Origin of the sequence: Isachenkonia alkalipeptolytica (assembly GCF_009910325.1) — a bacterium.
Lineage (GTDB): Bacteria > Bacillota > Clostridia > Peptostreptococcales > T1SED10-28 > Isachenkonia > Isachenkonia alkalipeptolytica.
In genome coordinates, this window is record NZ_SUMG01000001.1 from 1 (window position 1) to 57,671 (window position 57,671).

Sequence of the window (57,671 nt, forward strand, 5' to 3'; positions counted from 1 at the left end):
GTTAATATTACCTTTCTGATTATGTCCACCTCATTTCTTAGTCCTGAGGTTCTATTATAATAGATTTAATAGTATTTGGGACATAGTCACTTGTGATATATTAAGACATTATCATATATGGATCATAGGAAAAAAGAATGAAATTAATTATAGTTGTGATCCTTTTTAATCATATGGAATGAAGAACCAGGTGGTACCGAAGTGTAGAGGTGTTGAAAAGGATGCGAATTCGGAATATGGGTTTAGTTACCGAAGTAATCGTTTTATATGGAAATGTGTAACGGTAAAAAGAAATGGAAATACTAGATGAGTTGGCAAAATAGCCTATTGGTGTTTCGATAATATGATTGTACATACATAAGTATTGGGGCACAGGGGAAAATTTATAAGAAATGAAAGTATAGTCATCGAGGTGGTTGCGAAAAAAGAAATAAAAGAAAATAGAGATAAAAAGCTTAAAGACAGAAAGTACGATTGGTGGTATTACAGATGTTTTGTCTTTCTAACCGGAGCGAGTGAGCATTATAAGGTTTATAAATATATGGATATTCAAAGACAGATTCATGAAAGTTGTTCTTTGCCGCAGCTGCTTCTAACACAGCGTTAGCAACATATGGTTGAGGAATGAAAATCGGGTTAAGGTGTCGCTAACCCTAGAAACGTTCTCGGAAATCATACACAAAGAAAAGTAGTGCGCATTACAATCTAGCGAAAAAGGTAATGCAAGCACTGGTAGATTATATTGTTATAAAAATGAATGTAGATGATTAAAATATTTTAAAAAGGGTGGTTCAATTTGAGTGAAATTAACGAAAATGGAGTAAACAAAAATGACAGAAAAGAAGTAGTGGAATATGATGAAAAAAGTGTCCCCTTGAACGTTGTATCGTTCTTATTTCCGCCGATCGGTCTTGTTTTGTATACTTACTTTGGTTGGAATAACAGGTATCCTATAAAATCATCTTCCATAGGAAAGTGGGCTTTTGCAGGTCTTTGTGTAGGTCTTCTGATGTTTTTACTTGAGTTGTATGTATTCCAACTTCGTATCAGTTAAGGCTCTAGAAAAAAGAAAGATAATAAGATCAAAAAAAATAATAGTGAAATGTGATTTGTCTCAGTTCATTTCTAGATCATATTAAGACTAGAAAAATGGAAAGGATTATATCCAGAGAATACTAATATAAACGTGAGTAGGCACGATAGAAAGGTCCCCGGGATAGATAGCCTGGAGAAATATAAATGTATGACTTCCGAGAACAGCGTATTTCCAACGCTGCGAGAAAAGGTAGAATTGATCAGTCGTAAACACGCAGAACGTTAGTTGACACCCCAATGTCGGGGCAGGACTTTGGGGTCAGTTGTTTTGTTTAATGCTACTGAAAATCAGATGAAAAAAGCGACTTAAAAACATTTATGCATTATCAAGGAGGAACTATGAATATGAAAAGGTTAATATATTTAAGTATTATTGCTACAGTTATATTAATGCTCACTGGATGCACAACCCAATCATTGCCAACAAATGTTGAAGGACAATGGGATTTGGAGACAATTTTTAATGAGAGTGGTGAAATTTTGAGTGTTGGGAAAGCCTATAATAATTATGATGATTGGGGCGGACAAAAAGAAGATATCGGGATTATCTTTAATAAAGATAACACTTTTGAAACAAAGGGTTTTGAAAAAAACCTGTTAGGTAAATATAATAAGAACCAGGAGCTTAGTACTAAAGATGCAATTGCAATTAACATGGATATTGATAATGGAACTGAAATAATAGCTACCTATGGGATAAGACAATATCAAGATGGAGAGGAAGTAGATTCTTTAATATTTACAGTAGATAAGAAGATATATTCTTTTATTAAACCAATAACCAATTAAGACACATTATCTATTTAATATGGTATAAGAAAGTGAAATGGGTTGTGGCATCAACTAACAATGCATTGCCAGCTCCGCTACGCTTCGCCCCAAACCTTTTCGCTGGGAGACAAGCTCCACCAAGAAGTATTCTTTTAGGGTCCAGCTCAAAGGCTTCGGCAATGCGAAACGTTATATGCAAGCCCTGCAAATAATAATTAAAGGAAATAACAAAAAATAAATAGATTCTCATCAGAAAAATTTAGCTAAACGAATTTAGAGGAAGACTGTTCATTAAAGTTTTCTGGAAGGAGTATGTAATGAAAAAAGGTTTAAAGAAAAAACATTATATTATTTTACTGAGTACACTTCTTATTATTGGCGTTGTCGGTTATGTTGGAATATTATCTTTTCAGACCGATTTAAGTTTTGAAGAGATTGGAGAGGTGCAACCAGGCATCAAGGTGTTCCCGGATCATGTGCGTATTTATGGCGCTGTTCCGATTAATCAACTATACGTTACTGGAGTTGATTATTCTGTTCAAAATCAAACATTATACATAAACCTTAAAGGTTTTAAAATACCATTAATAAGCACAAGGGACGGGGAATATTATTATGAGATAGAGGTTGACTCAAGTGATTACGATAAAGTGGTTTATAATGGATTTGATAAAGAAGATGATTTGGTGCTTTACAGAGCAAGATAAAATATTTATGATTATTCAGCTGAAATACAAAAGTTTGAATCATCGGGCCTGCATATAACACAGCGTTAGCAACATATGGTTGAGGAATGAAAATCGGGTTAAGGAGTCGCTAACCCTAGAAACGTTATATGCAAGCCCTGTAGATAGAAAAATGAAAAATAGATAGAGTACATTACATTTAGTTAAACAGTTATTTAAAGGTCAGATACAATGAAAAGATTATATCCTATAGGAGATGTTTGTTATGAGTGTTATTTGGGGAGAGGAAAGCCCAAAGGTACGGGGAAAGTGGCTGCTGATTGCTGTGGTTGTTCTGATTGCTTTGAATTTCTTTTTGAATTTGGTAATATATCGTCAAGATGCCTCCTTTGAAGTTGAAGGAACTCGTTTTCAGTTTACAGGACACGAAGGAGATCAAATCTATTTTAAAGACCAAGATCAGGAAGAATTAACGGTTACCATCGAAGATCCGGAAGAAAACTTAGTGTCCTTCGCAACAAACTACCGAGTTGACTATCAGGATTACGAACTACATGTTGCATCAGATAATTATTACGAAAAAGGGTTTCGAGTGCAGCGAAATGAGGGAACGGAGTACATTGAAACCATTACTGAAAGTAGTGCATTTGTGGAAGGAAGAGGAAATATTCCTTCAAGAAATCGCGGGGACATCCGGGAACTTCCCTTCGATGTACAAGTAGTCTATGAATTAGAAGGCACCGTACCCTATGTAGAGGTAGGTTTTATCAGCAATAAGGGCATGAGCTTTTTATCTTTAAGCTTTATGTCCATTGTAGGCGTATTCTTGATTCTTCTTCCTGACATCACTTGGAAAGTGGAACATTTTTTATGGGTAGCTAAAGGAGAACCTTCGGAACTTTATTTAGGGCTACATATCACCGGAGGCATATTAGCCTTGATCATAGTATTTGTGACTTACTATGGGATGATGTTTTAACTCTAGCTATTAGAAAAAAATAGTCGTCCTACCTAAAAGTAGAGGCAGTAGGTTATTGGAGAACAATTGATAATGGAATAATTCATGAGAAGAGGTGATTTAAATAATGAGTGGAAGCTTATTTATTATATTTGTCAGCGGTATGATTCTTTTGACAATCATTAGTGTCCTCAAAATTAATGTTGACAGAAAACAGAGAGAAGATCAGGAGTTAATTAGATTGAATAGAAACACAACTGACTTAATTATGGGATTTATCTGGACGGCATTATTCATTGTATGGTCCGCAGTATTTAGTTACATTGCGCTAAACGTGTACCAGGGGTTAAGTGAAGAATATATGGATAGCTTTTCCCAATTATTTGATATCGAATATTTGAGTAGTTTGAGGCTATACTTTTCTGAGAACCTTATGCTGTCGGAACTCAGTACCATAGCATACTTAGAAAACAATTTTTTCATGATGTTATCTTGGATGATCGGTACGCTTTGTTTATCCATCATATTTATTCATAGAGGATTGCAGAAAAATAAAATTTACAAAAACGGAATACTAGTGAACAACAAATTTGTAAATTGGGAGAAAGTTAACAATTATGAGTGGAGTAAAATTTATGAGAAGAGCTTATTTAAAAAGAATAAATACTACGAATTAATTGTCAGTCTCCCTGAGGCAAAACTATGGAATTCAAAAAATAAAGTTAATCTTGAAGTTGATTATAATAATAAAGAAAGAGTAGAAAACATGTTAAAAAAATATAATTAACGGACTGTAACTATTGATTAACCTTCGGGCAAGGGCAGTCCACACTCGCTCTTAGGGTAGAATTTTGGGGTAACGCGAGTGTCGGTAAGGGCAAGAACGAACGTTGTATGCAATCGCTTTAGAAGATTAAAGTTTTCTTTAGGGGATATCCGCACCCCGTACTTTCAGCGGAAACAAAGTTCCTTCAAAGGGGGAGCTTTAAATATATTATGCTAGGAGGAATAAAAGTGAATTGGAACACAATACCAAAAATAGATGCCCATGTACATATTTTGCCAGAAGAGAATAGAAGAAGCTTTATTAAATATCAAGGGCAAGATTGTGTATGGGCTAAAGCTGAACTATCTCAATATATAAAACATATGGATGAATATAATATTGAAAAGGCTATATTACAACCAACTAATGATGCTTATATGTATTTTTCTGCTAGGAAAACCAATGAATATCTAGCTGAAATAGTTAAAAAATATCCGAATCGATTCCTAGCTTTTGCAGATATTAGTTTTAATGGTTCCTATATTTTAGATGAAGCACCTAAGGAATTAGAATACGCTATAAAGCAATTAGGCCTAAGTGGATTGAAAATTCATCCAAGCAATCTAAATATCGATGCAGATGACCTTCGCTTAATTCCGGTATTAAGAAAGGCTGCGGAGTTAAAAGTTCCGGTGATGTATCATGCCAATCCATGCTTAACAGGGTTTCACGATAATTGCGCACCTGATAAGATTAACAAAATGATAAAAATCTTTCCGGATATACAATTTATTACAGCTCATATGGGAGGGATGAAGTATTTGGATGCTTTGTCCGGCTGTAAGTGGGTAGATATCTCTTTTATATTGCCTGAGTTCATTGGATTGTATGGCTTAGAACAAACAAATAGAATTCTTCGAATGTTTGGCGCAGATCGATTAATATTTGGGACAGATTATCCGGAAAGAGAATACAAAGTATATTGCTCTATACTGGATAAAATGGACTTCACAGAGGAAGAAAAAAGAAAAATAGCATATGGAAATATTAAATTAGTTTTGCAAATAGCAAAGTGACTTGTCCGGAAAAAAAGAAACCTCTGTCGGCGACCGACAGAGGTTTCTTTTTTTTCCCTTTTTCAATTGGTGGAACTGAGGGGATTCGAACCCCTGACCCCTTGACTGCCAGTCAAGTATTCTCCCACTGAACTACAGTCCCGAATTTCTTACAACAAGATATATTATAAAGCAAAGTTGAGAAAAAGTAAAGGGGATCTACAAAAAAGAATTTCCGGGGGAAATATGGTATAATAAGCACATCAATTTAGGATGGTAAGGAGGATGGGTATGAAAAAGCATCAGCAACAAAAAATGATCGGCATCGATTTAGGGGGGACGAGCATTAAGTTCGGCCTGGTTTCTTCCGGGGGGGAGATCCTTAGAAAAACCAAAAGGAAAACTCCGGCTTCCAAAAATTTCGAAGGGGTACTGGCAGTGATCCAAGGGGAAGTGGAAGGGATATTACAGGAAGAGGGACTGGAAAAAAAGGATATTTACGGCGTGGGCATAGGAATTCCCGGCGTTGCCAATGGAAAGGGGGAGGTGGTGTTTGCCAACAATCTCTTTTGGAAAAACAAGCCCCTGCAGCGGGAGTTGGAAATACGACTGGGTATTCGGGTGAAAGTGGGAAATGATGCCTCCTTGGCGGGATTTGGAGAATTCCATTTCGGAGCCATGGAAAACACAAGGAACGCCTTATTGTTGACCCTGGGTACGGGACTGGGTGCCGGGGTGATCATTCACGGGAAGGTTTTTCACGGCAGTCATTATCTGGGCACGGAAATCGGGCATATGATCGTGGGAGAAAATTTCTATGATTGCAATTGCGGCAATAACGGTTGTTTGGAAACCTTTGCCTCCGCCACGGCATTGGTGAAGTACGTGAATCATCTGCTGGATGCCCAGGAACCCTCAAGCCTGAAGGACCTTCGGGAAGGGCAACAAAAACCCCTAACCCCCCAGCAGATTTTTGAAGCCGCAAGAAAACAGGATGAAGTAGCGCTGAAGGCCCTGAACCGCTTTACCCGCTACCTTGCCGTGGGAATGGCCAATCTGATTAATATTTTTGATCCCGAGGTCATTGCCCTGGGAGGAGGTCTTAGTGAAAGCGGCGAGTTGTTCTTACCGGAACTTCGAAGAAGGACCAAGACCATGACCTATGTAAAGGAGAATAATCCTACGGAAATCGTGATCGCAGACCTTAAAAATGATGCAGGGATTTTGGGCAGTGCCATGTTCGTATTGAAGGAGTAATTTTGCAAAGAGTTTTACAATAGTATGAAAAGTGTGATATTATATTAAAAAAAAGAAGGCAATCGTTTGCATAAATTTGAAAAAGCGGCGATAATTAACAAAGATGATCGGGAGTAAAGCCCGGAAAGGAGGCAAAATCGTGAAGTCTTTAAGGCATAAGAACGGGGTGGAAGAATTTGTATTCGGAACCCCGGTGAGTACCGGAGCGGTTGTGGAAAAGGGACGGGCGGAGAACATCGAATTCCGGGAAAACATCACTCTGGGAGAGCCCACCCTGTTGACATTCGACTTAGAACCGGAGGACCGAATTTACGGCCTGGGAGAGCACTTGGGAAGCATCAACCGGCGGGGAAGAAGGTTCCGGTCCTATTGCCGGGATGAGGCCAATCATACCGAGGACAAAAATGAACTATACGGAGCCCACAACTTTTTTATTCATGTAAAGGATCATCAACAGATCGGCTACTTCATTGATTTTCCCGGGGAGGTAGTGTATGATACCGGTTTTCAGGAGGAGGAGGTCTTTTCCATTGAAATTTACGGAAAAAACTTTCGGATCTTAAAAATTTTCGGAGACACCCCGGAGAAAATTGTCACAGGATTTCTTCAAGCAATAGGAAAAGCCTATATTCCTCCGAAGTGGGCCTTCGGTTATTTTCAAAGCCGCTGGGGATATAAGGATCAAAAAGAGATCGAAGAAGTTTATCACCGGTTTAAAAAGGAAGACCTGCCCCTCGAGGGGATTTACCTGGACTTGGACTACATGGAGGATTTTAAAAACTTCACGGTGTCCAAGGAGCGGTTTCCCGATTTTAAAGAATTCGTGGGGAAATTGAAAAAAGAGGGCGTTTATCTAATACCGATCATTGACGCCGGGGTAAAGATCGAAGCGGGCTATGATACTTATGAGGAAGGAATCAAAGGAAAGCACTTTTGTCTCGACGGTGAAGAAAACCCTTACGTTGCCGCGGTTTGGCCGGGAAAGGTGCATTTCCCCGATTTTCTGCAAAGCAAAACCAGATCCTGGTTCGGAGACCAGTATCGTTTTCTAACGGACCTGGGCATCGAAGGGGTCTGGAATGATATGAATGAACCGGCAATCTTCTATGACGAAAAAAACCTGGAGGAAGCCGTGGACTTAGCCTCGGAGTGCCGGGGAAAAAATTTGAATGTTCATCAGTTTTTCCAGTTGAAGGATACCTTTGCCAACCTGTTAAATAATGAGGACTACCATCAGCGGTTTTATCATCGGATGGAAGCGAAAAAACATCTTCATCGGGATGTACATAATCTGTATGGGGATTATATGACCCGGGCGGCCAACGAGGGTTTGGGGAAACATTTAAAGCGACGCTTTCTATTGATTTCCAGGGCCTCCAGCATCGGCATGCATCGATACGGCGGGATCTGGACCGGAGATAATGCCTCCTGGTGGACCCATTTGGAGGAAAATATTCGGATGATGCCCTCGATTAACATGTGCGGTTTTTATTATATCGGTGCGGATACCGGCGGTTTTGGAGGCCAGTGCTCCGGGGAGCTTTTGACCCGATGGTTCCAGTTCAGTGCTTTTGCCCCCCTGTTTAGAAATCACTCGGCCCTGGATACCCGGCCCCAGGAACCCTACGCCTTTTCAAAGGAAGTACTGGAGCATTCCAGAAGTTTACTGAAATGCCGCTATCGATTAATTCCCTACCTCTACTCCACTTATATGAAGGCGGTGGAAAATTATCAGCTGTTTTTCAAACCCATGGCCTTCCAGTACCCCAAGGAGTATGAAGCCGTGGAGGATCAGCTGTTAATCGGAGAGGAGCTGATGCTTGCTCCAATCCATAAAAAGAATCAATCCCACAGACTGGTGGACCTTCCGGAAAAAATGGCCCTGGTTACCCTTAGGGAAGAGGAGGCGGATCTAACCCTGGCCCCGGCAGGCCCCCAAAGGCTGTCTTACGACCTGGATCATTTGCGCTTCTTTCTCAGACCGAACCAAATGATTCCCTTGGGAGAAGGAAAAAACAATGTGTCGAAATTATCCCTGGAGAAACTGGAGGTACTGGCCTACATCCGGGAGGGGGGAGCCCATGTTTTCTATGATGATGACGGCATCAGCATGGGAGAGAAGAATCAAGAGCGAATGCATATTACCATAACCCCCCGGGAAAACTCCTATGATATAGCGGTGAAAAAACCCCACGGGGCTTTAAAAAGTATTGATTTTAAAATCATCAACCACCGGGGAGAGATTCAGAGGATCCATTATAAAATCAAAGAATGATGGATGTTTTCGGGGAATTACTGGAGAATAAGGAGGTTCTTATGTTTAAACGTTCAAACGGAATTTTACTGCACATCTCTTCCTTACCGGGGGAGTACGGCATTGGAGATTTTGGCAAGGAAGCCTACAATTTTGTGGATTTTTTAGAACGATCCGGGGTGAACTATTGGCAGATTCTGCCCCTAGGGATTACCGGATATGGTGATTCCCCCTACCAAAGCTTTTCCGCCTTTGCGGGCAATCCCTATTTCATCGATCTGGATGAATTGCTGCAGGAAGGTTTTTTAACCGAGGAGGAGGTAGGAGGGGAAAATCTTAATAAAAACCCTGAAAAAGTAGACTATCTGCATTTATATGAAGGGAAATTGGCCCTTCTCAGAAAAGCCTATGAAAGAGGGAAAGAGCCTCTGAAAAGCGCCCTGGAAGAGTATTATCAGGAAAACTTCAGCTGGTTGCAGGAGTTTGCCCTTTATATGGCAATTAAAAAAGCCCACGGAGAAAAATCCTGGCTGGAATGGGATAAGGAGTACCGCAATTGGCGATCCCGGGAGGTAAGAACCTTTGTGGCAAGCCATCAGGAGGAAATCTTCTTTTGGATTTTCACCCAGTACTATTTTGACCGCCATTGGCATCGGTTAAAAACCTACGCCAATGACAAAGGGATAGAAATTATCGGGGACCTTCCCATCTATGTCTCCGAGGACAGTGCCGACGTATGGAAAAATCCGGAGCTCTTCCGATTGGATGAAAACTTAAAACCCATCACCGTGGCCGGCTGCCCTCCCGATGCTTTTTCCAGCACCGGACAGCTTTGGGGAAATCCGATCTATGACTGGGAGCGTATGAAAGACATCGGCTATCAGTGGTGGATCAAACGAATCGCCCACAGTTTTAAGTTGTACGATGTGTTAAGAATTGATCATTTTCGAGGCTTTGAAGCCTACTGGGAGGTGCCCTACGGCGAGGATACGGCAACCTTCGGAGAATGGACCAAGGGACCGGGGATTGAGCTCTTTGAAGCCATCAAAGAAGAACTGGGGGACCTAAGAATTATCGCCGAGGACTTAGGGTACCTTACCCCCGAGGTGGAGGAGCTGATCCGTGATTCCGGATATCCAGGCATGAAGGTGCTGCAATTTGCCTTTGATCCCCGGGAGGAAAGCGATTACCTGCCTCATAATTACAATAAGAACTCCGTGGTCTACACGGGAACCCATGACAACCATACCGTACGGGGATGGACGGAGAATATCCCCGGGGAAGAGCTGGATTTTGCGAAAAAATATTTAAAGCTTGATGAGGTGGAGGGCTGCCCTTGGGGCATGATCCGAGGAGCTTGGAGCTCCGTATCGAATATTGCCGTGGCCCCCATGCAGGACTTTTTAGAACTGGGGGACGAAGCCCGGATGAATATCCCTTCCACTTTGGGAGACAACTGGGACTGGCGGATGGAAAAACACCAACTGATAGAAGACCTGGCAAGAAGAATCGATGATTTGAACAAGACCTATGGGAGGTAATAAGATGGACAGAGAAACACTATTAGAAAAAATGGAGGCCCGTTTATTAACAGAGGCGAAAAAAACCATGGAAAAAGCTTCGGAAAAGGAGAAATATCATGCCCTGTCGAAGGTGGTAATGGAGGAAATTGCGCCAAATTGGATTCAGAGTGAGGAGCGCTTTACAAATTCGAAAAAAGCCTATTACCTTTCCTCCGAATATCTGATGGGAAGAGCCCTCACCAATAATCTGATCAATATGCAAATCAAGGAACAGGTAGAAGAGATCCTGGAAGCGGAGGGCATGGAGTTCGATGCCTTAGAAGAACAGGAAGAGGATGCGGCCCTGGGAAACGGAGGCCTTGGAAGACTGGCCGCCTGTTTTTTGGATTCCGCCGCAACGAAGGATTATCCCCTAATGGGTTATGGAATACGGTATCAATACGGAATCTTTAAGCAGGAATTTAATAACGGCTTTCAAGTGGAAAAGGGAGATGACTGGACCCGGGACGGGGACCCTTGGTCGGTGAAACGACGGGACCGGGCGGTTACCGTGCAGTTTCATGATGAAGAGGTGGTGGCCCTGCCCTATGACATGCCCATTGTGGGCTACGGAAAAAACACCATCAACACCCTGAGGCTGTGGGAGGCCCACGGAAAGAAAGCCTTCGACTTGGAAACCTTTAATCGCCAGGATTACCAAGGAGCCTTGGAAGAGGAAATTAAAGCCAGCGCAATTTCCAAGGTCCTCTATCCCGACGACTCCACAGAGGAAGGGAAAATCCTGCGGCTAAAACAGCAATACTTCTTTGTTTCCGCATCCCTGCAGGATTTGATTCATAAATATAAGGAAACCCATGAGGACTTTCGGGAGTTCCATCGTTTCCATGCCATTCAATTAAATGATACCCACCCTGCGGTGGCAGTGCCGGAGTTGATGCGACTCTTAACCACGGAAGAGGAACTGAGCTGGGAGGATGCCTGGGAGGTAACCACCAAGACCCTGGCCTATACCAATCACACCTTGATGGCGGAGGCCCTGGAGCAATGGCCCGTGGACTTTTACAAAAAGTTGCTACCGGAGATTTATGAAATCATTCATCGAATCCACAATCAATTATTGGTGGAGCTTCGGGATCGGGGAATAAGCAGTCCGGAAGAATTCCAGATTATCCATCATGACAGTATTAAAATGGCCTGGTTGTCCATCTATGGCACTCATTCCACCAACGGGGTGGCGGAGCTGCATACCAACCTGCTCAAAAATATTGAACTGAAGCACTGGTATGATCTATACCCCGATCGTTTTAATAACAAGACCAACGGCATTACCCAACGAAGATGGCTGTTAAAGAGCAACCCGGAACTGTCGGAGCTGATTACGGAACTCCTGGGAGGGGACGACTGGGTGGTGAACCTGGAAAAACTGCAGGGACTGAGGAAGTACGGCGAGGATGAAAAGGTTTTGGAACGCTTTGACGACATCAAAAGAGAGAAAAAGCGGGAGTTGGCGGACTTCATTCAAATCCATGAGGACATTACCATCGATCCGGAATCCATTTACGATATTCAAATTAAACGACTTCATGAATATAAGCGACAACTCTTAATGGCCTTTTATATCCTGGATCGTTATTATCGTATAAAAGATAACCCGAAAGAGGAAATGTATCCAAGAACCTTTATTTTCGGAGCAAAAGCGGCACCGGGGTACTTCCGGGCCAAGGGAATCATTAAGTTTATCAATGAAGTGAAAAAACTGGTAAATGAAGACCCGGACATGCGAGGGAAAATGAAGGTGGTCTTTGTGGAAAACTACCGGGTTTCCTATGCGGAGAAGCTGTTTCCCGCTGCGGATTTATCGGAGCAAATCTCCACCGCCGGTAAGGAAGCTTCCGGAACAGGGAATATGAAATTCATGTTAAACGGAGCCCCCACCATCGGTACCTATGACGGGGCCAACATTGAAATCGTCGAGGAAGCGGGAGAAGAGAACAACTTCATCTTTGGCCTCCGGGTTGAGGATATCGAAAGCATAAGGGAAAGCTATGACCCGAAGGTGCCCTACGAAAAGGTAGCGGGACTGAAAAGGGTAGTGGATACCCTGGTGGACGGAACCTTTGATGATGAAAATACCGGGATGTTCCAGGATCTTTATGACGCCCTGTTAAAAGGCGCCCACTGGCATAAACCGGATCATTATTTCATTTTACAGGACTTTGAGGACTACCGGAGAACCCAGCGACAGGTAGAAGAAGCTTACAGGGACCGGAAAAACTGGATGAAAAAAGCCTGGGCCAACGTCGCCGGCGCCGGGAAATTCAGCTCCGACCGTACCATTGAACAGTATGCCAAGGAAATTTGGGAACTTCAAAAAGGGTAAGAGCACAGGCAGGAAGATAAAAACTGTAATTTATCTAAAAAAAGACAGCTCATAAAAAAAAAGACAGCTCATAAAAAAAGACAGCCCATGAAAAGCTTGGGCCGGGTGGATTTTACCCGGCCCTTTTTTTATCAATCTTGGAAAAGTAATGAAAACTAATAGAAATTTTCAAATTATTGTTGTAACTTTTTCGGGGAGAAGGTATAATAGTTCCATAGACATATTTTTTTACCCGTTTATGCAATCGATTGCATCCGTGGAATAGGGAAGCAGTCTTGAAAAAAAATTAAGGGAGGATGTACAATGAAAAAAGTTATGAGCTTATTGTTAGTCTTAGTGTTGGGTTTTGCTTTAATGGCCTGCGGTGGAGACGACGACAATGGAGAAAACGGCGGGACGGATCTTGATGAAGCAGAAGGTTTAACCGGTTCCATTTCCGTACAAGTGGAAGAAGATTGGTTACCGATTTATGAAGCGGCCAGAGACCGTGTGTTGGAAGACAACCCCGACGCAACCATCGAGTTTATTCAAACCCCTTCGTTTGATCACTTAGATGTACTGGATTCCACGGATCCCACCAATGAAGACGTGGCGGATCTTTATGCGATTCCTGCGGACCGAATTTTCGGCCTGTATCAAAACGATGCTTTAGCAGCGCTGGATGCTTTAGAATTAGCGGACAGTGTCGGAGGCTTTGCTGACTATGAAGCAGGACTCGGCGGAAACTTTGTAATTAATGACGAGTATATGGCTTTTCCGATGAATATTGAAACCCTGATTAACTTTGCAAACACAGCCAATGCAGAAGACTTAGGAATAGACCTGGGTTCTGAAATCGAATTTACGGATTTAGAACCGGAGGAAATGCTGATTCCCGTATTTGATGCCTGGTTCGGAGTAGCCTTTACCAACAGTGCCGATGTAGAATTTTTGGGCCATGATGAGAACGATGAATTATACTCTGACTTAACCCAAGATTTTGCAGATTTAGATCCTGAAAAACAAGCGGTATTTGAAGCCTTATTTGACTACTGGCAAGCCCACCATGAAGCGGGAACCGACCTTTGGGACGAAGAAGCGGCATGGGGTTATATGGATTCTGAGTTTACCACCGGCGGAAACACGGCCCTTCGAATTGAAGGACCCTGGTCCACAGGAAACCTCTCAAGCCAAGCGGGAGACGGCGAGGACCTGGATATTTTACCCCTAAGCCAGGTAACCATTAACGGAAATCCCATGGCTCACTGGCAAGGCGGTTGGGGACTGGTTCTAAACTCCAGAATCGAAATGGATGAAGACCAAATGCTTCTCGGCCATCGAATGATTGAAGAGATCATGAATACGGATTACGCGGTGGAGTTCTTTGAAGCCAGCGGAAAGATCATGGAGAATGTGGACGCATCGGTGTACACGGAGTCCGACGAACTATCCGATACGGATAAAGAAGTTATCGCAGCGGTAATTGAGTCCTATAATGAAGCGCCGGCCAGACCATTATTTACTGAATGGGGCCAAGTGTGGGATACCTGGAAAAACGGAATGCTTTCCTGGTCCGCAGTAGAACCGGCCAACGTAGAAGAAGCCTATCAGGAAATTCAAGCTTCTTTTGAAGCCATGATGCTGAACTACTAGAAACGACCATCCTTAGAAAAAATAAATAGCAGAACCAAACTAAGTAAGGTGCAGGGAAAAGGGCTCAGCCTTTCTCCCTGCACCTTTTGAAAAGGTGAAATCATGCCCAGAAACTATGTGTTGACTTCAAAAAAACTCTATATTCTTTTAATCACCATCAGTTTTTTAATCATGGCTCTTTCCTTGGAGGTTTTGATGGAAGTAAAGGACGGCAGCCGGTTTTATCAATGGTTTGAAGAAATTCAACAGTCCGAGGGGCAGGTAGTTTCAAAGGAAGAGGCCTTCGATACCTATGTGTCGGGACAAATTTTACTTTATATGCTAAACCTGGTGATCCCCCTGGGGTTTGCCCTGCACTCCTTCTTTGCTTTTAAAAAGGAGCGCATCAACAGTCTTTTTATCTATCTTTGGATGATCATGCTGATGGGAGGCATGGCTTTTACTCTGATCAGCTGGAACGTTCATTCCTTGTTTTATTATATAAGAATCATGGCATACCTGGTATTAATCGGAACCACCCTGTCTTTGATCAGGGATGTGGGAATCAGTAAAAAATGGTAAAGGTGGGAGTCCCTTGAGAAAGTACAATCGATACTTAGTAGATGAGATAGGAAACACCTATGGGCGGAAAAATCAATATTTATTGGAAATTGCCTCACTCCAGGAAGAAATGGAAGGGGTTTCTAAGGAAGAGAAAAAAGCCTTAAAAAGCAAAGTTCAGGAATTGATCAAAAACAAAAAAGAGCACTCCTATCATAAAGCCTATGAAGCCTATGAGCAGGAGAAAAAATTGTTTTGGAAAAAGTTGAAGGAACAGTCGAAAGTCTATGAAAAAACCTTGGGGAAAGAGACATCCTGGAATTTAAGAAGGTTTAAGGTGAAAGAATTTAAAGCGAAGAAGAAGGAAGAATTTTTCAAGAAGTATGTGGAACTAGCCTATGAAGCCGACTATTATTATGAAGAGGCAAAACTTGAACAGAAATATTATCCTGAAATTATCGCCACTTATACTGAAAAACTAAAGGATTTACAACAAGCGAAAGAACAACGCTTAGAACTTAGCAACGAAGAGGAAGCTGAGGCAAAGAAGCGTTTTAGTGAATATAAACAGGAAAAGAAAGAAGAGCTGCAAAGAAACATTGAATCCTTAAAGCAAAAACGAAAAGAAAAGCTGATTTCCGACAAGGCTTTGAAAAACGGGAAAAAAGAGTTAAAACATCGATATAAAAAGGCCCTGACCCTAAAGGCTTTGGAGTCTCCGAAAAAAGAAAATCAGGAATTGATCCGAACCCTGAGGCATGAACTGAAGGAACGGCCGAAGCAAATGGTAAAAACCCTCAACGCCGATATTGCCGACAAAAGAAGAAAGATCCCCATCGAAGTGGAAAAAACCCGGCCGATCATCGCCTACAGTACCTTCTTTCTTCCGGGGCTGGGACAGCTTTTGAATAAACAGTTTGTTAAAGCCGGACTTTTTTTGTTGGCCTCCTTTTTCATTTACTTTGCGGCTATACCCTATGCCTTGGGTTATGGAAATTATCAGGGGGACGGTATTTCCGGGCTGATCACCCTGGCGGAGGGCGCCCCCCGGGTGTATACCTCCATGATGTTCTTGATCGAAGGGATTCTAGCGATTTTTCTATTGCTGATCGCCTTTGCTTTTTACGGCATTTCCGTGAAGGATATTAAATCCGTGGAGGAAAAATCCATCCGGGGCATACGACCGAAGAACTGGTTTGAGACTCTGGAAAATATCAAGCAAGACGGATTTCCCTATATGGTCTCCTTCCCCGCGCTGTTCGTAATTTTATTCATCGTGGTGGTCCCGGTTATTACCACCTTGATGCTGTCCTTTACCAATATGGATCCTCAAAATCAGTCGAAGTTCTCCTGGATCGGCCTGGATAACTACCGCTTACTGATAACCGGTGAGGGTCTGGCGGGGTCCGTATTTTGGCAGATTTTGGGATGGACCCTGGTTTGGACCTTTGTGGCCACCACCTTTGCCATAGTCATAGGTTTTGTCCTGGCCCTGATTACTAATCATGACCGCATTGTAGGGAAGAAATTTTTCCGAACCATATATCTCCTTCCCTGGGCGGTGCCCGCTTTTATTACGATTTTGTTTTTTAGTATTATGTTCTCCCCCAACGGGGCCCTGACGGATATTATCAGTAACGTTTTCGGGGAGCGGATTGTGGTCAAGCACAGCACCAATCTTACCAGGCTCACCTTGATCGGGCTCCAGGGTTGGCTGGGAAGCGCCTATATCTTCCTGCTGACCACAGGGGTACTCCAGGCAATTCCTGCGGATTTATACGAAGCGGCGGAAATCGACGGGGCAACGATTTGGCAAAAGACCCGGAGAATTACCATGCCCATTGTCCTGTTCCAGACGGCGCCGCTGCTGATTACCCAGTACACTTTTAATTTTAACAACTTCTCCATTATTTACCTGTTCCATGGAGGGGGTCCCTTTAATCCCAGCCGGTACGGGAATCTTGCCGGGGGGACCGACATTTTGGTTTCTTATATCTATAAGCTTACCATGGTCAATCAATACCAGGCCATCAGTGCGGCGATCATTTTGTTTGTATCCCTGGGAGTGATGTTCTTTGCTTACCTGGGCTTTAGAAACTCCAAGGCATTTAAGGAGGAGAGATTATAATGGATCATACGAAAAACGATCATAAAAAAACCTTTTTGGAACGGATGGGGGAGCGATTTCCCTTCTTCCAAAGAAAAAATAAAAGCAAGCTCTATCTTTCCGATCGACAGCCCCTAACCCTGCAAGGAAAAATCGGTCTGGTGATTGCACATTTGGTACTGATCCTTTGGGCCATTATTATTATCTGGCCCCTATATCAAATGGTGGTCTCCGCCTTCAACGGACTCCAGGACGGCTATCTGGTCCTGAACCGGAACTTTGCCTTCTCTCTGGAGCATTTTGAATACCTCTTTACGGAGACCTTGTATCTTGCCTGGGTGAGAAACACCCTGTTTATTTCCATTTCCACCGCTTTGTTGACGTTGTTGTTCGTCTCCTTCACCGGCTATGCCTATTCCCGGTACCGGTTTAAGGGACGGAAATCTTCGTTGATGGCGATTTTGTTAATTCAAACCATTCCCGTATTTGCCGGGATTACCGCATTTTTTACGATGCATTCCATCCTTTCCTCGGTACTGCCCTACTTTACCCGGCAGATGATGCTGATTTTGATTTACTCCGGAGGGGCTATTGCGGCGAACACCTTTATTTTAAAGGGGTATATCGACTCCATTTCCACGGAGCTGGATGATGCGGCGAAAATTGACGGTTGCAGCAATATGCAGATTTATCGACTGATTATTATGCCCGTGGCAAAGCCCATGCTGATGATCATAGGGTTATGGTCCTTTATCGGACCCTTTATGGACTTTTTAATGCCCCGGGTGCTGCTCACAAGTCCAAGCTCTTATACCTTAGCAGCGGGACTGTTTACCTTGGTGAACGATTTTCGAACTATGAATCAACCGGCTTTTGCTGCGGGAGGACTGTTAACGGCAATTCCCATTGTATTGTTGTTTATCAGTCTGCAGGGCCAGCTGGTATCCGGTCTTGCCAAAGGCTCGGTAAAGGGATAAAAGCAGTATGTAAAGCAGCTAATTAAGCGAGGAGGAAATGCAATGAATGTGGTACTGAAAAATATCGGAAAAAAATATGAGGGTCGAGAAGAGTTTACCCTGAAAGATATTAATTTAGAAGTAGAGGAGCAGGAGTTCTGTGTAATTTTAGGACCCTCGGGCTGCGGCAAAACCACCATGCTTCGAATGATTGCGGGACTGAACTCCATTACCGAGGGGGACCTCCTCTTCGGGGATAAGCGAATGAATAAAGTGGCGCCGAAGGACCGGGATATTGCCATGGTTTTTCAGTCCTATGCTCTGTATCCCCATATGACGGTGTACGAGAATATGGCTTTTTCTCTTACCATGAGAAAAGAACGGAAAAGCCTGATTGATGAACGGGTGCAGGAAGCAGCGAAGGTGCTGCAGATGGAAGAGAATTTATACGTAAAGCCCTCGGATATTTCCGGCGGTCAACGACAGCGGGTAGCTCTTGGAAGAGCTATGGTACGAAATCCCAAAGTCTTTTTAATGGATGAACCCCTGTCGAACTTGGATGCAAAACTTCGAGAGCATATGCGGGTGGAACTGATCCGCCTTCATAAACAGTTAGGCACCACCACCATATACGTAACCCATGACCAAACCGAGGCCATGACCATGGCCAGTAAGATTGTCCTGATGGATGACGGAATTATTCAGCAGGTGGGAAAACCGGATGATCTGTATATGCGGCCGAAAAACTTGTTTGTAGCCGCCTTTATCGGATCTCCCTCCATGAATATTATCCAAGGGAAAATTGAACAGGGGCGCTTCATCTCCGACAACGGATTGATGAGGATCACCCCCACAAAGACCCACCGGGAAGGCTTAAAGGCCTTTGAAGGAAAAGCGGTTTCCGCGGGGATCCGTCCCGAGCGCTTTGAGTCCGGAGGGGAGTACGGCGATACCTTTAATGTAAACGTGGATGTGGTGGAAATGCTGGGCAAGGAAAAAATTCTTTACGGAAAACTGGACGACGGCCACGAACTGATCATCTCCACCCCGGGCCATTATCAGTACGAGGGGGGCAACCGTTATTCCTTTGGTTATGACCTGGAAGCCATTCATTACTTTGATCAGGAAACCGGGGAGCGAATTAATTAATTATATTAGGACGAATGAAGACGAAGATCAGGTATTTTATAGTACAAGTTGATTTACGATGAACGGCAGTGTATGCATGATTTTGGGACGTAAAATAAGGAATAATTAGGGGGGAAAGTATTGGATAAGAAAAAAGCCATAACCATTAAAGATGTGGCGAAAAAAGCGGGGGTTTCCTCCTCCACGGTTTCCCGGGTGATTTCAAAAAGTCCGAAAATCAGCCCGGAAACCACGAATACAGTGTTGGAATGTATGGAGGAGTTAGGCTACCATCCCAATGCCATTGCCCGGTCCTTAGTCAGCCGGAAAGCGGGAACCATCGGGGTGATCATGCCCTCCACCTCCAAGGATGCTTTGCTAAACCCCTTCTTCCCCGAGGCCCTTCGAGGGATAACCTACCGGGCGTCAAATGCGGGCTACGATATTTTACTGTCCACCAATGACAGTAAAGAGGAGGAGTTAGCGGTAATAAAGAAGTATATCAACAGCTCGAAGGTCGATGGGATTGTACTGATGTCCAGTGAAGTCGGGGATATTTGCGTCGAGTATTTATCTTCCGTGGATTTCCCCTTTACCATTATCGGCTCCCCCAGTGAACATGGGGACAGAATCAATCATGTGGATAACGACAATTATATGGCCACTTACGAGCTTACCCGATATTTAACCATGAAAGGAAGAAAAAACATTGCCATGATTGCCGGGGACCTGTCTTTGATGGTAACGAAAAAGCGGATTGAAGGCTATCAAAAGGCCCTGGAAGAGAGCAATGTCCCCTTCGATGAAAAGAAAGTATATACTGGAAGTTTCGATGAAAAAACCGGGTATGAATACGCCTCCATTATTGCGGATTTAAACCCCACTCCCGACGGGGTGATTGTCACCGATGATCTGGTGGCCTTTGCGGCAGTGAGGCTCTTTAAGCAATTAAAACTGGAAATTCCAAAGGATATTGCCGTGGCAAGCTTTAATAACAGCGTGCTGTCCCGGTATTCCAATCCGCCCCTAACCTCGGTGGATGTAAATGCTTTGGCCTTAGGAGAGGAATCCATCAAATTATTGATCCGGGCCATTGAAAAAGGAGATCGGGGTAATAAAATTATTATTCCCCATATCATTTATAAAAGAAAATCCACGGAAGAGGATTAAGAGAAAAAACCTGCTTAGGCAGGTTTTTTTATTGGAGAAGTAAAGTGCTCTGGGTAATCTCTGCATCCCTGGGTATAATTAAAACAGTATTTATGTTAAAAAGGAGGGGATTGTTTGAAAAACAACCAGACAGCAGTGGATACGAAAGAGGTTTTTTATTTTCACGAAGGAACCCATCAACGGGCTTATCAGTTTATGGGCGCCCACCTTCAAGAGGAAGAGGGAAGGTTGGGCGTGCGTTTTACTCTGTGGGCACCCCACCCGAAGGAAGTTCGGGTGATTGGAAACTTTAATCATTGGAATGGACAGCATCACAAAATGGAACCGGTGAAAGACTCCAACCTGTGGACCTTGTTTATTGAGGGTGTACAGGAAGGGGATTTGTACAAATACGAACTGATCACAACCGAGGATAAGGTTCTTCGAAAGGCGGATCCCTTCGGTTTTTATACAGAGCATCGTCCCGGTACCGCGTCCATTGTTCAGCGGCTGGATCATCACCAATGGCAGGACGGAAAATGGGAAAGGGAGAAATCCCGAAAAACTTTGTATGATCAGCCCCTGTCCATTTATGAGGTGCATTTAGGATCCTGGAAAAAAAGCCGGGAAGGAAAATTCCTTACCTACCGGGAACTGGCCAAAGAGCTGGTGGACTACGTAGATACCATGGGTTACACCCATATTGAGCTCTTACCCGTCATGGAACATCCCCTGGATGAATCCTGGGGCTATCAAACCACAGGCTTTTATTCCGTTACCAGCCGGTACGGAACCCCGACGGATCTGATGTATTTTATTGACGCCTGTCACCAAAGAAATATCGGTGTGATCCTGGACTGGGTGCCGGGACATTTTTGTAAGGATGAGCAGGGGCTGGCTTATTTTGACGGAAAAGCCCTCTTCGAGTACGATGATTTTTCTCGGGCCAATAATAAGGGCTGGGGCACCTTAAACTTTAATTTAGGAAGACTGGAAGTACAAAGCTATTTAATCTCCAATGCCATGTTCTGGTTCGATGTATTCCATGTGGACGGGATCCGGGTGGATGCGGTGTCCAACATGATCTACCGGGACTTTGGAAAGGATCCCGGAGAATGGACGCTGAATGCTCTGGGAGGCCGGGAAAACCTGGAGGGGATTAAATTTTTACAAAAGCTCAACGAAACCATATTTCAAAACTTCCCCGGAGCCTTGATGATGGCCGAGGAGTCCACAGCCTTTCCTAAGGTGACCCATCCCACGGATAAAGGGGGACTGGGTTTTAACTATAAATGGAATATGGGCTGGATGAATGATACCTTAAAGTATATGAAAAAGGATCCGGTTTACCGAAGGGCCCATCATCATAAGATGACCTTTACCATGACCTACAGCTATACGGAAAATTTTATTTTGCCTCTATCCCATGACGAAGTGGTGCATCTGAAAAAACCCCTCCTTCAAAAAATGCCCGGGGATCCATGGCAAAAATTCGCAAACCTCAGGGCTTACTTCGGATTCATGTTTGCTCATCCGGGGAAGAAGCTGAATTTCATGGGCTCCGATATCGCAGAGCTTCAGGAATGGGACCCGAAACGATCTTTGGATTGGGGACTGCTGAATAGAAAAGAGCATCAGGAGTATCATCGATACAAGAAAAATCTGCTGCATTTTTATCATAGGGAGAGGGCCCTGTGGGAGCAGGATCATCATCCTCTGGGATTCCAGTGGATCGATGCGGATGATGTGGATCACAGTATTTACAGCTTCATTCGAAGAAGTAAAGAAGAAGAACTCATTGTTGTGTGCAATTTCACCCCCGTGGTACGAAGGGGCTACACCTTAAAGCTCCCCAAAGAAGGGGTTTATCAAGAGGTGTTCAACAGTGATTTGGAACAGTATGGGGGCTCCGGCGTAAAGAATGAAGGGACTTACCGTACCAGGAAAGTAACCGGGGAGGCCTTCTGGGAAGGGGCGATTCAAATCACCCTGCCCCCCTTAAGCACCCTATTTATTAAAAGGATTAAGCAATCCCGTCAACGGGAGGCATAAAGCAAAAAAAAGAGGACGTTAACAAAAAAAATTATGGAGGTGTTGGTATGGAAGAAAGAGAAGTAGTCGCCATGCTACTAGCTGGCGGAAGGGGAACCCGTCTGGGTCTGTTAACTGATGATATAGCGAAACCGGCCCTACCCTTCGGCGGAAAGTATCGAATTATTGATTTTACCTTGAGCAACTGTTCAAATTCAGGAATTCATACCGTTGGTGTGTTAACTCAGTATCGGCCCATGACCTTAACCAGCTACATCGGAATCGGCAGCGCCTGGGACTTGGATAAGGCCATGGATCGAGCGGGAGGCGGCGTGACCATTCTGCCCCCTTATATCAACAAAGATGGAGGACAGTGGTATTCCGGAACCGCCAACTCGATTTATCAAAACATAGAATATATTGACCAGCATGACCCGGAACATGTATTAATTCTTTCGGGAGATCATATTTACCGGATGAATTATCAGGGGCTGATTGATCATCATAAAAAAATGCAGGCGGATGTCACCATATCTGTCCTTCGGGTGCCCTGGGAGGAGGCAAACCGCTTTGGAATTATGAACACCGATGAGGAAGGAAGGATTGTGGAGTTTCAGGAGAAACCGGAAAAACCGAAAAGCAATCAGGCCTCCATGGGAATCTATGTGTTTGACTGGCAGGTGCTTCGTCAGCAGTTAATTGAAGATGAAGCAAAAGAGGATTCCTCCCATGACTTCGGCAAAGACATTATCCCTCAGCTCCTTGAGAAAAACAAGAAGCTCTACGCCTATAACTTCAGCGGATACTGGAAGGATGTGGGGACCGTAAAGAGTTACTGGGAAGCGAATATGGATCTCTTGGTCAAAGATTTTATTTTTGACCTCTTTGACCGAAAATGGATTTTTCGATCGGAGAACTATAAAGTTGCCCCGAAGTATGTGGGTGAGAGTGCGGAAATCAGTAGCGGATTAATCAGTGATGGGTGTAAAATCCTAGGGAAAGTGGAAAAAACCGTGGTTTTCCCGGAGGTATTTATTGGAAAGGAAGCCAGAATTATAGATTCGGTGATTATGCCGAGGGTTCAGATCGGAGAAGACGTAGTGATCGAAAAAACCATAGTGGGTGAAGGTTGTATTGTGGAGGATGGCGTGGAAATTTTAAAATGCCCGGAAGGGGAAATCAATGTAATCACCCATCAATCGAGAATCATTAAAAGTCAGAACGACCCTAAGGGATATGAAATTCGAAGGAGGGATGAGGCATGAAAAACATTATGGGAATTATCGACGATCGGAAAAGACCCGAGGGCCTGGAGGGGCTGATCAATAAAAGATCCCCGGGAGCCATTCCCTTCGGCAGTAAATACCGGATGGTCGACTTACTTCTATCCAGCATGAGTGAATCGGGCATTAAAAATGTAGGGATTTTCACGGGAAAATACAGCGGATCTTTGATGAATCATGTGAAGTCCGGAAAGGAATGGGGACTGCTTAGACTGAAAGACGGGCTTTTCATGCTTCCTTCAGAATACCGGGATCATATCGATTATTTAGACCGGAGCAAAGAGGAATATGTGCTTTATAGCAGTAACAACATAGTCTATTTCAGTAGTTATGAACCCATGGAACAGTTTTTAAAAGAAAAAAATGCGGACATTGTGATTGCCTATGCCATGGATAAAAAACCGCCGATGACCAAGGGGCTCTACCTCGAGATACAAGGAGACTTGGTAAGCGGTTTATCGAAGGAGCAGACCACACCGGATTCCAGAAGAACCATGGAAGTGCTATTGATGAAAAAAGAGATTTTCAAAGAGCTTCTAGAAGGGGTTGGACAAATCGGAAGCAATCCCATCGATGTGTTAATCAAAGAGCATGAGAAATACAAAATCCATGGGTACTCCTACAAAGGCTACGTGGCATATGTGGATGATTTGCTTTCTTTCTATAAAGAAAACTTGGCCTTGGTGGAAGAAAAACGCTGGATGGATTTATTCCAGGGGAGCGGTTCCATCAGCACCATACCCAATGATGAAGCCCCAACAAAGTACTTGGAAGCCTCCAATGTAAAAAAGACCTTGGTAACGGAAGGTTGTATTATTAAAGGAGATATTGAGAACAGCATGATTTTTCGAGGGGTTAAGGTAAAAGCCGGAGCAAAAATAAAAAACAGCATCATCATGCAAAAAGCGCTTATTGGAAGGAATGCGGTAATTGAAAACGCTATTTTGGACAAGGATGTGGAGATTCGGGCGGGGGTAAAAATCATTGGAACCCCGGAAAAGCCCTTGTTTATATCGAAAAAATCCATAGTAGAAAAGGGGAATTAATATGAAGGTCGCTTTTATTGCATCTGAAGCCGCTCCCTTTGCAAAAACCGGAGGGCTGGGGGACGTGATCGGCGCTTTGCCCAGAGCCCTTGCAAAAGAAGGGGTCGAAGTATCGGTGTTTCTTCCGAAGTACGGGGATGTGCCGAAACATTTTCAGGAGCAAATGAAAAAAATCAAGGAGACGGAAACCGAGATTACCTGGCGAAGGCAGTATGTGGGGATTGAGGGGCTGTACCATGAAGGAATTCAGTTCTACTTTATCGACAATGAATACTATTTTAAACGCTGGGGACTGTACGGCTACGGGGATGACGGAGAACGCTTCGTGTATTTCTCCAAGGCGGTACTAGAGGCCATCAAAGTCCTGGGAGAAACCTACGACATCCTCCATGCCCATGACTGGCAGTCCGCGGCAATCCCCCTGTTTTTAAAAACCCATTATCAACAAGAACCCTGTTTTGAAAAAACCCGGAGCGTATTTACCATCCATAACCTGAAATACCAAGGGGTATTCCCTTATGAGGTGTTAGGGGAGCTGTTGGGCCTTGGTCCCGAGCACTTTAATACTTTGGAGTTTCATGGGAAGGTGAATCTGATGAAGGGAGCGCTTCAACTATCCGACGCCCTGACCACGGTAAGTCCTAATTACAGTGAAGAAATCAAAACCGGCTTTTTCGGCGAGGGCCTGGATGGGGTGTTAGCGGAGCAAAGCCATAAGCTTCACGGGATTGTCAACGGCATCGACGTAGAGCAGTATAATCCGAAAACCGACGGGAAAATTTTCAAGAATTACGACGCAAATCACCTGGAAGACAAAGAAAAAAACAAAGAAGCTTTACAAAAGAAGTTACAGCTACCTCAAAAGGAAGCCACCCCGGTAATCGGGCTGATCAGCCGCTTTGTGGAGCAAAAAGGCTTTGATTTGATTCAGCGGATTATTTATGAAGTCCTGGAAGAGGATCTACAGTTCATTGTGCTCGGCTCCGGGGAAAAGAAATACGAAGACTTTTTTAATCACTTAGCCTCTGATTTTCCCGAAAAAGTAAAGGTATATATCGGCTTTGAAGAGACCCTGGCCCGGGAGATTTACGCCGGTTCCGATTTCTTTTTAATGCCCTCCCTATTCGAGCCCTGCGGCCTGGGACAACTGATTGCCATGCACTACGGGACGATCCCCATTGTCCGGGAAACCGGGGGGCTTCGGGATACGGTAACTCCCTTTAATGAATACACCGGGGAAGGGAACGGGTTCAGCTTTGCCCATTATAATGCCCATGATTTACTGTATACCCTACGAAGGGCCACGGCATTTTATCATAAGCCTGAAGTGATCGAAACCCTTCGGGAAAATGCCATGAAGGTGGATGTTAGTTGGCGAAAGTCAGCCAGGGAGTACCACTCCCTGTACCGAGACTTAATCCAAAGGCGGTGAGAAAATGGCAATGGTGGAGATATCCGTAGAAGAAATCAAAGCTTCCATTGAACTGAAACTACAGACCCTATTCGGCAGGACCTTTCAGAACGCTTCAAAATCCCAGATTTACAAGGCCCTTGCCACAACCGTAAGCGAGTATATTACCAAAGACTGGGCCTATTCCAAGGAACGGGTCCGAAAACAGAATGCAAAACAGGTGTATTACCTTTCCATGGAATTTTTGATGGGACGGTTTTTAGAGAATAATTTAATGAACCTGGAAATCCGGGAAAAGGTGAAAAAAGCCTTCGAGGAACTGGATGCGGATTTCGATGATATTCAAAGCGTGGAACCGGATGCGGGACTGGGCAACGGCGGGCTTGGACGACTGGCTGCCTGTTTTCTCGACTCCATGGCCACCATGGGCCTGCCCGGTCACGGAAACGGGATTCGTTATGAGTACGGTCTGTTTCAACAAAAGATCAAAGACGGTCAGCAGGTGGAAATGGCGGACCCCTGGCTGGAATACGGAAATGTCTGGGAGGTGTCCAAATCCGACGAACCGCAACTGGTGCACTTTGGCGGCGAACTGGAATATTATCATGAAGGGGAGCAGTTAAAGGTTCGCTACCTCAATTGTCAATGCGTTAAGGCGATTCCCTATGATGTGCCCATCCTGGGATACCAATCCAATTTGATCAACACCCTGCGGCTGTGGGGGGCAAGATCCTTAAAACCCCTGGACATGGGGCTTTTTAGAAAGGGGCAGTACGTGGACGCCCTGGCGGAAAAGGAATTGGCGGAGGTTATCTCCAAAATGCTTTACCCCGAGGATATCCATGAAGAGGGAAAACATCTGAGACTAAAACAGCAATACTTTTTTGTATCCGCCAGTATTCAAAGCATTATTAAAAAGTACAAGAATACGGGACATCATCTGATGGATTTTCATAAGAACGTCGCCATTCACATTAATGATACCCATCCGGCCCTGGCCATCCCTGAACTGATGCGAATTTTAATGGACGAAGAGGGACTGAACTGGAAGCAGGCCTGGCTGATCAGCCGGAAAACCTTTGCCTACACCAATCATACGATTTTACCGGAAGCCATGGAAACCTGGTCCGTGGAGTTGATTCAGTCACTGCTGCCGAGGATTTACGATATCATCCATGAGATCAATGAACGGTTCTCCAGGGAGCTGTGGGAACTCTATCCCGGAGACTGGGACCGAATTGAGCGAATGGCGGTGATTAGCCATCAGCGGGTGCATATGGCGAAGCTTGCCATACTGGGTTCCGGTTCGGTGAACGGCGTGGCGGAGCTTCACGGCGAGATCCTCAAAAAAGAGACCTTTAAGGATTTCTATGAAGTGTATCCGGAGATTTTCAAGAGCATTACCAACGGCATCAGTCACCGGAGGTTTTTACTGCTGGCCAACGAAGACCTGGCCCGGGAGATCACCGAAAGGATCGGAAAAAGCTGGGTGACCCAGGCGGAGGATCTGGAAAAATTAGAGGCCTATGCAAAGGACGAGAAATTCCAAAAAGTGTTAAAAGAAATTCGCCGGGAGAAGAAAAAAGAGCTGGCGGACTATATTCTTTTGCACAATGAGATCGAAGTGGACATCGACTCGATTTTCGACACCCAGGTCAAGCGCTTCCATGAATACAAACGACAACTGATGAACGTCCTACACATTATGCATCTCTACAATCAAATATTGGAAAATCCCGAAAACGGGATCCATCCCCGCACCTTTATTTTTTCCGGGAAAGCGGCTCCGGGATATCACCGGGCGAAGCTGATCATTAAACTGATCCATTCCGTGGCGGAGCGGGTCAACAATGATAAAACCATCAAGGGAAAAATAAAAGTGGTGTTTATAGAAAACTATAACGTTACTCTGGCCCAAAAGATTATTCCCGCCTCCGACGTCAGCAAACAGATTTCCACTGCCGGGAAGGAAGCCTCGGGGACGGGAAATATGAAATTTATGCTCAACGGCGCCTTCACCCTGGGAACTTTTGACGGGGCCAATATAGAAATGCAACAGGCGGTGGGAAAGGAAAATATGGAAATTTTCGGTCTGAGGGAAGAGGAAATCTCAAAAATCCGCCAGGAAGGCAGTTACCGACCGGATCAGATCTACGAAGAAAACCCGGCGCTACGAAAAGTCATGGATCAACTGATCGACGGGACCTTAGAACCGGAGGATCCGGATATTTTCCGGGAAATATATCATGATTTATTAGAGCGAGACCCCTATTTTATCCTAAAGGATTTTGAAGCCTATTGCCGGGCAAACGAAAAAATCGATGAACTGTATCAAAAGCCCGAGATCTGGTGGGAAAAAGGGATTCAAAATATTGCCAAGGCCGGTTATTTCTCCAGTGACCGAACCATTAAGGAATACAGCGAAGGGGTGTGGGATTTAAAACCGGTGGACCCCACCTAAAAAGTAAGGAGACAGTAAAGACCGGTCTCTAAAGCAGCTTTGGTAAAGGGAATTTTAAAGAAGAGGATTTTAAAGAAGAGGATTTAAGTAGAGGATTTAATCGATGATTGAAGTTGACCTTAAGGGATGTCTGCAAAGAATTTTTGCAGGCATCCTTTATAAAGGGAGGCTCTTCCGGCAGCCTGTATGATATAATGACCTGTATGATATAATGATAAGAAAATAACAGAATTGGCGGAAACATAAAAGGGGTTCTCTTTATGAAAAAGACTGTACTGAAGAAACTGAAAAAAGCCTTAGGTATCTTAAGCAACCAGCGGATCGTGGAAAATGGTCCATTGTTGAACGGGAAGGATGCCTATGAAATCATCAATAAAATTTTACTGTACCGAATATTAGAAGACAAGGGCTTTATTGCAAGCGGAAGGGAAGGGCTGCTTCAGTCGGAGTACCTATTTCTGCCCCTGCATCAGATACTGTATGGGCTGCAACAAGGGAAATATCCCGATGGAAAAATCCCCTGGACCCCGGAGGGCAAACAGGGGATAGAGGATGTATACCATGAGCTGAAAAAAGAAGGCCTTTCTTTTCAAGAAGCGGAGGACCATCTTTTGGGGGATCTCTACGAAGAGTTCCTGGATCCGAAACAACGAAAAAGCTTAGGACAGTTTTATACCCCGCCGGAGGTGGTGGCCTATATTGTGGAAAAAGCTTTACAGGATGCGGACCTCGTGAAAAACCCCTATATCAAAGTGGGGGACATCGCCTGCGGCTCCGGGCACTTTTTGGTTAAAGCTTATGATGTTTTATATGATAAGTTTCTGCAGGCACTGCCGGATTTACAGAAAAAATACGGTGGGGAGTATTGGCAAAAAGCAAATCTACATACACATTTACTGGAACACTGCATATTTGGGATGGACTGTGACGGCTTCGGGGTAAATCTTACGTCGATCAATTTACTGTTGAAGGATCTCAGTCATCTACCCAAAACCTTGAATATACTGCAGGGGGACAGTCTCCGACGCTGGGAGGAAGAAGAGCTGAACTCTAAGGAAAAAGGGTTCTTTTCGGAAAAATTCGATGTGATTGTGGGAAATCCCCCCTATGTGGGCCATAAAGTCCTGGAAATTCCCTATAAAAAGTGGCTCCTAAAGAATTATCCCCGGGTGTTTCAGGACAAATCCGATCTGTCCTACTGTTTTTTTCAACGGATCCTGGAGAACCTGCACCGGGAGGGAAAGGGGATGATCATCACCTCCAGGTATTTCATGGAAAGCCCCACGGGAAAAACCCTGCGAAAATATCTTAGGGAGCAGGGGGATCTGCTGGAGATTGTAGATTTTTACGGCGGCGAAATTTTCAAAGGCCTGGGAGTTGCGACGGCAATATATTTAATGGCACCGAAATCAGAGAATAATCGGGACGAAGGGGTACTGCAGGTTCGAAAACTGCGTGATCCGAAGAATAAAATAGAAGCGGGAATTCCCTTAGAAGAAATGTTTCAGGGAAGGGCCTTTGCAAATTTTGCATTGACCCAAAGGGATTTAAAGGAAAAGCGCTGGACCCTGATCGCACGGGAGGATAAAGCCCGGTTTGAAAGAATCGAAGCAGCTTCCGAAAAAACCCTGGGGGACGTGGCGAAAAGTTTTCAGGGAATCATTACCGGTTGTGATAAGGCCTTTGTCCTCAACGGGGAAGAGGCCCGGGAAAAAGGCATCGAGGGGGAGTTGTTAAAGGGGTGGATCAAAAACCGGCACATCGAAAAATACGGCCTTTTGGAAAATGATCAACAGCTGATTTACGCCGATCTGATAAAAGATCCGAAGGAACCCTTAAAAGCCATGGACCATATCCGGAATTACCGGGAAGGCCTTAGTAAGAGACGGGAATGTCAGCGGGGGATACGCCCCTGGCACCATCTGCAATGGGGAAGATCTACGGCACTGTTTGAACAGAAAAAAATCCTTTTTCCTTATAAAAGTGCCACGAACCGCTTCGCCCTGGATGATGGACAAGTATATTGTAGTGCGGATGTATACGCCCTGGTGGTGAAGGATTCCTATCAAGAAGAAGTATCCCTGGAATACCTGCTGGGTCTTTTAAACTCTCGGCTTTATGAACAGTATTTTCAAAGCTTCGGAAAAAATCTGGGGAAGGGGATCTACGACTACTATCCCAACAGCGTGATGGACCTTTGTATTCCCATGGACCCCACGCTGCAGCAAAAAATCGAAACCCTGGTGGGAAGCATTCTTCAAGGGTGGGAAAAAGAACCCTTACTGCAACAGATTGATCGGATATTGGAGGACTATTTCAAAATAGATACCCAGGGCAACCGTTAGCTAAAAATCAAGGAAGGGTAAAGAATCATTAAGAGTAGGAAAACGGGAAGAAAAGGAAAAGGCTTATTCAAAGATATTTTAAGAGGAGGCGGTAGGATGGAGACCAAAAAGAAAAAATGGGGCTTGTTGCTGTTGATGCTTTGCGGAATGTTTTGCTGTTGTAAAATGATGGGCTGTTTTGACGGGAAGTGCGGTTGCCCGGGAAAGGGTAGCGGAAAATCCAGGAAAAAACCGAAAGGAAAAACACGGAAAAGCAAAATTAAGATGAAAAACTGTAACGGTTGCTGGGTAATCAGCTTTAAATAGGGGGACCTCAGGGGGAGGCGTCGCCTTTATAAGAAAAAGATCCCAGGGAATCATTGTGATAAAGAACAATGGCAAAAAAACCGATAAATTTTTAAAAAAAGTTGAATAAAATAGAGGATTTTGGGAATATTTGTAGAACTATTACTATAGGTAGTAGAACGGTAAAGGGGATGAGGCTGGTGGCTTTAGTAAAATGTCCGGAATGCCAAAGGGAGATATCCGATCAATCGCAAGTCTGCATAAACTGCGGGTTTCCAATGGTGAAAGAATTCAGGGAGGACCATCTGGTCAACGTATTGATAAAAAATGATGAAAAGCGGGTGAAAAACTTGATGACCCGGGCCTATTTAGAGCTGGAGGATCGGGAGTATTCAAAAGCCGAGGAATTAACGGAAAAAGCTCTGGAGTTGGAGCCAAAACTTGCCGAGGCTTACATCCTTAAGCTTTTGGTAGGGCTTCAAGTATCCGATGCAAGGGCAATGGTGGCTTCGGCGGACCGGCCCTTAACGGAGTACAAGGATTATAACCGGGCTCTGCGCTTTGCCCGGGGAGAAGACCGGGAGAAAATCCTGGGATACAACCGGGAAGTGCTGGAAGGTTTTGAGGCGGAAAAAAACGAAAAAATTTACCAAAGAGCGAAAGCCGCAATGAACCGTGCCCTCACCGTGGAAGACTATGAAGCGGCGGCGGTGAAATTTGAAAGCATTCCGGACTATAAGGATGCCCTAGAATGCTCTGAAGAAGCCCGGCGGCTGGGGGAAGCCCAAAAACAGCAGACCGTGTATTTGGAAGCCACGGAAAAAATGGAACGGGCCAAGGAACAGGAAAAAGCAAGGGAAATGGATAAAAAGGAAGCCGCATCCCTTTTGCAGGAAGCCGGACTCCAGTTTCAATCCATCGAAGGTTATCAGGATGCAAAAGAACGAAAGCAAGCCTGTGAAGAAGAGGCCCTGGGCCTAAAACAGGAGGAGACCTATCAAAGGGCCCTAAATAAAAAACAGGAAGCCTGCCGGGAAGAGGAATACCAGGAGGCGGCACAGCTCTTTCGCAGTATTGCCGAGTATAAAAATTCCGAAACCCTGGGGAAGGAATGCGAAGAGCAGGGAAAAAAAGTGGGGGCTCAATACTTGGAGAGCCTGTTAAGAAAACGGAAAAGAAAAAAGATGTTAAAAAAAGCCGTTGTTACAACCGCAGTGGTGGTCATAATCCTGGCGGTTATCCTGGGAGGCATGACAAACTTTACTTATTCCCTGGATGAATACCATAACCTGCAACAGGGCCAGGGGGATTATATTTGGCAGGAGGCCTTCCAACAGATCAAAAATTGGTTTGCCTATGCCAGCAACATCTTTTAGCATGGCCCTTTAAAGGGTACGGAGGAAAAAGACAAACAAACCGATAAAAAGGCGATAACAAAGAGAGATGAAACCGGTAAAGAACAGATTGAATCCGGTAAAAAAAAGGCTGAAACCAATAAAAAAAGACTGAAACCGATAATAATAGATAAAAGAAGAACCCCTGATGCCGGCTATAGAACACCAACATTAGGGGTTTTTTAGAACTTACATTTTTCGATGCATTTCCCGTTCCGCCGCTTCTCGAGAAAGGGAATACCGTTCCTGTAATTTCTCGATCAATTTGTTTTTTTCTCCGCTGATGTATAATAAATCCTCATCGGTAAGGGCCGTCCATTTCTCCTTGATGTCATCCTTGAGGTGGTGCCATTGGGCTTTAAACTTTTCGTGGTCCATGGTAAACCTCCTTTACAACACATAAAACACAATGATAAATTATAACTAAAAACATATCCTGAGAGTATCTACTTATATAATACCCCTTATGGTCCTAAAGGAATCAAAGCAAACATAAGCAGATGAATTTTTTTATTATGCAAGGGTCTCCCGGAATTTTAGAAAGGAGAGGTTCTAATCCCCTAAGCGGAGGAACCATTATGAAGGAGGCTCAATATGGATGGTGACGATGGCCTGTTCCCCGAAGAAATCCTTTAACTCTTTTTCTAAAGCATCGGCAATGTCATGGGATTTTTTCAAGGATAACTCTCCCTTAAGGACAATATGAAATTCCAGGACGATTCTTCCACCGGCTTTTCGACTTCGAAGCTTATGATAATCCAGGATTTCTTCGTATTTTTCAATGATGGAATAAATCTGTTCCAGTTCCTTTGGATGAAGGGTAAAGTCCAGCAACTCACGAATTGCCGGAAGAAAGATGTGGATGGCCACCTTCAGGACTAAAACACTGACTAGGATAGCCGCCACAGGATCCAAAATGACCCATTGCCCTCCCAGGAAAATGGCTCCCCCCACACCGATCAAGGCAGCAATGGAAGTCCAGCCGTCAGAGCGGTGGTGCCAGGCATTGGCGATAATAGAATTGCTGTTGATTCTCTTTCCAACTGCCAAAGCGTACCTAAAAAGTCCCTCATTCAACAGAATTGAGGCCAGGGCCGCAAAAAAAGCCCACCAGCTGGGAGTTTGTAAAATATCCCCTCGAAGAAGGGAAAGAATGGTTTGAAAGCTGTCAATAAATATTTGTAGGGCCACAAACCCTAAAAATAGGGCGATGAATAAGGTGGCTAAGGTTTCATATTTTCCGTATCCGTAATTATGATAATCATCGGGCGGCTTACTTCCCAGCCGTGCGCCGAGATAAGCAACAATGTCGGTGGAAAAATCGGATAAGGAGTGAAGCCCGTCGGCAAAAAGGGCGCTGCTGTTTCCAAACAACCCCGCAAATATTTTAATCCCGGATAAAAGGAAGTTCACAAAAATCCCCACCAGGGTGACTTTATTAATTTCTTGTATTTTAGCATCGTTTTTTTCCATGGCAGAACCTTCTTTCTTCATAATGATGATACCCAAAGTTTGCTAAAAATTCACAGGGATTTAGAAAGTAAAGGCGTTAAATCATAAAAGAAGCAGTGGAGCAGAATGAAAAGTCCAAGATTCGAGTGGAGACGGATTAGAAAATTGAAGAACTGTTGACTGGAGGGTTATATATGAAAGCATCCTTTGTAAAGTTGAGTCCATCAGAAAACACTACGATTATTATAACGGATCCGGGGATAAAGCGGGAGGAATACCCCCAAATTGCCAACACCGCTATGGCCTACACCCATTTATACGGAGAACAGGTAGGGTTTCTTACGCCAAAACAATCATCGGAGGCCAAAGGAAGAATGGAAATGAGCGGCGGAGAGTTCTGTGGCAACGGCCTGCTGGCTCTGGGGGCCTACCTTGCCTGGAAGGAGGATCTTGAACAAGAAAGGTTTTTCCTGGAGTTTTCCGGAGTGGAAAAACCCTTAAGCTGTGAAGTTGAAAAAGTAAGTCCCCTAAGCTACCGGGTAAAGGGGGAGATGCCCGTGGAAGGCTACGAGATCACGAACAAGGAAGTAACTGTGGGAGAAGAAAAAATTTCCGGAGCCTTTGTAATAATGAAGGGAATCTCCCATTATCTTTTTCTTAAATCGGATACTCAAAGCCGGAACCTGGATTATCCCGGCTTGCTTAAAAGCTTAGCAAAAGAAGAAAACAATCAGGCCTACGGCGCCCTGGGCTACGAAGTAGATGGAGAAGACATTCAGCTATCCCCCTGGGTGTATGTTCCCGGGGTTGAGAGCCTTAGAGAAGAGCGCTCCTGCGGTTCCGGAAGCCTTGCCCTGGGTCTCCTTTGGGCCGCGGAACGAGAGGAAGATATCCGCCTAACCATTCGACAGCCCGGGGGAAGCATCGCTGTGGAGATAGTTTATGACCGGGAGGAAAAAAAAGTCACCGCGGCGTCAATTGAAACCGAGGTGATCATTACCTGTGAAGGGAAGCTTTGGTTCTAAGGGTCTCCCAAGGAAAGTCCCGGGATTTATTCCTTGTTGACCCCGAAAGAGCTTTTCCTTGTTATAAATCAAAGAACGACAGCTGCTGCAGATCCTCGGAAAGGAGATTTGAGGCCGTCAGCCCCATCAAACGAAGGGGCTTGTCTAAAGGCAGCTCCTGAAATAAACCGTTGGCTACTTCATAGATTTCCTCGGCTTTGTTGGTATGCTGAAAAAGCGTCTTGCCCCGACTTTGTACTTTGAAGTTTTCATCCTTGATCTTCAGGGTAATGGTTCGGGCATGGAGTTTTTTGTCTTGTAAATCCCGGGACAGTTCCTGGGAGAAGTTCTTCAAATAATCTTCCAGCACCTCACGGTTTCGGGTCCCCTTGGAAAAGGTACGCTCAATCCCTAAGGATTTCCTCTCCCGGCGGGTATTCACCGGACGATGGTCAATGCCCCGAATCCGTTGGTAGATTTCCCGGCCGGATTTGCCCAGGAGATCCACAAGAAACTCCTCGGAAAGCTCCAGAAGGTCACCAATGGTGGATAGTCCCAAATTATTCAGCAAAGCACAGGACTTCGGACCAAGGCCGTGTACCTTCTTTATGGGCAGGGGGACCAAAATACCGGGAACCATATCCGGGGTTATTTCCTTGACCCCCGCGGGTTTATGCCAGTCGGAAGCCAGTTTTGCCAGGAATTTATTATAGGAGATCCCCACAGAAAGGGTCAGCCCCGTTTCAGTATAGACTTTTTCCTTCAGATTCTTAACCAGCCTGTGGGGTTTGGCCCCTAAATGGGTAATATCTAAATAGGCCTCATCAATGGAGACCTTTTCTAGGACGTCGCTGAAGCGGTGAAGGATTCGAAAGACTTGCCGGGAAACCTCCTGGTAGCGCTCCATCCGTCCGGGAACATAAATCCCCCGGGGACATTTTTGCCTTGCCATAAACATGGGCATCGCCGAATGGACCCCGTATTTTCGGGCTTCGTAGTTTGCCGTGGTTACCACCCCTTTATGGCTGCGACCGCCGACGATGAGGGGTTTACCTTTTAAAGAGGGGTTATCCCGCTCTTCCACGGAAGCATAAAAAGCGTCTAAATCCACATGCAAAATGATGGGGAGCTCTTTGTTTTCATCAATGTTTGTCATCGGAACCTTCACCTCACTGATCCCTATTTTACCATAGAGATCATCTGTTTGCCATCACTGAAGAAAAGCAAAACACAAAATTAGGAGGCTAAGACCATGAAAAAAATTATTATGTACAGTACCAAAACCTGACCCCACTGCATAAAAGGGAAAGAGTTTCTTTCCAAGTCCGGTTACCATTATGAAATTAAGGATGTCAATGAAGACCCGGAGGCCAACCGGGAATTTCAGCAGCTAGGCCTTCAAGGGGTCCCGGCCTTTAAAATTGGTGAAGAAATTGTTGTAGGACTGGACATTCAAAAGATCCAAAGCCTTCTGGACTACACTGTAACTCCCTGTGAATCCTGTAATAAACGAATGCGGGTACCAAAGGGAAAAGGAAAGCTCAAGGTCACCTGTCCCAACTGCGGGCATAAAACCATAAAGAAGACGTAAGGTAGGACGACAAAAAAAAGGATGCAAAAATAAAAAGAACCTGTAGAACCGCAAACCTATAGAATCACGAATCTATAGAACAGAGCAAGAGAAAACCCGAAGGAATTAAAATCCTCGGGTTTGTCCTTTCCAAGGGGGCTGATCTCCCCGCTGATACTCTTCCACCCCCGGTCCCTTCAGCTTTTTCAGTCGCCAAATACCGTAAATATAACTAAGGACCAAAACCGGAACAATCATCGGCCAGCCCGATAGCGTATTAACGAAGGCCAGCTCCGTAGCGCTGCCCCGCTGGAAAAAAATCAGCCGGATAAAAAAACGGAAAAACAGTAATACCGTCCAGACTATGGTGACTTCCCGGTATGCAGGTTTCACGTCTTTTCGTAAAAACCAGTCCAGGGGCCAGCCCCGGGTCAGATGGGAAAGCCATGCCGCTAGGGGTTTCCCGGTCACCAGGCTGACAAACGCAACAAGAAACAAAAAAGCGCTGCTGACTAAAGAGCCGACAAAATAATTGGCGGCACTGCCGGTAAAATAGGCAAAACTTGCTGCAAGAGAAACTGCAAGAAACCCGCCTAAGGCATAAAACCAATTCTGCTTTTTAAAAAAACGGAAAAACCCAAGAAAAGCGGCAATAACAAAGGCTGCTCCCGTAGCCAGGGTCAAATCAAAAAAAGCATTGATCAAGGCAAAGATAATTGGCGGCAGCAGCGCATCAAAGGTTTTCCCCGATAGTGTAGAGCGAAGCTCTTCTAAAATTTCTTCTTTATTCATAACAATCCCTGCTTTCTATTTTCTCATTACATACCCGGAAAGAAGAGTCTTGAAACCATTAAAGGATCAGTGAAAAAAATAAGTAGAAGAGAATAAAGCCGGGGAAGATAGTAAAGCAGCGAGTGTAAAAAAACAGAAGATTGTGAAAATTATCATAAAAACTGTTTTGTTTTTGTTTTACGGGGTATAAGTTAGATACCTTAACGGGGGCATAGATCTTTGAGGAGTAACTGGACGCTTTTCTCAAAGGGAGCCGGCAGCGTAACCGACCATTTATGGTCGGCTTTTTTGATGGAGAAAAGGGGGGAATGAAAAAAACATGAAAATGGCGGTTTTTCCAAGAGGGTAAAAAACCAAGAGGTGGGGAACATGGTTGAATCGTGGATGCTGTTCAATTTTGCGTTAGCCTTGCTTCTATGCCTGTTGATCAACGGTATGGTAGTGAGACCAGAAGTTGATATTAGAGCTTATTTGAATCTTGAGTATACCATCACAGAACAAGAGAATAGTTATTATGAAGGGGATTCAAAGTACTTCCATGAACTTGAATTAAATAATGGGACGAAATGGTGCAGAGTCAATTGGTTTTCAAAAACATTACGATGGATGAGCGGACTATTTGAAGAAGAGCGGTTTGCTTTATGCAGGGTGACAACCGGATGTCTTTTTATTACAATTAACCGACAGTGAACCGGTTGAATAAGCGACTCTTAAGTTGGTCAGTTTTTGATGGGAATAAAGGGATATCGAAAAAAGTAAAATAATAATAAGGACAGGTCTTCTAGGCGAAAAAAAGGAGGGAAACTATGTATAAAAAATGGATGGTGTTCATTCTCGTAGTAATAATGATTTTAGCACTGCCGATTAATGCTTTAGCGGCGAGACCGAACGCGGAGGCTAGGACATATTTGAATTTGGGAGATTCCATAGCGAGGGGCACTGGAGTCGATCCTATGGATGCCTATTTTAGTGGCTATTCTGAGTATCTCAGCGGGTTTGGATTTGAAGGTGGAAACATGGCTTTCGATGGGGTCACAAGCAGTTGGATTCTCAATGAACTATTATATACGGACTGGATGCAGGAAGCTGTAGAGGAGGCGGATGTCATCACCATAAGCATCGGAGGCAACAATATCCTTCAGCCGGTGATTGGAGCAATGATGAAGGCTTACAACGCACAAAGTATTAGTGAATTGGAGGAGAAAATTGTCAATGGAGGCCCAGATATATGGGATATCATTATTCAACAGCTCCTTGCAGACGATGAGCTTCGAGCTGCATTGTGGCTGGGCGTAGAAGATTTTCAAAGCCACTGGCCTCAAATTATTAATGCAATACATTATTTGAATGAAGAGGCCAATATCATCATCCTGAGCATCTACAATCCGGTCTGTAAGATGGAATCCCCGGAGTTGTATCAGTTAATGGAAGAGTTGATTCGGCCAATGAATCAGACCATGAGAGAAAATCAAGGAAGACGGGTCAGTGTAGCCAACGTATATAATGCTTTTCGACGTAATGAAGATGCGGTTAATTTTTCCATAGCGTGGCCTATAAACTTGGATCCACATCCTACAAACATTGGACATCAACTGATTGTGGAAGAGTTGATGAGGGTGAGAAATCCCAGGGTTTTTGCTAAATGAGAATTTATTAAAAATATTCTAAATATATCTGTTTAGGTTTTTTTGAAGCGGGTATAATATACACACCTTAACGGGAGCATGGATCTTTGAGAAGTATCTGGACGCTTTTCTCAAAGGGAGCTGGCAGCGTAACCGACCATTTTTATGGTCGGTTTTTTGTGATTTAAGGAGGTGGTTTTATCGGGATAAAGCTAATGATAAAAATGAAGAGCAGAAGACTTTGGGCATAAGTCGGTTAGTTTAATATATAGCGATAGATAAGTTTTAAAAGGAGGGTATACCGATGAAGAAAAACAATCGATGGTTGGTAGCCATCGTAGTTTCTTTAGTGATGATCTTAAGTATGCTAACACCGGCCATTGCAGCAGGCCATGAAGAGGTATTTAGAACTCCCCTATTGGCAGGACAAAATATTGAAGTTGGATATGTTGAAGTAACCAATGACGAAGATTTTATCTATGTGGAATACAAGATTACTGAAGAGGGATGGGTTATAACCGAAACGCATCTTCATATCGGCGTTGATGAAAATGACTTTCCTTTTGCCGGAAGAACCAGAAATCCGGTACCGGGACTATTTGATTATAGCAACAAACATGATCCCGGTGTAACGGAATTTGAGTACAAGAAATCTCTTGATAATTTTGCTGTGGGCCAAGAAATTTTTATTGCTGCCCATGCGGTGGTGGAAAAAATAGTTGAAGAAGCCTACTATGAAACCATCGAGGATACCATTATCCCTGAACTGGGTTGGATGAGAAGTTCTGAAGATAGCGTAGCTTCTTTCCCAGGCAAAGGTGCTCAGTGGAGTGTTACAGACGGTTTAGATATTGAACTAGATCCGCAAGAAGTCGTTTGGGATGGCGGAACTGATGACCAGAATGTCATGAGTAATACTACACCATCCGGAAGATGGCCTGGATTAAACGAAGACTTAAGTTACGCAACTTATATTTATGCGTACAACAGTGGTGATAATCATAATGGACAAGCTGACTTGAGACGTTTCCAAGGATCTTTTGATCTTGATATTCCTGAAAATGCAGTAATTACAAGCGGGCAGTTAGGTTCCGTAAATGAAGGTTACGAAGATATGATTCCAATCAATGACAACATCTATATTTTTGTAAATGAGGACCTACTATTCTGGGGAGGAACCCTTCCAAATGCAACAAATATAGAATTTGAAGGAATATTTGGAAAACAGGCGCAACGTGGCGGAAGCAGTTCTAATTGGGATCCAGTAGAAACAGACGGTTGGTATATTCCTGGAACAATTCCTGAGATAGAATTAGCTGATTTTAACTTTAATGGGAACATCCTAGACATCTTTGTGGAAGAATACTCTATTTTTGGGGCTTTCCATGAGCTGTTTATAAGTCTGGATTACGAGTACGAAGTATTCCATCCGGAAATCACTCAAGAAGAAACCGCTTGGGGCGATGGCGATCGATTCACAGAAAGAGGCAACTGGGCGACCTATTTTATGTATACCATTAAAGAAGTACCGGAAGATCCTGCCAGCGTATTTTACGGAGTAGCAGGTGACGGTAATACTGGAGGATTGTATCAAATTACTGTAACGGATAACGGCTTAGTGGAAGAAGAATTAATTGCCTTGGAAGATGTTGGAGGCGCTGATGGATTTTCCCCTAACGGACTGGCATATGATGAATTGAATCATCGGCTGTATTATGCGGTGACAAAATCTGGAAACACTGCCGATTTATACTTTTATGAGTTTGACGGTGAAGAGCCAACCCTAGCCGGCACAGGATTACCAGGAAGAATTTACGGCGCAACATTCGGAGCAGGGCAGTACTGGTATGTTCGAAACGGTACCGATGATATGTATACGGTGTCTTTCGATGAAGAAGAAGGTACGGTAACTGGATTTGGGATCTTCGAGGAAAACTTTGCCGGAAGTAAATCCTTTAATTTCGGGGATATTGCCCTTGATGCTGAGGAGTTAATAATCTATGGAAGTACTTCCTTTAGCGGAACCAATAAAGAATTTTTTGCATATAATTTAAACAATGCAGAAGGAGCACGTTATCAATTAATTACTGCCGATGAAAATTCTAAAGCAATCGGTTTACAATTAGCCTTTGCCGAAGATGAAAATCTTTATGGCCACAGTACCTTCGCTCAAGGTCAAAATGGAAATGGAGCTGAGGAGTGGTTTATCGTAGAAAAAGACGGCTCTGCTCTATCAATTGGATTTGGCGAACGAGGCTATAACGATTTAGCTACTGGGGGACCTGTTAAGTAGCAGATAGAAGACATTTATTGAAAAATAAGAGAAAAGCACCGGGGTTAACTGGTGCTTTTCTTTTAAAAACAGAGTGTGTAGATAAAATAATTAATTTTGGATTCAACAGAATAAAAACTAAAATAAAACATAAGGATTTAATGAAAAATATTTTCAAGTGATGTTTATTATCGAACAATCCGGGTATCAATAAATAGATTTAAACGGTCCCCACATGGGTGGGGGTGAAATTTAATAATAGTGCACTACACAGACCAAAGGAGGAAAAGAAAATGAAAAAAGCATTAATCATTCTGTTAGTGGTAGTAATGGTAGTAACCTCAGCCAGTATGGTATTTGCCGGTAGACCGGACTTTGCCGGCCCACCAGCCAATGGCCCTGGACAAGCACTCCCCCCTGGAGGAGACTCCATCGCAGCCATCGCTATTGGTGCAGGATTTAGCGAACTTGTGGGTGCTTTGGTATACGTCGATGGTGAGCTGGGTACGGACTTGGTAGGACTCTTTAGTGAAGGTACTGAACAATACACGGTTTTTGCACCTACTAACGAAGCCTTTGAAGCTCTGTACGAAGAGTTCGACGTTGAAGGTATTGAAGAGCTTGGTGGAGCCTTGGGTGCAGAATTGATACGAGACGTATTGTTCTATCATGTTGCTGAAGGCCGACGGGCCGCAAACAGTGTGGTACCTCGGGTTCGAGATCGATCCATCATCACATTACAGGGTGCAAGCTTTTCAGTCAGTAATGGTGGAATAATAACCGACCTAGCCGGACAGGAAGCAGAAATCGTGGCTCCGAACATCTCCGCAAGCAACGGGATCATCCACGTGATCGATACCGTGCTTCTGCCCCTTCCCTAGTTGAAACAGTAAAATACATTCATTCGTCTATCGGATGAAATCAGAGTTACAAGATTTAATTTGCCTGCATTATTTACATCCCAATAACATCCGAATAGCAGTAAAGTAAGAAAAGGCCCTTAGGAATTTCCTAAAGGGCCTTTCTTGCAATCTTCAAAATCTCCTCCGGCCGGTCCACCACAAAGTCCGCCCCGCTGTCTCGAAGCTCCGCGGCTCCCCGAAAGCCCCAGGAAACGCCGATGCTTTTCACCCCCGCATTTTTTGCCACTTCCATATCCACGTCGGAGTCCCCAACATAAAGCACCTCTTCCTTTTTAAGATTCCACTGTTTCATCAGTGAAAGTAGGGCCGTGGGGTCCGGCTTTAAGGGATAAACTTCCGGGTCGTAGCCTTGAACTGCTTTAAAATCCCAGTCGCTTAAAAAGTATTCCACGGTGGTCAGGGCAAATTCCTGGGGTTTGTTGGTAAGGATCCCGAGAAGGTAGCCTTCCTCTTCCAGGGTGGTGAGTAGTTCTTTGATGCCGGGGTACAGTCGGGATTTATTCTTCCAGTGATGCTGAAAAGATTCCTTCATTTCCTGAACCATGGACTGAACCGTGTTCTCATCAAAGTTTTCCCCTTGGGGCAGGGCCCGGCGAACAAGATTTGGCATGCCGTCCCCGACAAAAATTCGGTACCGGGAAATTTCATGGGTGGGGTAGCCGTGGTTTTCCAGGACCCGGTTCATGGCGTCTCCGAGATCTTCCAGGGTATCCAGTAAGGTGCCGTCTAAATCGAAAAAAATCGCTTTAATCATTTCATTCCCTCCAAGTTCCTAGTAATAACCGTATTATAACACAGATTTTATCAAAGGAAATAAAGGAAAAAAGAGGGTGAATATCGAATAAGTATAGGGTATAGATAAGAGAGAGGGTTTTTAGGAAGAAAAATCAATAAAACGCCAAAACCCGGGACACAGTTTAAATAAAGGAGAAGATGCTATGCCCACCAACCGTAAAAAAACCATGGAGTTTCAGGGAAACTTATCAAAACGCAATTATTTCGAGGGATGGTACTACAAACAGGTAAGCCAGCATGGAAAGATCACCCTGTCCCTGATTCCCGGCATCAGCTTGTTTGACCGGGATAAACACAGTTTTATTCAATACATCCTGTCCTATACCAACGAACAGGGGGAAAAAGAGCTCCTGAACGGGTACGTCCGTTATCCCGTGGAATCCTTTACTTACCAGAAGGAACCCTTTAAGGTGCAGGTGGGAAAATCGATTTTCACCGAGAAAAAAATCTTTCTGGACCTACAGGACCGGGACCGGGTGTTTCGTGGAACCCTGGAAATCCATCCCTTTACACCGATTCATAGAAGTCTGTTTTCCCCCACGATTATGGGGCCCTTTGCCTATCTTCCCGGGATGGAATGCAATCACGGGGTAATCAGTATGAATCATGACATCATGGGGACGATCCAGATGAATGATCAGAGCTTAAAGTTTAACTACGGTCGGGGGTACATCGAAAAGGACTGGGGCAGTTCCTTTCCCGAGGAGTATATCTGGATGCAGTGCAATACCTTTCAGACCCCGGAGACATCCCTGTTTTTCTCCATTGCCCACATCCCTTTTCTCGGCCGTTCCTTTCAAGGACATATCGGCAATCTGCTGTTGAAAAAAAAGCAGTACCGTTTTGCCACCTACAACGGCACGAAGGTTACAGAGCTGCAACGAAAAGGTAAGGAAATCTTCTTTGTGGCGGAAAACAAAGAGGCAACACTAAGGGTTACCGCCCGGCCGGATCAGGAAAGGGAATTGATTGCCCCGTTAAAGGGGAAAATGGAGCGGGTGATCAAGGAAGGGGTTACCGGCACTGTGGCCTTTGAGCTGTTGGATAAGACCACCAATGAGACCTACAGGGACCAGGGAAGGGCAGTAGGCATTGAGGTGGCGGTCGGGGAGAATCGGAGGGTTAAAAAGCTGAATATCCGGGACGTCACCGATGAGGAGAAAGAACCTTTGGAAGAGGAAAAGATAAGGACGGATGAAAACCTGGAAATGTAAAAGGAGGATACGGATATGACATTAAAAGGAAAAGTAGTAATCGCCCAGGGCGGCGGACCCACGGCGGTAATCAATCAATCTTTGGTGGGGGTTGCCTTAGAATCCCGGAAGTTCAGTCAAGTGGACCGGGTATACGGTGCGGTTAAGGGGGTTCGGGGAATCATTGAGGAGGACTTTTTAGATCTCAGCCAGGAAACCACCCATAACCTGGAAAGTGTGGCCCGAACCCCGGCATCGGCCCTGCTTTCCACCCGGGATAAACCCGACGAGAAGTACTGCGAAGAGATTTTTCATGTACTAAAGGCCCATGATGTGCGGTATTTTTTCTACATCGGAGGCAACGACTCCGCCTCCACAGTGCATATTGTCAACGAGAATGCTAAAAAGTCCGATTATGAATTCCGGGCCATTCATATTCCCAAAACCATTGACAACGATCTTTTAGTCAACGACCATACCCCGGGGTACGGCTCCGCGGCGAAATTTGTATCCCAGGCCTTTACCGGGGTGGACCTGGACAACCGGGCCCTGCCCGGAGTATATATCGGCGTGGTGATGGGAAGGGATGCGGGTTTTTTAACCGCGGCCTCCTCCATTGCCCAAAAGTACTATGACGACGGTCCCCATCTGATTTACCTTCCTGAGCGGCCTTTTTCCAAGGAAAAGTTTTTACGGGAGGTAAAAGAAGTCTATGATAAATGGGGCAGATGTGTGGTGGCGGTGTCGGAAGGCATCAAAAATGAAGCGGGAGAGCCCGTAGCCAAGGAACTGATTCAGCGGGCGGAATACGATGCCCACGGAAACATTCTTCTCTCCTCTTCCGGTGCATTAGGAGAAAATCTGGTGAACTATGTGAAGGAAAACTTAAACATCAAGCGGGTCCGTTCCGATACCTTCGGTTATTTACAGCGGTCCTTCATGGGCTGCGTGTCGGAGGTGGATCAGCACGAAGCCCGGGAGGTGGGAGAAAAAGCGGCCCAGTTCGCCCTGTGGCATAATCAGGACGGTTCCGTGACCATCCACCGTACCGGAGACTACTCCGTGGATTATCAGCTGACGGCCCTGGAAAAAGTGGCGAAACATACGAAGTCCATGCCGGATCATTTCATCAATAAGGGGGGCAATCATATCACCGAAGCCTTTCGAAAGTACCTTCGCCCCTTAGTGGGGGAGGAACGATTCTTTGCCCATCATCTTCGGGCTCCTCAGGTGGAGAAAATTTTAAAAAACCGGTAAAACCTTTTGTTTTTTATCCGGAAAACCGATATACTGATACACTGGAAAATAAAAAACTATGAAAACCGTAAAAGGTGATTTTTAGGAGGACATCATTATGGAAAGAATTATCGGAACCGTAACCAGAGGACTGAGAACCCCGATTATCAATCAAGGGGATGATTTGGGAAAAATTGCGGCGGATACCGTACTCAAGGCATCGAAACAGGAAGGCTATGAAGTTCGGGACAAGGATGTGGTGGCCATCACCGAATCCGTGGTGGCCCGGGCCCAAGGGAACTACGCTACGGTGGAGGCCATCGGAAAGGACGTGGCGGAGAAATTCCAGGAAGGAACCGTGGGGGTGATTTTCCCGATATTAAGCCGAAACCGCTTTGCCATTAACCTGAAGGGGATTGCCAAGGGAGCAAAGAAAGTGGTGCTGATGCTGAGCTACCCTTCCGATGAAGTGGGGAATCACTTAATGGATCTGGATATTTTAGATGCCAAGGGGGTCAATCCCTGGACCGATGTTTTGACGGAAAAAGAGTTTCGGGAGCTCTTCGGCTACAACAAACACACCTTCACCGGGGTGGATTATGTGGCGTATTACAAATCCATAGTGGAGGCCTACGGCATTCCCTGTGAAGTGATCTTTTCCAACAACCCGGTAACCATTCTGGAGCATACGAAAAACGTGTTAACCTGTGATATTCACACCCGGGCAAGAACCAAAAGAATTTTAAAGAGGAAAGGGGCCGAAAAGGTATACGGCTTAGACGATATACTGACCCGGTCCATCGATGGCAACGGCTACAATGAAGAATTCGGACTCCTAGGCTCCAACAAAGCCACCGAGGAGAAAGTAAAACTCTTTCCCCGGGACGGACAAAGCCTGGTGGATAGCATCCAGGAAGACCTGTTATCTAAGACCGGAAAGACGTTGGAAGTGTTAATTTACGGTGACGGCGCCTTTAAGGATCCCGTGGGGAAAATCTGGGAGCTGGCGGATCCCGTGGTGTCCCCGGCCTATACCAAAGGCCTGGAAGGAACCCCCAATGAACTGAAGATTAAATATCTGGCGGACAACAACTTCGCCGACCTGTCGGGAGAAGTGTTGAAACAGGCGATTTCCAAGCATATTGAAAACAAAGCCCCGGATTTAAAAGGGGCCATGGAGGCCCAGGGCACCACCCCAAGGCGACTGACGGACTTAATCGGCTCCTTGGCAGACCTTACTTCGGGTAGCGGAGATAAGGGGACCCCGGTGGTGTATATTCAGGGTTATTTCGACAACTATACCAAGTAAACGTCTTAACCTAGGAAGCAGTAGGAATCCTGTGGCAAATACCCTTCCCCGGGGAGGAAATCACAGAAGATATAGCAGATTGAAAGGATGATGATCATGAAGGAACCCATAGGTTTTGAAGACTTTATGAAAGTGGACATCCGGGTGGGGGAGGTCCTGGAGGCGAAAGTGTATCAGGAAGCCAGAAAGCCCGCCTATATCTTGGTGGTGGATTTCGGTGAGGAAATCGGAACCAAAAAATGCAGCGCCCAGATCACCGAGTGCTATGACTGTGAAGAACTTGTTGGCAAACAGGTACTGGGGGTAGTGAATTTCCCGCCGAAACAGATCGGAAAACTGTTGTCCGAAGCCCTCGTTCTGGGGGTTTACAGTGACCAGGGCGTGGTCCTGATCCGACCGGATCAAAAAGTGAAAAAAGGGGATAGACTGGGCTAACATAATAGTACCTGGTAGCCTTTGACCGAGAATCGGGCACAGGAAGGCTTCAGCGGCTCCTCTAAGGTAAGAGTGATAATGCTTACCTTGGAGGGGCTGTTTTATTTGACAGAAGACGAATAACCTGTTATTATTTATACCATACCCCCCCTGCCCTGCGGGGTAAACACAGATGGAGGTGTTCACTATGATTGGATTATATGCAGTTACTGCAATAGCATTTTTAATTTCCTTACTCATTGACCGAGAACGAACCATAAAAGCCGTAAAGATCGGCTGGAAGAAATTCACGAAGATTTTACCGGGATATTTAAAAATCCTGATGATTTTATCCGTGGTGTTGCTTGTGCCCAACGAAATTATAGCCCGGTACCTGGGGGAGAGTTCCTCTTATTTCGGCATTATTGTTGCCGGGATTTTCGGTTCCATAACCATGATGCCCGGATTTATTGCCTATCCCTTAGCCGGTGTGTTTTTGGACCAGGGGGTCAGTTACATGGTAATTGCCGCCTTTGTGACCACGTTGATGATGGTGGGGGTTGCCACCTATCCCGTGGAAAAGCAGTACTTCGGTAAACGGTCCACCATTATACGAAATGTAACAGCCTTTGGAATTGCCATGATCATCGCTCTTTCCATGGGACTGTTTTACGGGGAGTTGATATAAATGACAAAAGCAGTGAAGAACTATATCGGTTTTGGAATTTTTCTATTGATGATCGCCCTGTCCTATGCCACGAATTTTCAGATCGGCATGGATGTGGGAGACAACTTTTGGATTTTCGCCTGGGATATGCTGAGAATTCTGCCTCCGGCCTTCCTGTTAATCGGGATTTTTGAGGTATGGGCCAAGCGGGAGACCATTGAGAAGAGTTTTGGAGGGGTTTCGGGACCGAAGCGCTACATTTACGGAATTTTATTGGCGGCCACCACGGTGGGGGGAACCTTTGTAGCCTTTCCCGTAGCCAATTCCCTATACCATAAGGGGGCGGATTACAATTCAATTTTCACCTACGTCACCGCCGCCTCTTTGGTCATGATCCCCATGAGCATTATGGAGGCCTCCATATTGGGGATTCGCTTTACCCTGATTCGATTAGGAGTCTCCCTGCCCCTGGTAATTCTCAGTGCCGCTCTTTTGGGAGCCTATTTTAAAAAGAAAAAGTATCTACTGCCGGCCCAGGAATAACAAAGGAAGTAGGGACCTCGGATCCTCAGGGATTCGGGGTTTTTTTCAGGAGTTCCCCCTGAATGTCTTTCGAATACTCTAAAAACTTGTTATAATAAAGAGGCATATATTCGGTAGATTGAAAAAAGAAGAGGGGTAAGGCCTTGAGGCGTAATATTACGATACAGAATACCCGGGAAAAAACCATGAAAATGATTTGGCTGTTGGCCTATCCCATTATGATTGGGCAACTACTACATACCTTTATGATGCTGGTGGATATCTGGTTTGTATCAGAGCTTTTGGGAGAAACCGTCACCGCGGCGGTGGGCGCCAGTACCGCTTTAATGGGAGTGGTTCGGGTGCTGCCCTTCTTACTATCCACCGGGGCCATTGCCTTGGTTTCTCAGTATACCGGATCGGAAAGCCCCAAGGACGTTAAGGATGTGGCCAAAAATGCCCTGTTTTTATCGGGGGTTATCGGCATTGTGGCGGGAATCCTGTTATACCAAAATATTGAAGGGGTTCTTCGGATTTTCGGAGACAGTTCGCCTGCAGTCCTGGAGGAAGCGGTGAAATACTTGCGACTGGCCTTTATTTCCATCCCCTTTATCTTTTTCAATGTCACCGCCAAGGCCATTTCCGAAGCCACCGGAGATACGAAAAATCCCGTAATCATTTTTTTGATCATGAACGGGATGAATATTTTTTTGGACTACGTATTTATCGTGGAGTTGAATTTCGGCATCGAGGGGGCCTCTCTGGCCACATTGCTCTCGGAGATCCTGGGGCTGGTTTTAATGACGGCACTGATCGGAAGAAAGGTCCTGCCCTTTAGAGAACTTTTTGCCAGGGGACAGGGGCTTCGGGTGAAAACCTGGGGGGCCATTCTGAAAATCGGCCGGTACTCCATGGTACAAATGATGGTGCGACCGATTACGGGACTGATTATGATGCGCATTGTCCTGGGCCTGGGGGAAACCCCGGCGGCGGCTTTTTCCATCGGAGGAAGACTTTTTGAATTTATTTTTATCTTTTTAAAGGGACTGCAAATTGCGGTCTCCGTATTGGTGGGCCAATCCCTTGGGAGAGGGGATCGAAAAAAAGCCTTTGAAATCGTACGAAAGGGGCTCACCTTGGCTATGATCAATATGGGGGTATTCTTTTTACTCTATGTGGTCCTGGGTCGCTACCTGATGATGATTTTTACCTCCAGTGAGGAACTGATTCAAATCGGGGTGTACTATCTTCGGATTTGCTACCTGGGCGTGATCTTCGTGGTCTTTCCCATTGTCTTAGGGGGAGCCTTTACCGGAGCCGGGGATACCATGCCCCCGATGGTCAGCGCCATTATGGGAAATGTATTGGTAAAAATCCCCTTGGCGGTTTATCTGGGGAATTACACCCCCCTGGAAGAAATCGGGGTTTGGATTGCCATCGCCCTGTCCGTGGTCGTGGAGGCGGCGGTCATCGGCCGGTGGTTTAAGCGGCGAGGCTTAAGTGGGGTGATCAAAGGAAATATCGGGAAAGAAGCATTAACCAATGAAGGGTGAGGAGAGTGGAAAATGGTAGAATCAACGGAGTTTTATAAGATTCAGGGAATGCTGGAAAAATACAAAATGGAAAACATCAACGTCATCGGCAGAATTCGAAACAGTGAGGACAAAACCCTTTTCATCGATGAAAAGGAAAAGCCCCGGGGCTTTATTTTACAGGATGGAGAGTGGCACGCCTTATTCTCTCCGAATAAAGAGGTACTACATAAAATGCTGCAGGATTTTGAGTTTCCCGAGAAAGCCAACTTTTGCGGCATTCCCCTGGACACCGCAAAAGAGGTGTTGAACCACCTGCCCGGCTACGAAGAGGACTGGGAGGAGCCCTGTTATTTGTATTACCTTCCGAAGGAGCGCCATGAGGCCTACCTTCGAAATCATCCCGAGAATTTGGATTCTATACAGGAAAAGGACCTCGATATTGTGGACCGCTTTTATACCTATCGCCATGAGGGGTCGAAGGAGTATTTAAGGGAATGCATTGCAAACCGGCCCTCCTCCATGATTCGGGACGAAGAAGGAAACCCGATTTCCTGGGCCCTGGTCCGGGAGGATCACTCCATGGGGGTAATGTATACCCTAAAGGAGCACCGGAAAAAAGGGCTGGCGAGGAAGGTGTCCATCGACCTGATCAAAAAAGTCATTGAAACCGATAAAACCCCCTATGTCCATATAGTGGAAACCAATACCGCTTCCTGCAACCTGGCTTCGGACTTGGGAATGGTTCCCTGGGGAAGAGTGCTGTGGTTCGGTATGAAAAAAAAGGGTAAGTAAGAAAAAAGATAAGAAAAGAACAATCAAGGGAAATAAAAAATATCCTTAGACTACTAAAATAAAGTAGTCATAAACATATTATAGGAGGAGGGGTCTTATGGAAATCTTAACCACCGTGGAAGAGATTGAAACGTTTCAACAAAAACATCCCATTAATTTCCTTTATTTCGGATCACAGCAATGAGGGGTGTGCCGGGACTTTTTTCCAAAGCTTGAAGCCTTGGTAAAAAAACATCCCCGGGTAGCCTTAGGTAAGGCGGACATTGAAAATCACCCGGAAATTCAAGGGCGCTACAGTGTTTTTGCTGTTCCCCTGGTTATTTTAACCATTGAAGGGAAGGAAACCCTTCGGGAGGCCCGAAGCATTTCCCTGGATATTCTGGAAGAAAAACTGATACGCTATGAAAAACTGTTGTTTGACACGTAAGAGAAAGGGGGACACTGATATGGCGGGAATTAAATTTGAAATTGAAAAAAAGTACGGGGTTGTTTCCACCTCTCCAAAGGGTTGGAATAAAGAGTTGAATCTGGTGAGCTGGAACGATCGACCGGGAAAGTTTGATATCCGGGACTGGGATCCGGACCATGAAAAAATGGGAAAGGGGATTACCCTGACGAAGGAGGAACTTCGTCAGCTCCGGGATTTGTTGAATGAAATGGATTTGTAAAAGCTTCGGGATCTGTTTCGGGAGGCACCTTTAGGATGAGCCGGGGGTGGTCTCGGTCAACAGTTTTTTTAGCGCCGTGGTAAAGAGGAGATTGTCCCGATCTTCTCTTTTTTTGATTTTAGGGCCTTTCAGATTCTGCATACGTTCCTTCCGGCTGACATGGCGGGACTGGAGTAAAAAGTGGATTTGATCTTCCGTGATGATTTTCCCGTTTTGATCGATGCAGTGTCCTTTTTTGGAGATCACCATGGCGCAGAGGCCGTTATCCTGGGTAACCACAATGTCTTCCGGATGCATACGGGTAAGGATATAAAAATCTGCGGCGTCCCGGGAAACCTCCACGGTAACGATGGTGGCGTAATCGCTTTCCAATTGGATGCTATGGTTTTTCACCAGGGTTACGGGGAGGCGGTATTCTTTGGCCAGGGCGATGGTTTCTTTGACCACAGGACAGCCGTCGGCGTCAATCCAGATTCTTCGGGGGCTTTGCACTTTCGTCATAAAGGGCACTCCTTTCGGTTTTAAAGATTTCCCATAAGTATATCATGGGAGGGGGCTTTTAAAAAGACCGAGAGAAGCCAGGAGAAAAAAAGCATTGGGACTGTAATAAAAAATAGAGAAATAAACGGAATTATGATAAAATAGTTGAAAACATATTTACGGTCTTTGGGACTGGGGATGTGAAAATGTTGAGGTAAAACTTTAGGAGGTTTTAACAGTGAACAAAGAAGAAAAGTTACATAGTCTTGCCCATACCGCAGAATTATTTCAGGAAATTGTATCCGTAGATATCGGGATCGCCGTAACGGACCGGGATTCCTATTTGGAATATCGACCGGGAAAAACCATTGATTTTAAGCTAAATGTGGGTGACCCTCTGCCGAGGGATACGGCGGCTTATCGGTGTATGGAAGAAAAACGAAAGATTACCACTCATAAAAATAAGGAGGAGTCTCCCTGGGGAATTCCCTACTTGGCCATTGCTTATCCCGTTATTAATGAGGACAATCAGGCCATCGGTTCCGTGGTAACCATCGAGAGTGTGGAGTTTCAGGAATTTATCTCCTCCACCGCCGGTACCCTGGGGGCTTCCTCGGAGGAGCTGACCGCCTCTCTGGAAGACCTTCGGGTCAGAACCGAGAGCATACTGAAAGTGGGCGACCAGGTGTCCGAAACCTCTAAAGAAATGCTGGATCAGGCCAAGGAGACGGATAAAATCCTAAGTATGATTCAGGAAATTGCCAAGCAAAGTAATTTACTGGGGTTGAATGCTTCCATTGAAAGCGCTAGAGCCGGGGAAGCGGGCAAAGGCTTTGCTGTGGTAGCGGAGGAAATCCGAAAGCTTTCCACCAACAGTTCTGAATCCGGGGTGTTGATCGGAGAAAAGCTGGAAGGGATGAAAAACGCGATTTTAGAAGTACAAAACCACTTAGAGCAAATGAGCAGTGATGTGGATCAGCAGTACACCGTGATTAAGGAGATCGGATCCGCCAGCGGGGAATTAGCGGAACTGGCCCAGGAACTTTCCGATTACTCGGAGAAGTATACCAAAGGATAAAGATAAAGAGAGACCCGGAGTCGTTTCCGGGTTTTTTTATGTTCTTTTTTACCCGGGAGTTCAAAGAAGTGACAAATGTCATAGGGAGGAATGACAGGGACCACTACCCCCGGCGGTTTTTCTAACGTAGAATAAAGGAAAGATCAAAAGAAAGAGGAGGACGGGGTTATGATCGTGGAAATAAAAGACTTGGTAAAGCGCTACGGAGAGGAGCTTGCCCTGGATCACTTAAGCTTGAAAATCCTACCCGGGGAGATCTTCGGACTCCTGGGACCCAATGGTGCGGGAAAGACCACACTGATCAACAGCATGTTAGGACTTACCAAAGTCCAGGGGGGAGAAATTCGAATATTTGATAAGGACCTGGGGATTTACTATGACCGAATCAAAAAGGAGGTAGGGGTGGTTCCCCAGGAATTAGCCCTATATGAGGATTTGACCGCCTATGAAAATGTGGAGCTGTTTGCGGGACTGTACGGACTGCGGGGGACGGATAAAAAAGAGAAGGTAGATGAGGCCCTGGCCTTTGTGGGTCTCTTAGAGCGAAAAAAACAGTTTCCCAAAAAATTCTCAGGAGGAATGAAACGACGGTTGAATATCGCCATGGCCATTGTGCACCAGCCGAAACTGGTGATTATGGATGAACCTACCGTAGGGATCGACCCACAGTCCAGAAATCAAATACTGGAATCCGTCAAGACCTTAAATCGGCGGGGCATCACTATTATTTATACCAGTCATTACATGGAGGAAGTGGAAGGGATTGCGACGAATATCGGTATTATGGATAAGGGGCGAATTATTGCCCTGGGAACCAATAGGGCATTAAAAGAGCTGATCGACTTTGAACAGCGGGGAAGCTTTACCGTAGAAAAACCGGACTCCCTCCTTCGGGAAGCGGTGGAAAGAATCTCCGGGGTAAGCAGCACTTCCCTGGAAGAGGAGCGGTTGATCGTTGGCTGGAAAAAAGGAACTTCCCCCATGGGAGAGATCGTAAAGGTTATCACGGAACAGGGATACACCCTCAGAGGGGTGACGGTAAAAGAGCCGAATCTGGAACAGGTCTTTTTAACCCTGACGGGAAAAAGTCTTCGGGATGATTAGGAGGGAGGGAGGAAAATGAAGCTATTAAATATTGCTAAAGTAACGTTTTTCCGTCGTCTTCGGGATAAACAGGAGTTGTTGACCAATATATTTTTGCCCCTGCTGTTGATCTTTATTTTAGGGACCGCCCTTCAGGGCAACTTCGGTGTCAGTGAACTGGGGGATATTCCCACAGCCTATCTAAATGAGGATAAAGGTCCCGGCGGGGAGGCTTTTGAAGAGTTTTTAGAAGAGGAAGAAATTAAACAGTGGCTTCATGTAATTCCCGTGGATTCTTATGATCAGGGGCTGGCCTTGATCGATCAGCGGGAGGCTTTGACTTTCATTTATCTTCCTGAGAATTTTTCTGAAGGGATAGCCTCCGGCGGGGGAGGAACCATTGAAATTCGAGATGCAGGTCTTTCTCAATTGCTGCCTTCCGTGGTGAATAATATTGTTGAAAGCTATACTCAGGGAGGGAATTTGATGCTGGCTCTTATGGACATGGAGAGGACGGCGTTAAAGGAAACCTCCGTAGAGAATTCCCGGTTTTTTACGGAAAAGATCAGGGTGGGCGGGGAGGACAATGTCCAAAAACCCCTTATTCTTCGAAACACCCTGGACGGGGGAGAAAAACAGATTTCCGGTATGGATTATTATGCCGTTACTATGCTGGTGATGTTTATTATGTGGGGAATTTTTACCGGCGCCCAAAGCCTTACGGAGGATCTTTTCACACCTCTGAAAACCAGAATTTATATGGCACCGGTGGGAAAGCTTAGTTACTTTTTAGGGAAAACCATCGGTGTATTAGGTACCTTTATTTTTCAAATTCTTGTGATCATTTTCTTTACCAAATGGGTCTATGGCGTGGGCTGGGGAGAAACCTTATGGCCGATTCTCGGCATCAGCGTAGTACTTTCCCTTGTGGCCATCGCCATCGGTATCGCCATTGCTTTGTCGGCACCCTCGGAAAGTGGATCTGCAGCCATCATCAATGGGTTTGTGGTGATTTCCACTTTTGTGGCGGGGGGATTCTTTCCCATTGAGATGGAAAGTTCCCTGTTTAGGATAATCCGAAGTCTCAGTCCGAATTATCATGCCCAGCAGGGGATATTCAATGTGGTTTACAACGGTTCGACGGCCGCCATTGGGGAATCGATCCTCAGTTTGCTCGCCATCAGTGCCGGAGTTTTGCTTATGGCTTTTTATCAGGGAAGGAGGAAAACCCATGAAGATCTTTAAAAGCAATATTAAAAGAATTTTGCGGGATAAAGCCAGTATGGTTTCCATGATTTTGGTCCCCGTGGTGTTTATTTCTCTATATTTTATCGCCAATACCTCGGGAGGCTCGGGGGGGATCCGTATAGGCATCCATGACGAAGACCAAACGGCAATGACGGAAATCATTCATAATAACCTTGAGGAAAACTTCACCCTTCAAGAGGTAACCCTGACAGAAATCCAGGGGATGCTTTTTTCCGGGGACTTGGACTACGCTATTCATTTTCCTGAAGGGTACACGGAAAAGACGATTCAAGGAGAGACCCCGGGGGTTGAAGGCTACGAAAGCATGGACAACCAGCGGTATCAGCCCTTTATTTTCTACTTTGAAAACTATCTTTTGGGGATCCATTCTTTGGCCGGGGAAGCCCAGGGAGAGGAAGCCCTGTTTTATCAGGGACTGGAATTTTATGATCCGGGAATGCTGGGGATCAATTATGAGACGACCGGGGCCACCCGGGCACACAGTATCAGTTCTATGGGTTTTTTAGTGATGGGGATTCTGTTTTTCTCCATCCGTTCCACCACGTTGATTTTAAAGGATCGAAAAACGAAAATTTTTCAGCGGATCTTAACCAGCCCCCTGTCCATCCGGCAGTATATGTTGGAAAACATCCTAAGCTTTGCCCTGTTGATTCTCCTTCAGATCGGACTCATCTTAGTGATTGTGGCGGGGGTTTTCCGGGTGCCCATGGGACCTTCCCTGATCAATCTCTTGGTAATGCTGTTTCTTTTCGGTCTCAGCAGTATCTCCCTGGGAATATCCATGGTTTCCCTGGGAAAGGATCAGCATAAAATGACCACCTTGACCACACTGTTGGCCACACCGATGCTGATGCTGGGTGGCGTTTTCTGGCCCGTGGAGATTATGCCCGAGCCCCTGCAGAACATCGGCATGTTCATCCCCGTAACCTGGGCGATGAAAGGCATTGAGGGGGTTATGTACGGAAGCGCCCTGGGAGAGTTATGGCTGGAAGCTCTGATTCTTATAGGTTTTACCTTATTATTCTTTTTGCTGGGTTCCTGGAGACGAGAAGATGTGGCGCAATAGGCCGGAAGGATGATATAATGAAATAAAAGAAAAAGCCTGTAGTGTCTGGCTTTTTCTAAGGGTCGGTGATTAGGATGAAAGAACTGGGTAAAGGTTTTAAAATCGGATATTTATTAATTTTTCTCGGTTTCGTGGTAACTACGGAAACCGTGGGAAATCCTGTGCCCTTATTGATCATCGCCTTTGTATTAATACAGTTGATCTATGAAAAATATTTTCCCCACCGAGGGTTTTTGGTGCTGCAGTTAGTCCCCCTGCTTTACGGAATATTTATGGCTCCCTATATGGTTTTACTGTTTCCTCTTTGGGTATATGATATGGTGCAGGAAAAACAACTCTGGGGGATCCTTCTTCCCGTTGCATTAGGGATTTACCTTGAAGACTTGGAAGGGTTTTGGATCCTGCTGTTCCTGGTAAGTCTTACAGGTTTCGCCTCCTACGGAATATCCACCTTGTTGGAAAAAGAACAGGGGCTGCAGCAATCCTTCGATGAAGAACGACGGCTTCGCTATCAGCTGGAAAAGCAAAAGATGGACTTGATCCAATCCAACAGGAAGGTTCAGGCGTTAACTGAAGCCACGGAGAGAAACCGAATAGCCGGGGAGATCCATGATAATGTGGGCCATGAAATCGCCGGGGTATTGATGCAATTGGAAGTAGGGGAAAAACTTATGGAGCGGGATCCGGATGCGTCGAAAAAAGCCATCCTCCAGGCAAGAAGCAAACTTGCCGATACCTTGGTACTGTTGCGAAACACGGTACATAATTTAAGACCCCGGGAAAAAAGCGGTCTTCAGTACTTAAAAGAGGTTATCGAGGGCTTTGAATACGGAAACATTCATTTTGAACATTCGGGAGACTTCAATCCCCTTTCCAACCTGCACTATGAGGTTCTGGGAAGCAATCTGAAAGAAGCCTTGACCAATATCCAAAAATATTCCCGGGCAGAGAACATTATCATTAAAATTGAAGCCATGGACAAATTGGTGCGACTGTATGTTAAGGATGACGGCATCGGATGTAATGCCCCGTCTTTTAACCAAGGCATGGGTCTGAAAGGCATGAAGGAACGGGCGGAGAATTTAGGTGGGAATCTTTCTGTGGACGGGAAAGAGGGGTTTCTGGTTGTGACAATTCTTCCGATAGATAAAAAATCTTAAACTCTCCGTAGTTTTAAAGGAAGCGGCTACGCCAAGCTTTTATAAGCATCGGGGAAGGGTGAAAAGAGAGGTGAAGAAAATGATTCGGGTACTGTTAGTGGATGATGACAGTTTGATTTGTGAGAGTTTGAAGATTCTTTTGGAACTGCAGGGAGACCTGGAAGTGGCAGGGACCTGCAAAAATGGCCAGGAGGCTCTGGCACTGCTGGAAAAAGAGGATGTGGACGTGGTGCTGATGGATATTCGAATGCCG

The 57,671-nt window shown here is 45.0% G+C and carries 52 protein-coding genes, 1 tRNA gene and 2 riboswitches (1 of these 55 running past the window's edge); of the genes, 46 read left to right on the plus strand and 7 right to left on the minus strand.

The genetic code is table 11. The annotated features are described in order from the left end of the window. The first annotated feature begins 796 nt into the window (after positions 1-796). From ISALK_RS00005 to ISALK_RS00030, 6 genes are all read left to right on the plus strand, one after another. Positions 797-1,054, plus strand: coding sequence for a hypothetical protein (locus ISALK_RS00005; RefSeq protein ID WP_160718184.1), 258 nt, complete (start codon positions 797-799; stop codon positions 1,052-1,054). Positions 1,055-1,440: 386 nt separating this feature from the next. Then, the gene (locus tag ISALK_RS00010) at positions 1,441-1,884 is read left to right on the plus strand and encodes a hypothetical protein (RefSeq protein WP_160718185.1); all 444 of its coding nucleotides are present in this window, start codon (positions 1,441-1,443) and stop codon (positions 1,882-1,884) included. Between the two features lie 299 nt (positions 1,885-2,183). Beyond that, positions 2,184-2,573 (plus strand): hypothetical protein, encoded by a 390-nt coding sequence (locus tag ISALK_RS00015; RefSeq protein WP_160718186.1) that lies wholly within the window; start codon positions 2,184-2,186, stop codon positions 2,571-2,573. Between the two features lie 244 nt (positions 2,574-2,817). Further along, positions 2,818-3,531 (plus strand): DUF6199 family natural product biosynthesis protein, encoded by a 714-nt coding sequence (locus tag ISALK_RS00020; protein ID WP_160718187.1) that lies wholly within the window; start codon positions 2,818-2,820, stop codon positions 3,529-3,531. 106 nt (positions 3,532-3,637) lie between these two features. Then, positions 3,638-4,297 (plus strand): DUF5673 domain-containing protein, encoded by a 660-nt coding sequence (locus ISALK_RS00025; RefSeq protein ID WP_160718188.1) that lies wholly within the window; start codon positions 3,638-3,640, stop codon positions 4,295-4,297. A 227-nt stretch (positions 4,298-4,524) separates the two neighbouring features. Continuing rightward, a complete protein-coding gene (locus tag ISALK_RS00030) occupies positions 4,525-5,352 on the plus strand; it encodes an amidohydrolase family protein (RefSeq protein WP_160718189.1) in 828 nt (275 codons plus the stop codon). Positions 5,353-5,419: 67 nt separating this feature from the next. Here the strand turns inward: ISALK_RS00030 and ISALK_RS00035 are convergent. Then, positions 5,420-5,494 (minus strand) — tRNA-Ala (locus ISALK_RS00035). A 128-nt stretch (positions 5,495-5,622) separates the two neighbouring features. On the opposite strand from ISALK_RS00035, the gene ISALK_RS00040 reads away from it, so the two are divergent. The 18 genes from ISALK_RS00040 to ISALK_RS00125 all read left to right on the plus strand — a co-directional run bounded on the left by ISALK_RS00040 (position 5,623) and on the right by ISALK_RS00125 (position 32,495). Then, the gene (locus tag ISALK_RS00040; protein WP_160718190.1) at positions 5,623-6,588 is read left to right on the plus strand and encodes an ROK family protein; all 966 of its coding nucleotides are present in this window, start codon (positions 5,623-5,625) and stop codon (positions 6,586-6,588) included. Positions 6,589-6,727: 139 nt separating this feature from the next. Further along, complete coding sequence (locus ISALK_RS00045) at positions 6,728-8,863, plus strand: glycoside hydrolase family 31 protein (RefSeq protein ID WP_160718191.1); 2,136 nt, start codon at positions 6,728-6,730, stop codon at positions 8,861-8,863. A gap of 41 nt (positions 8,864-8,904) precedes the next feature. Continuing rightward, positions 8,905-10,383 carry a 4-alpha-glucanotransferase gene (gene malQ / locus ISALK_RS00050; protein WP_160718192.1) on the plus strand — a complete coding sequence of 493 codons (1,479 nt, stop codon included), beginning with the start codon at positions 8,905-8,907 and terminating at the stop codon, positions 10,381-10,383. A 4-nt stretch (positions 10,384-10,387) separates the two neighbouring features. Then, positions 10,388-12,745 (plus strand): glycogen/starch/alpha-glucan phosphorylase, encoded by a 2,358-nt coding sequence (locus ISALK_RS00055; protein ID WP_236660210.1) that lies wholly within the window; start codon positions 10,388-10,390, stop codon positions 12,743-12,745. 303 nt (positions 12,746-13,048) lie between these two features. Further along, positions 13,049-14,377: a sugar ABC transporter substrate-binding protein gene (locus ISALK_RS00060; protein WP_160718194.1), complete on the plus strand. Its 1,329-nt coding sequence runs from the start codon at positions 13,049-13,051 to the stop codon at positions 14,375-14,377. Between the two features lie 102 nt (positions 14,378-14,479). Beyond that, positions 14,480-14,938, plus strand: coding sequence for a hypothetical protein (locus tag ISALK_RS00065; RefSeq protein WP_160718195.1), 459 nt, complete (start codon positions 14,480-14,482; stop codon positions 14,936-14,938). Positions 14,939-14,951: 13 nt separating this feature from the next. Continuing rightward, entirely contained in the window at positions 14,952-17,045 is a 2,094-nt protein-coding gene (locus tag ISALK_RS00070; protein WP_236660211.1) for a carbohydrate ABC transporter permease, read from the plus strand. Then, positions 17,045-18,001 (plus strand): sugar ABC transporter permease, encoded by a 957-nt coding sequence (locus ISALK_RS00075; RefSeq protein ID WP_245394399.1) that lies wholly within the window; start codon positions 17,045-17,047, stop codon positions 17,999-18,001. The genes ISALK_RS00070 and ISALK_RS00075 overlap by 1 nt, the downstream gene beginning before the upstream one ends. A 42-nt stretch (positions 18,002-18,043) precedes the next feature. Further along, complete coding sequence (locus ISALK_RS00080) at positions 18,044-19,129, plus strand: ABC transporter ATP-binding protein (protein ID WP_160718197.1); 1,086 nt, start codon at positions 18,044-18,046, stop codon at positions 19,127-19,129. A gap of 120 nt (positions 19,130-19,249) precedes the next feature. Beyond that, positions 19,250-20,278 carry a LacI family DNA-binding transcriptional regulator gene (locus ISALK_RS00085; RefSeq protein ID WP_160718198.1) on the plus strand — a complete coding sequence of 343 codons (1,029 nt, stop codon included), beginning with the start codon at positions 19,250-19,252 and terminating at the stop codon, positions 20,276-20,278. A gap of 114 nt (positions 20,279-20,392) precedes the next feature. Further along, the gene (gene glgB, locus ISALK_RS00090; RefSeq protein ID WP_160718199.1) at positions 20,393-22,309 is read left to right on the plus strand and encodes a 1,4-alpha-glucan branching protein GlgB; all 1,917 of its coding nucleotides are present in this window, start codon (positions 20,393-20,395) and stop codon (positions 22,307-22,309) included. A gap of 47 nt (positions 22,310-22,356) precedes the next feature. Beyond that, positions 22,357-23,553: a glucose-1-phosphate adenylyltransferase gene (locus ISALK_RS00095; protein WP_160718200.1), complete on the plus strand. Its 1,197-nt coding sequence runs from the start codon at positions 22,357-22,359 to the stop codon at positions 23,551-23,553. Then, positions 23,550-24,617 carry a glucose-1-phosphate adenylyltransferase subunit GlgD gene (gene glgD, locus ISALK_RS00100; RefSeq protein WP_160718201.1) on the plus strand — a complete coding sequence of 356 codons (1,068 nt, stop codon included), beginning with the start codon at positions 23,550-23,552 and terminating at the stop codon, positions 24,615-24,617. The genes ISALK_RS00095 and glgD overlap by 4 nt, the downstream gene beginning before the upstream one ends. 1 nt (position 24,618) lies before the next feature. Next, entirely contained in the window at positions 24,619-26,049 is a 1,431-nt protein-coding gene (gene glgA / locus ISALK_RS00105; protein WP_160718202.1) for a glycogen synthase GlgA, read from the plus strand. Between the two features lie 10 nt (positions 26,050-26,059). Continuing rightward, positions 26,060-28,489 (plus strand): glycogen/starch/alpha-glucan phosphorylase, encoded by a 2,430-nt coding sequence (locus tag ISALK_RS00110; protein WP_371723375.1) that lies wholly within the window; start codon positions 26,060-26,062, stop codon positions 28,487-28,489. Between the two features lie 260 nt (positions 28,490-28,749). Beyond that, positions 28,750-30,834, plus strand: a complete 2,085-nt coding sequence (locus ISALK_RS00115) for an N-6 DNA methylase (protein WP_160718204.1) — start codon at positions 28,750-28,752, stop codon at positions 30,832-30,834. Between the two features lie 96 nt (positions 30,835-30,930). Continuing rightward, positions 30,931-31,140 (plus strand): hypothetical protein, encoded by a 210-nt coding sequence (locus ISALK_RS00120; RefSeq protein ID WP_160718205.1) that lies wholly within the window; start codon positions 30,931-30,933, stop codon positions 31,138-31,140. A 257-nt stretch (positions 31,141-31,397) separates the two neighbouring features. After that, positions 31,398-32,495, plus strand: a complete 1,098-nt coding sequence (locus tag ISALK_RS00125; protein ID WP_160718206.1) for a hypothetical protein — start codon at positions 31,398-31,400, stop codon at positions 32,493-32,495. Between the two features lie 207 nt (positions 32,496-32,702). Here the strand turns inward: ISALK_RS00125 and ISALK_RS00130 are convergent, their stop codons facing one another. Further along, positions 32,703-32,891, minus strand: a complete 189-nt coding sequence (locus tag ISALK_RS00130) for a CsbD family protein (protein WP_160718207.1) — start codon at positions 32,889-32,891, stop codon at positions 32,703-32,705. A gap of 198 nt (positions 32,892-33,089) precedes the next feature. After that, positions 33,090-33,986 (minus strand): cation diffusion facilitator family transporter, encoded by an 897-nt coding sequence (locus ISALK_RS00135; protein WP_160718208.1) that lies wholly within the window; start codon positions 33,984-33,986, stop codon positions 33,090-33,092. Positions 33,987-34,159: 173 nt separating this feature from the next. On the opposite strand from ISALK_RS00135, the gene ISALK_RS00140 reads away from it, so the two are divergent. Continuing rightward, positions 34,160-34,990 (plus strand): histidine racemase CntK family protein, encoded by an 831-nt coding sequence (locus ISALK_RS00140; protein ID WP_160718209.1) that lies wholly within the window; start codon positions 34,160-34,162, stop codon positions 34,988-34,990. Between the two features lie 61 nt (positions 34,991-35,051). On the opposite strand, the gene ISALK_RS00145 is transcribed toward ISALK_RS00140, so the two are convergent. Further along, positions 35,052-36,125, minus strand: coding sequence for a DNA polymerase IV (locus tag ISALK_RS00145; RefSeq protein WP_160718210.1), 1,074 nt, complete (start codon positions 36,123-36,125; stop codon positions 35,052-35,054). 141 nt (positions 36,126-36,266) lie between these two features. Here ISALK_RS00145 and ISALK_RS00150 point away from each other — a divergent pair, with 141 nt between their 5' ends. Continuing rightward, the gene (locus tag ISALK_RS00150; protein ID WP_160718524.1) at positions 36,267-36,560 is read left to right on the plus strand and encodes a glutaredoxin family protein; all 294 of its coding nucleotides are present in this window, start codon (positions 36,267-36,269) and stop codon (positions 36,558-36,560) included. Positions 36,561-36,665: 105 nt separating this feature from the next. On the opposite strand, the gene ISALK_RS00155 is transcribed toward ISALK_RS00150, so the two are convergent. After that, a complete protein-coding gene (locus ISALK_RS00155; protein WP_201756806.1) occupies positions 36,666-37,331 on the minus strand; it encodes a DUF3159 domain-containing protein in 666 nt (221 codons plus the stop codon). 197 nt (positions 37,332-37,528) lie between these two features. Further along, a riboswitch (cyclic di-GMP riboswitch) is annotated at positions 37,529-37,611 on the plus strand. An 89-nt stretch (positions 37,612-37,700) separates the two neighbouring features. On the opposite strand from ISALK_RS00155, the gene ISALK_RS00160 reads away from it, so the two are divergent. The 4 genes from ISALK_RS00160 to ISALK_RS00175 all read left to right on the plus strand — a co-directional run bounded on the left by ISALK_RS00160 (position 37,701) and on the right by ISALK_RS00175 (position 42,109). Next, positions 37,701-38,021 (plus strand): hypothetical protein, encoded by a 321-nt coding sequence (locus tag ISALK_RS00160; protein WP_160718211.1) that lies wholly within the window; start codon positions 37,701-37,703, stop codon positions 38,019-38,021. Positions 38,022-38,137: 116 nt separating this feature from the next. Beyond that, positions 38,138-38,977: an SGNH/GDSL hydrolase family protein gene (locus tag ISALK_RS00165; RefSeq protein WP_160718212.1), complete on the plus strand. Its 840-nt coding sequence runs from the start codon at positions 38,138-38,140 to the stop codon at positions 38,975-38,977. Between the two features lie 63 nt (positions 38,978-39,040). Continuing rightward, positions 39,041-39,124, plus strand: a riboswitch (cyclic di-GMP riboswitch). Between the two features lie 136 nt (positions 39,125-39,260). After that, a complete protein-coding gene (locus tag ISALK_RS00170) occupies positions 39,261-41,249 on the plus strand; it encodes a hypothetical protein (protein WP_160718213.1) in 1,989 nt (662 codons plus the stop codon). A gap of 224 nt (positions 41,250-41,473) precedes the next feature. Further along, positions 41,474-42,109: a fasciclin domain-containing protein gene (locus ISALK_RS00175; RefSeq protein ID WP_371723283.1), complete on the plus strand. Its 636-nt coding sequence runs from the start codon at positions 41,474-41,476 to the stop codon at positions 42,107-42,109. 130 nt (positions 42,110-42,239) lie between these two features. On the opposite strand, the gene ISALK_RS00180 is transcribed toward ISALK_RS00175, so the two are convergent. Beyond that, positions 42,240-42,905, minus strand: a complete 666-nt coding sequence (locus ISALK_RS00180) for an HAD family hydrolase (protein WP_160718214.1) — start codon at positions 42,903-42,905, stop codon at positions 42,240-42,242. Positions 42,906-43,089: 184 nt separating this feature from the next. Between ISALK_RS00180 and ISALK_RS00185 the strand changes: the two genes are divergently transcribed. The 10 genes from ISALK_RS00185 (at position 43,090) to ISALK_RS00230 (ending at position 51,282) form a co-directional block, all read left to right on the plus strand. Then, positions 43,090-44,160 carry a tocopherol cyclase family protein gene (locus ISALK_RS00185; RefSeq protein ID WP_160718215.1) on the plus strand — a complete coding sequence of 357 codons (1,071 nt, stop codon included), beginning with the start codon at positions 43,090-43,092 and terminating at the stop codon, positions 44,158-44,160. A gap of 15 nt (positions 44,161-44,175) precedes the next feature. Continuing rightward, complete coding sequence (locus tag ISALK_RS00190; protein WP_160718216.1) at positions 44,176-45,396, plus strand: 6-phosphofructokinase; 1,221 nt, start codon at positions 44,176-44,178, stop codon at positions 45,394-45,396. Between the two features lie 97 nt (positions 45,397-45,493). Beyond that, on the plus strand, positions 45,494-46,684 hold the full coding sequence (locus ISALK_RS00195) for a coenzyme F420-0:L-glutamate ligase (RefSeq protein WP_160718217.1): 1,191 nt from the start codon (positions 45,494-45,496) through the stop codon (positions 46,682-46,684). 96 nt (positions 46,685-46,780) lie between these two features. After that, positions 46,781-47,119, plus strand: coding sequence for a tRNA-binding protein (locus ISALK_RS00200; RefSeq protein WP_160718218.1), 339 nt, complete (start codon positions 46,781-46,783; stop codon positions 47,117-47,119). Between the two features lie 187 nt (positions 47,120-47,306). Next, positions 47,307-47,786 (plus strand): hypothetical protein, encoded by a 480-nt coding sequence (locus tag ISALK_RS00205; RefSeq protein ID WP_160718219.1) that lies wholly within the window; start codon positions 47,307-47,309, stop codon positions 47,784-47,786. Continuing rightward, complete coding sequence (locus ISALK_RS00210) at positions 47,787-48,308, plus strand: permease (RefSeq protein ID WP_160718220.1); 522 nt, start codon at positions 47,787-47,789, stop codon at positions 48,306-48,308. A gap of 143 nt (positions 48,309-48,451) precedes the next feature. After that, positions 48,452-49,840 carry an MATE family efflux transporter gene (locus ISALK_RS00215; RefSeq protein ID WP_160718221.1) on the plus strand — a complete coding sequence of 463 codons (1,389 nt, stop codon included), beginning with the start codon at positions 48,452-48,454 and terminating at the stop codon, positions 49,838-49,840. Between the two features lie 12 nt (positions 49,841-49,852). Then, positions 49,853-50,614 (plus strand): GNAT family N-acetyltransferase, encoded by a 762-nt coding sequence (locus tag ISALK_RS00220; RefSeq protein ID WP_160718222.1) that lies wholly within the window; start codon positions 49,853-49,855, stop codon positions 50,612-50,614. Positions 50,615-50,801: 187 nt separating this feature from the next. Beyond that, positions 50,802-51,041 (plus strand): thioredoxin family protein, encoded by a 240-nt coding sequence (locus ISALK_RS00225; protein WP_160718223.1) that lies wholly within the window; start codon positions 50,802-50,804, stop codon positions 51,039-51,041. A 19-nt stretch (positions 51,042-51,060) separates the two neighbouring features. Next, complete coding sequence (locus ISALK_RS00230) at positions 51,061-51,282, plus strand: YdbC family protein (protein WP_160718224.1); 222 nt, start codon at positions 51,061-51,063, stop codon at positions 51,280-51,282. 30 nt (positions 51,283-51,312) lie between these two features. Here the strand turns inward: ISALK_RS00230 and ISALK_RS00235 are convergent, their stop codons facing one another. Next, positions 51,313-51,783 (minus strand): YaiI/YqxD family protein, encoded by a 471-nt coding sequence (locus ISALK_RS00235; protein ID WP_160718225.1) that lies wholly within the window; start codon positions 51,781-51,783, stop codon positions 51,313-51,315. A 217-nt stretch (positions 51,784-52,000) separates the two neighbouring features. Between ISALK_RS00235 and ISALK_RS15245 the strand changes: the two genes are divergently transcribed. The 6 genes from ISALK_RS15245 to ISALK_RS00265 form a co-directional block, all read left to right on the plus strand. Beyond that, positions 52,001-52,840 carry a methyl-accepting chemotaxis protein gene (locus tag ISALK_RS15245; protein WP_160718226.1) on the plus strand — a complete coding sequence of 280 codons (840 nt, stop codon included), beginning with the start codon at positions 52,001-52,003 and terminating at the stop codon, positions 52,838-52,840. A 168-nt stretch (positions 52,841-53,008) separates the two neighbouring features. Next, positions 53,009-53,944 carry an ABC transporter ATP-binding protein gene (locus tag ISALK_RS00245; protein WP_160718227.1) on the plus strand — a complete coding sequence of 312 codons (936 nt, stop codon included), beginning with the start codon at positions 53,009-53,011 and terminating at the stop codon, positions 53,942-53,944. Between the two features lie 15 nt (positions 53,945-53,959). After that, positions 53,960-55,168 (plus strand): ABC transporter permease, encoded by a 1,209-nt coding sequence (locus tag ISALK_RS00250; protein ID WP_160718228.1) that lies wholly within the window; start codon positions 53,960-53,962, stop codon positions 55,166-55,168. Next, positions 55,155-56,258, plus strand: a complete 1,104-nt coding sequence (locus ISALK_RS00255) for an ABC transporter permease (protein WP_160718229.1) — start codon at positions 55,155-55,157, stop codon at positions 56,256-56,258. Before ISALK_RS00250 ends, ISALK_RS00255 begins: the two co-directional genes overlap by 14 nt. Positions 56,259-56,332: 74 nt before the next feature. Continuing rightward, complete coding sequence (locus ISALK_RS00260; RefSeq protein WP_160718230.1) at positions 56,333-57,418, plus strand: sensor histidine kinase; 1,086 nt, start codon at positions 56,333-56,335, stop codon at positions 57,416-57,418. Between the two features lie 79 nt (positions 57,419-57,497). After that, positions 57,498-57,671, plus strand: the 5' end (the start) of a protein-coding gene (locus tag ISALK_RS00265) for a response regulator transcription factor (protein ID WP_201756815.1). It continues 462 nt past the right edge of the window; the window shows 174 of its 636 coding nt (coding positions 1-174); the start codon lies at positions 57,498-57,500; the stop codon falls past the right edge of the window.

Excerpts from the sequence above, each read along its gene's own strand:
- ISALK_RS00205 (WP_160718219.1), top strand. The coding sequence starts at position 47,307 with ATGATTGGATTATATGCAGTTACTGCAATAGCATTTTTAATTTCCTTA.
- ISALK_RS00200 (WP_160718218.1), top strand. The coding sequence starts at position 46,781 with ATGAAGGAACCCATAGGTTTTGAAGACTTTATGAAAGTGGACATCCGG.
- ISALK_RS00110 (WP_371723375.1), top strand. The coding sequence starts at position 26,060 with ATGGTGGAGATATCCGTAGAAGAAATCAAAGCTTCCATTGAACTGAAA.
- malQ (WP_160718192.1), top strand. The coding sequence starts at position 8,905 with ATGTTTAAACGTTCAAACGGAATTTTACTGCACATCTCTTCCTTACCG.
- ISALK_RS00185 (WP_160718215.1), top strand. The coding sequence starts at position 43,090 with ATGCCCACCAACCGTAAAAAAACCATGGAGTTTCAGGGAAACTTATCA.
- ISALK_RS00095 (WP_160718200.1), top strand. The coding sequence starts at position 22,357 with ATGGAAGAAAGAGAAGTAGTCGCCATGCTACTAGCTGGCGGAAGGGGA.
- ISALK_RS00170 (WP_160718213.1), top strand. The coding sequence starts at position 39,261 with ATGAAGAAAAACAATCGATGGTTGGTAGCCATCGTAGTTTCTTTAGTG.
- ISALK_RS00230 (WP_160718224.1), top strand. The coding sequence starts at position 51,061 with ATGGCGGGAATTAAATTTGAAATTGAAAAAAAGTACGGGGTTGTTTCC.
- ISALK_RS00025 (WP_160718188.1), top strand. The coding sequence starts at position 3,638 with ATGAGTGGAAGCTTATTTATTATATTTGTCAGCGGTATGATTCTTTTG.
- ISALK_RS00220 (WP_160718222.1), top strand. The coding sequence starts at position 49,853 with ATGGTAGAATCAACGGAGTTTTATAAGATTCAGGGAATGCTGGAAAAA.
- ISALK_RS00060 (WP_160718194.1), top strand. The coding sequence starts at position 13,049 with ATGAAAAAAGTTATGAGCTTATTGTTAGTCTTAGTGTTGGGTTTTGCT.
- glgA (WP_160718202.1), top strand. The coding sequence starts at position 24,619 with ATGAAGGTCGCTTTTATTGCATCTGAAGCCGCTCCCTTTGCAAAAACC.
- ISALK_RS00130 (WP_160718207.1), bottom strand. The coding sequence starts at position 32,891 with ATGGACCACGAAAAGTTTAAAGCCCAATGGCACCACCTCAAGGATGAC.
- ISALK_RS00120 (WP_160718205.1), top strand. The coding sequence starts at position 30,931 with ATGGAGACCAAAAAGAAAAAATGGGGCTTGTTGCTGTTGATGCTTTGC.
- ISALK_RS00210 (WP_160718220.1), top strand. The coding sequence starts at position 47,787 with ATGACAAAAGCAGTGAAGAACTATATCGGTTTTGGAATTTTTCTATTG.
- glgD (WP_160718201.1), top strand. The coding sequence starts at position 23,550 with ATGAAAAACATTATGGGAATTATCGACGATCGGAAAAGACCCGAGGGC.
- ISALK_RS00235 (WP_160718225.1), bottom strand. The coding sequence starts at position 51,783 with ATGACGAAAGTGCAAAGCCCCCGAAGAATCTGGATTGACGCCGACGGC.
- ISALK_RS00115 (WP_160718204.1), top strand. The coding sequence starts at position 28,750 with ATGAAAAAGACTGTACTGAAGAAACTGAAAAAAGCCTTAGGTATCTTA.
- ISALK_RS00160 (WP_160718211.1), top strand. The coding sequence starts at position 37,701 with ATGGTTGAATCGTGGATGCTGTTCAATTTTGCGTTAGCCTTGCTTCTA.
- ISALK_RS00180 (WP_160718214.1), bottom strand. The coding sequence starts at position 42,905 with ATGATTAAAGCGATTTTTTTCGATTTAGACGGCACCTTACTGGATACC.
- ISALK_RS00140 (WP_160718209.1), top strand. The coding sequence starts at position 34,160 with ATGAAAGCATCCTTTGTAAAGTTGAGTCCATCAGAAAACACTACGATT.
- ISALK_RS00040 (WP_160718190.1), top strand. The coding sequence starts at position 5,623 with ATGAAAAAGCATCAGCAACAAAAAATGATCGGCATCGATTTAGGGGGG.
- ISALK_RS00245 (WP_160718227.1), top strand. The coding sequence starts at position 53,009 with ATGATCGTGGAAATAAAAGACTTGGTAAAGCGCTACGGAGAGGAGCTT.
- ISALK_RS00125 (WP_160718206.1), top strand. The coding sequence starts at position 31,398 with ATGGTGAAAGAATTCAGGGAGGACCATCTGGTCAACGTATTGATAAAA.
- ISALK_RS00010 (WP_160718185.1), top strand. The coding sequence starts at position 1,441 with ATGAAAAGGTTAATATATTTAAGTATTATTGCTACAGTTATATTAATG.
- ISALK_RS00020 (WP_160718187.1), top strand. The coding sequence starts at position 2,818 with ATGAGTGTTATTTGGGGAGAGGAAAGCCCAAAGGTACGGGGAAAGTGG.
- ISALK_RS00065 (WP_160718195.1), top strand. The coding sequence starts at position 14,480 with ATGCCCAGAAACTATGTGTTGACTTCAAAAAAACTCTATATTCTTTTA.
- ISALK_RS00015 (WP_160718186.1), top strand. The coding sequence starts at position 2,184 with ATGAAAAAAGGTTTAAAGAAAAAACATTATATTATTTTACTGAGTACA.
- ISALK_RS00195 (WP_160718217.1), top strand. The coding sequence starts at position 45,494 with ATGGAAAGAATTATCGGAACCGTAACCAGAGGACTGAGAACCCCGATT.
- ISALK_RS00190 (WP_160718216.1), top strand. The coding sequence starts at position 44,176 with ATGACATTAAAAGGAAAAGTAGTAATCGCCCAGGGCGGCGGACCCACG.
- ISALK_RS00075 (WP_245394399.1), top strand. The coding sequence starts at position 17,045 with ATGGATCATACGAAAAACGATCATAAAAAAACCTTTTTGGAACGGATG.
- ISALK_RS00145 (WP_160718210.1), bottom strand. The coding sequence starts at position 36,125 with ATGACAAACATTGATGAAAACAAAGAGCTCCCCATCATTTTGCATGTG.
- ISALK_RS00080 (WP_160718197.1), top strand. The coding sequence starts at position 18,044 with ATGAATGTGGTACTGAAAAATATCGGAAAAAAATATGAGGGTCGAGAA.
- ISALK_RS00165 (WP_160718212.1), top strand. The coding sequence starts at position 38,138 with ATGTATAAAAAATGGATGGTGTTCATTCTCGTAGTAATAATGATTTTA.
- ISALK_RS00250 (WP_160718228.1), top strand. The coding sequence starts at position 53,960 with ATGAAGCTATTAAATATTGCTAAAGTAACGTTTTTCCGTCGTCTTCGG.
- ISALK_RS00260 (WP_160718230.1), top strand. The coding sequence starts at position 56,333 with ATGAAAGAACTGGGTAAAGGTTTTAAAATCGGATATTTATTAATTTTT.
- ISALK_RS00055 (WP_236660210.1), top strand. The coding sequence starts at position 10,388 with ATGGACAGAGAAACACTATTAGAAAAAATGGAGGCCCGTTTATTAACA.
- ISALK_RS00255 (WP_160718229.1), top strand. The coding sequence starts at position 55,155 with ATGAAGATCTTTAAAAGCAATATTAAAAGAATTTTGCGGGATAAAGCC.
- ISALK_RS00135 (WP_160718208.1), bottom strand. The coding sequence starts at position 33,986 with ATGGAAAAAAACGATGCTAAAATACAAGAAATTAATAAAGTCACCCTG.
- ISALK_RS00155 (WP_201756806.1), bottom strand. The coding sequence starts at position 37,331 with ATGAATAAAGAAGAAATTTTAGAAGAGCTTCGCTCTACACTATCGGGG.